Annotated in this window: 51 protein-coding genes and 1 tRNA gene (1 of these 52 cut by a window edge); 19 read left to right on the forward strand and 33 right to left on the reverse strand. The window is 72.4% G+C overall.

Annotated features, from left to right (window positions below; all coding sequences use genetic code 11):
* Positions 1-127, reverse strand: partial view of a 30S ribosomal protein S15 gene (gene rpsO / locus ACIPYW_RS00280; protein WP_058725132.1) — the beginning only. It extends 143 nt beyond the left edge of the window; 127 of the gene's 270 nt are visible here — the first part of the coding sequence; it begins with the start codon at positions 125-127; its stop codon lies off the left edge, out of view.
* Between the two features lie 119 nt (positions 128-246).
* Complete coding sequence (locus ACIPYW_RS00285) at positions 247-693, reverse strand: VanZ family protein (RefSeq protein WP_290132312.1); 447 nt, start codon at positions 691-693, stop codon at positions 247-249.
* Positions 694-796: 103 nt separating this feature from the next.
* Here ACIPYW_RS00285 and ACIPYW_RS00290 point away from each other — a divergent pair, with 103 nt between their 5' ends.
* From ACIPYW_RS00290 to ACIPYW_RS00300, 3 genes are read left to right on the forward strand one after another with little or no spacing between them, the layout of a single operon-like run.
* Positions 797-1849, forward strand: coding sequence for a glycoside hydrolase family 6 protein (locus tag ACIPYW_RS00290; protein WP_400409763.1), 1053 nt, complete (start codon positions 797-799; stop codon positions 1847-1849).
* A gap of 49 nt (positions 1850-1898) precedes the next feature.
* Positions 1899-2948: a M4 family metallopeptidase gene (locus tag ACIPYW_RS00295; protein WP_400409765.1), complete on the forward strand. Its 1050-nt coding sequence runs from the start codon at positions 1899-1901 to the stop codon at positions 2946-2948.
* 32 nt (positions 2949-2980) lie between these two features.
* Positions 2981-3250: a protealysin inhibitor emfourin gene (locus ACIPYW_RS00300; protein WP_400409767.1), complete on the forward strand. Its 270-nt coding sequence runs from the start codon at positions 2981-2983 to the stop codon at positions 3248-3250.
* Positions 3251-3823: 573 nt separating this feature from the next.
* Here ACIPYW_RS00300 and ACIPYW_RS00305 read toward each other — a convergent pair.
* The 3 genes from ACIPYW_RS00305 to ACIPYW_RS00315 form a co-directional block, all read right to left on the reverse strand.
* Entirely contained in the window at positions 3824-6067 is a 2244-nt protein-coding gene (locus ACIPYW_RS00305; protein WP_400409769.1) for a HelD family protein, read from the reverse strand.
* 134 nt (positions 6068-6201) lie between these two features.
* Entirely contained in the window at positions 6202-7038 is an 837-nt protein-coding gene (locus ACIPYW_RS00310; protein WP_400409771.1) for an aldo/keto reductase, read from the reverse strand.
* Positions 7038-7409 (reverse strand): FKBP-type peptidyl-prolyl cis-trans isomerase, encoded by a 372-nt coding sequence (locus tag ACIPYW_RS00315; protein ID WP_290132318.1) that lies wholly within the window; start codon positions 7407-7409, stop codon positions 7038-7040. The genes ACIPYW_RS00310 and ACIPYW_RS00315 overlap by 1 nt, the downstream gene beginning before the upstream one ends.
* Positions 7410-7478: 69 nt before the next feature.
* Between ACIPYW_RS00315 and ACIPYW_RS00320 the strand changes: the two genes are divergently transcribed.
* The gene (locus tag ACIPYW_RS00320) at positions 7479-8795 is read left to right on the forward strand and encodes an MFS transporter (protein WP_400409774.1); all 1317 of its coding nucleotides are present in this window, start codon (positions 7479-7481) and stop codon (positions 8793-8795) included.
* A gap of 171 nt (positions 8796-8966) precedes the next feature.
* Positions 8967-10046: a YihY/virulence factor BrkB family protein gene (locus ACIPYW_RS00325; RefSeq protein WP_290132320.1), complete on the forward strand. Its 1080-nt coding sequence runs from the start codon at positions 8967-8969 to the stop codon at positions 10044-10046.
* A gap of 36 nt (positions 10047-10082) precedes the next feature.
* Here ACIPYW_RS00325 and ACIPYW_RS00330 read toward each other — a convergent pair whose 3' ends face one another.
* The 3 genes from ACIPYW_RS00330 to ACIPYW_RS00340 all read right to left on the reverse strand — a co-directional run bounded on the left by ACIPYW_RS00330 (position 10083) and on the right by ACIPYW_RS00340 (position 13294).
* Positions 10083-11555 carry an aspartate ammonia-lyase gene (locus ACIPYW_RS00330; protein WP_400409778.1) on the reverse strand — a complete coding sequence of 491 codons (1473 nt, stop codon included), beginning with the start codon at positions 11553-11555 and terminating at the stop codon, positions 10083-10085.
* 186 nt (positions 11556-11741) lie between these two features.
* Entirely contained in the window at positions 11742-12038 is a 297-nt protein-coding gene (locus tag ACIPYW_RS00335; protein WP_400409780.1) for a hypothetical protein, read from the reverse strand.
* Positions 12038-13294, reverse strand: coding sequence for an anion permease (locus ACIPYW_RS00340; RefSeq protein WP_400409782.1), 1257 nt, complete (start codon positions 13292-13294; stop codon positions 12038-12040). The genes ACIPYW_RS00335 and ACIPYW_RS00340 overlap by 1 nt, the downstream gene beginning before the upstream one ends.
* A 116-nt stretch (positions 13295-13410) precedes the next feature.
* Between ACIPYW_RS00340 and ACIPYW_RS00345 the strand changes: the two genes are divergently transcribed.
* From ACIPYW_RS00345 to ACIPYW_RS00355, 3 genes are all read left to right on the forward strand, one after another.
* The gene (locus ACIPYW_RS00345) at positions 13411-15099 is read left to right on the forward strand and encodes a cation:proton antiporter (RefSeq protein ID WP_400409784.1); all 1689 of its coding nucleotides are present in this window, start codon (positions 13411-13413) and stop codon (positions 15097-15099) included.
* Between the two features lie 120 nt (positions 15100-15219).
* A complete protein-coding gene (locus tag ACIPYW_RS00350) occupies positions 15220-16758 on the forward strand; it encodes a hypothetical protein (protein WP_400409786.1) in 1539 nt (512 codons plus the stop codon).
* A 30-nt stretch (positions 16759-16788) separates the two neighbouring features.
* Complete coding sequence (locus tag ACIPYW_RS00355) at positions 16789-17076, forward strand: hypothetical protein (RefSeq protein ID WP_290132326.1); 288 nt, start codon at positions 16789-16791, stop codon at positions 17074-17076.
* Here ACIPYW_RS00355 and ACIPYW_RS00360 read toward each other — a convergent pair whose 3' ends face one another.
* Positions 17077-17577, reverse strand: a complete 501-nt coding sequence (locus tag ACIPYW_RS00360) for an 8-oxo-dGTP diphosphatase (protein WP_400409788.1) — start codon at positions 17575-17577, stop codon at positions 17077-17079.
* Between the two features lie 52 nt (positions 17578-17629).
* Between ACIPYW_RS00360 and ACIPYW_RS00365 the strand changes: the two genes are divergently transcribed.
* Both ACIPYW_RS00365 and ACIPYW_RS00370 read left to right on the forward strand, forming a co-directional pair.
* A complete protein-coding gene (locus ACIPYW_RS00365) occupies positions 17630-17980 on the forward strand; it encodes a tryptophan synthase subunit alpha (protein WP_290132328.1) in 351 nt (116 codons plus the stop codon).
* Positions 17981-18045: 65 nt separating this feature from the next.
* Positions 18046-18936, forward strand: coding sequence for an aminodeoxychorismate lyase (locus ACIPYW_RS00370; RefSeq protein ID WP_400409791.1), 891 nt, complete (start codon positions 18046-18048; stop codon positions 18934-18936).
* A 142-nt stretch (positions 18937-19078) separates the two neighbouring features.
* Here the strand turns inward: ACIPYW_RS00370 and ACIPYW_RS00375 are convergent, their stop codons facing one another.
* Positions 19079-20278, reverse strand: coding sequence for an amidohydrolase (locus tag ACIPYW_RS00375; protein WP_400409793.1), 1200 nt, complete (start codon positions 20276-20278; stop codon positions 19079-19081).
* A 151-nt stretch (positions 20279-20429) separates the two neighbouring features.
* On the opposite strand from ACIPYW_RS00375, the gene ACIPYW_RS00380 reads away from it, so the two are divergent.
* Both ACIPYW_RS00380 and ACIPYW_RS00385 read left to right on the forward strand, forming a co-directional pair.
* Positions 20430-21602 (forward strand): Fic family protein, encoded by a 1173-nt coding sequence (locus ACIPYW_RS00380; protein WP_400409794.1) that lies wholly within the window; start codon positions 20430-20432, stop codon positions 21600-21602.
* A 57-nt stretch (positions 21603-21659) separates the two neighbouring features.
* Positions 21660-23843 (forward strand): S9 family peptidase, encoded by a 2184-nt coding sequence (locus ACIPYW_RS00385; protein ID WP_400409796.1) that lies wholly within the window; start codon positions 21660-21662, stop codon positions 23841-23843.
* Positions 23844-23893: 50 nt separating this feature from the next.
* Here ACIPYW_RS00385 and ACIPYW_RS00390 read toward each other — a convergent pair whose 3' ends face one another.
* From ACIPYW_RS00390 to ACIPYW_RS00400, 3 genes are read right to left on the reverse strand one after another with little or no spacing between them, the layout of a single operon-like run.
* Entirely contained in the window at positions 23894-25435 is a 1542-nt protein-coding gene (locus tag ACIPYW_RS00390; RefSeq protein ID WP_400409798.1) for a CYTH domain-containing protein, read from the reverse strand.
* Positions 25432-26271, reverse strand: a complete 840-nt coding sequence (locus ACIPYW_RS00395) for a hypothetical protein (protein ID WP_400409800.1) — start codon at positions 26269-26271, stop codon at positions 25432-25434. Before ACIPYW_RS00395 ends, ACIPYW_RS00390 begins: the two co-directional genes overlap by 4 nt.
* A complete protein-coding gene (locus ACIPYW_RS00400; protein WP_400409802.1) occupies positions 26268-26606 on the reverse strand; it encodes a PadR family transcriptional regulator in 339 nt (112 codons plus the stop codon). Before ACIPYW_RS00400 ends, ACIPYW_RS00395 begins: the two co-directional genes overlap by 4 nt.
* A gap of 89 nt (positions 26607-26695) precedes the next feature.
* Here ACIPYW_RS00400 and ACIPYW_RS00405 point away from each other — a divergent pair, with 89 nt between their 5' ends.
* Entirely contained in the window at positions 26696-26968 is a 273-nt protein-coding gene (locus ACIPYW_RS00405; RefSeq protein WP_290132336.1) for a mycoredoxin, read from the forward strand.
* 119 nt (positions 26969-27087) lie between these two features.
* On the opposite strand, the gene ACIPYW_RS00410 is transcribed toward ACIPYW_RS00405, so the two are convergent.
* Complete coding sequence (locus ACIPYW_RS00410; RefSeq protein ID WP_400409805.1) at positions 27088-29223, reverse strand: DEAD/DEAH box helicase; 2136 nt, start codon at positions 29221-29223, stop codon at positions 27088-27090.
* 511 nt (positions 29224-29734) lie between these two features.
* Positions 29735-30979, reverse strand: a complete 1245-nt coding sequence (locus ACIPYW_RS00415) for an aminoglycoside phosphotransferase family protein (protein ID WP_400409808.1) — start codon at positions 30977-30979, stop codon at positions 29735-29737.
* Positions 30980-31059: 80 nt separating this feature from the next.
* Between ACIPYW_RS00415 and ACIPYW_RS00420 the strand changes: the two genes are divergently transcribed.
* Positions 31060-32091 (forward strand): aromatic acid exporter family protein, encoded by a 1032-nt coding sequence (locus ACIPYW_RS00420; protein WP_400409811.1) that lies wholly within the window; start codon positions 31060-31062, stop codon positions 32089-32091.
* A gap of 241 nt (positions 32092-32332) precedes the next feature.
* Here the strand turns inward: ACIPYW_RS00420 and ACIPYW_RS00425 are convergent, their stop codons facing one another.
* The gene (locus ACIPYW_RS00425) at positions 32333-32662 is read right to left on the reverse strand and encodes a hypothetical protein (RefSeq protein WP_400409813.1); all 330 of its coding nucleotides are present in this window, start codon (positions 32660-32662) and stop codon (positions 32333-32335) included.
* 203 nt (positions 32663-32865) lie between these two features.
* Between ACIPYW_RS00425 and ACIPYW_RS00430 the strand changes: the two genes are divergently transcribed.
* Positions 32866-33543, forward strand: a complete 678-nt coding sequence (locus ACIPYW_RS00430) for a response regulator transcription factor (RefSeq protein ID WP_058724844.1) — start codon at positions 32866-32868, stop codon at positions 33541-33543.
* Positions 33540-35057: a sensor histidine kinase gene (locus tag ACIPYW_RS00435; RefSeq protein ID WP_400409815.1), complete on the forward strand. Its 1518-nt coding sequence runs from the start codon at positions 33540-33542 to the stop codon at positions 35055-35057. Before ACIPYW_RS00430 ends, ACIPYW_RS00435 begins: the two co-directional genes overlap by 4 nt.
* A 16-nt stretch (positions 35058-35073) precedes the next feature.
* Here ACIPYW_RS00435 and ACIPYW_RS00440 read toward each other — a convergent pair whose 3' ends face one another.
* The 15 genes from ACIPYW_RS00440 to rplU form a co-directional block, all read right to left on the reverse strand.
* The gene (locus ACIPYW_RS00440; RefSeq protein WP_400409818.1) at positions 35074-38559 is read right to left on the reverse strand and encodes an error-prone DNA polymerase; all 3486 of its coding nucleotides are present in this window, start codon (positions 38557-38559) and stop codon (positions 35074-35076) included.
* Positions 38560-38569: 10 nt separating this feature from the next.
* Positions 38570-40165 carry a DNA polymerase Y family protein gene (locus ACIPYW_RS00445; protein ID WP_400409821.1) on the reverse strand — a complete coding sequence of 532 codons (1596 nt, stop codon included), beginning with the start codon at positions 40163-40165 and terminating at the stop codon, positions 38570-38572.
* Between the two features lie 107 nt (positions 40166-40272).
* Complete coding sequence (locus tag ACIPYW_RS00450; protein WP_400409822.1) at positions 40273-41082, reverse strand: hypothetical protein; 810 nt, start codon at positions 41080-41082, stop codon at positions 40273-40275.
* Positions 41083-41187: 105 nt separating this feature from the next.
* Positions 41188-42717 (reverse strand): anthranilate synthase component I family protein, encoded by a 1530-nt coding sequence (locus tag ACIPYW_RS00455; RefSeq protein ID WP_400409824.1) that lies wholly within the window; start codon positions 42715-42717, stop codon positions 41188-41190.
* Complete coding sequence (locus ACIPYW_RS00460; RefSeq protein ID WP_400409826.1) at positions 42696-43634, reverse strand: aldose 1-epimerase family protein; 939 nt, start codon at positions 43632-43634, stop codon at positions 42696-42698. Before ACIPYW_RS00460 ends, ACIPYW_RS00455 begins: the two co-directional genes overlap by 22 nt.
* 91 nt (positions 43635-43725) lie before the next feature.
* A tRNA-Ala gene (locus ACIPYW_RS00465) sits at positions 43726-43801 on the reverse strand.
* Between the two features lie 116 nt (positions 43802-43917).
* Entirely contained in the window at positions 43918-44289 is a 372-nt protein-coding gene (gene rsfS, locus ACIPYW_RS00470) for a ribosome silencing factor (protein WP_058724849.1), read from the reverse strand.
* A 129-nt stretch (positions 44290-44418) separates the two neighbouring features.
* The gene (locus ACIPYW_RS00475) at positions 44419-45807 is read right to left on the reverse strand and encodes a hypothetical protein (protein ID WP_400409829.1); all 1389 of its coding nucleotides are present in this window, start codon (positions 45805-45807) and stop codon (positions 44419-44421) included.
* Entirely contained in the window at positions 45804-46403 is a 600-nt protein-coding gene (nadD, locus tag ACIPYW_RS00480; RefSeq protein WP_290132347.1) for a nicotinate-nucleotide adenylyltransferase, read from the reverse strand. Before nadD ends, ACIPYW_RS00475 begins: the two co-directional genes overlap by 4 nt.
* An 11-nt stretch (positions 46404-46414) precedes the next feature.
* Complete coding sequence (locus ACIPYW_RS00485) at positions 46415-46621, reverse strand: hypothetical protein (RefSeq protein WP_058724852.1); 207 nt, start codon at positions 46619-46621, stop codon at positions 46415-46417.
* 36 nt (positions 46622-46657) lie between these two features.
* Complete coding sequence (locus ACIPYW_RS00490; RefSeq protein WP_400409831.1) at positions 46658-47923, reverse strand: glutamate-5-semialdehyde dehydrogenase; 1266 nt, start codon at positions 47921-47923, stop codon at positions 46658-46660.
* A 436-nt stretch (positions 47924-48359) separates the two neighbouring features.
* Entirely contained in the window at positions 48360-49175 is an 816-nt protein-coding gene (proB, locus tag ACIPYW_RS00495) for a glutamate 5-kinase (protein WP_400409833.1), read from the reverse strand.
* A gap of 7 nt (positions 49176-49182) precedes the next feature.
* A complete protein-coding gene (gene obgE, locus ACIPYW_RS00500; protein WP_400409835.1) occupies positions 49183-50742 on the reverse strand; it encodes a GTPase ObgE in 1560 nt (519 codons plus the stop codon).
* Between the two features lie 85 nt (positions 50743-50827).
* On the reverse strand, positions 50828-51082 hold the full coding sequence (gene rpmA, locus ACIPYW_RS00505; RefSeq protein ID WP_096898671.1) for a 50S ribosomal protein L27: 255 nt from the start codon (positions 51080-51082) through the stop codon (positions 50828-50830).
* A gap of 14 nt (positions 51083-51096) precedes the next feature.
* Positions 51097-51405 carry a 50S ribosomal protein L21 gene (gene rplU, locus ACIPYW_RS00510; RefSeq protein ID WP_058724856.1) on the reverse strand — a complete coding sequence of 103 codons (309 nt, stop codon included), beginning with the start codon at positions 51403-51405 and terminating at the stop codon, positions 51097-51099.
* Between the two features lie 179 nt (positions 51406-51584).
* On the opposite strand from rplU, the gene ACIPYW_RS00515 reads away from it, so the two are divergent.
* Positions 51585-51857, forward strand: coding sequence for a DUF4031 domain-containing protein (locus ACIPYW_RS00515; protein ID WP_290132351.1), 273 nt, complete (start codon positions 51585-51587; stop codon positions 51855-51857).
* 115 nt (positions 51858-51972) lie between these two features.
* On the opposite strand, the gene ACIPYW_RS00520 is transcribed toward ACIPYW_RS00515, so the two are convergent.
* Together ACIPYW_RS00520 and ACIPYW_RS00525 are read right to left on the reverse strand one after the other, a co-directional pair.
* Positions 51973-52875: a hypothetical protein gene (locus ACIPYW_RS00520; RefSeq protein WP_400409839.1), complete on the reverse strand. Its 903-nt coding sequence runs from the start codon at positions 52873-52875 to the stop codon at positions 51973-51975.
* A gap of 2 nt (positions 52876-52877) precedes the next feature.
* Positions 52878-55739 carry an Rne/Rng family ribonuclease gene (locus ACIPYW_RS00525; RefSeq protein WP_400409842.1) on the reverse strand — a complete coding sequence of 954 codons (2862 nt, stop codon included), beginning with the start codon at positions 55737-55739 and terminating at the stop codon, positions 52878-52880.
* Between the two features lie 337 nt (positions 55740-56076).
* Between ACIPYW_RS00525 and ACIPYW_RS00530 the strand changes: the two genes are divergently transcribed.
* Positions 56077-56679: a vitamin K epoxide reductase family protein gene (locus ACIPYW_RS00530; protein ID WP_400409844.1), complete on the forward strand. Its 603-nt coding sequence runs from the start codon at positions 56077-56079 to the stop codon at positions 56677-56679.
* Positions 56680-56778: 99 nt separating this feature from the next.
* Positions 56779-57630, forward strand: coding sequence for a thioredoxin domain-containing protein (locus ACIPYW_RS00535; protein WP_290132355.1), 852 nt, complete (start codon positions 56779-56781; stop codon positions 57628-57630).
* Positions 57631-57671 lie beyond the last annotated feature (41 nt).

Genomic DNA, 57671 nt, shown 5'->3' on the forward strand with positions numbered 1-57671 from the left:
GGTGCTCGTTCAGGTCGTTGATGCGACGCGTCAGAACGGCGACCTGGACCTCGGGGGATCCGGTGTCGCCCGGGTGGGTCGCGTACTCTTCGATGATCTCCTGCTTGACCTTCGCGTCAAGTGCCATGGATGATCCCCTTCCCTGTCCTCTGAACGAGAACTGTCGTTGCGCGGTGCCCGTGCCTTGTGCACGAGCGCTCTTTGTCCGCGGCCGTTCGACGGCAACCGGAGAAGCCTACCAGGTGTTCAGGCAGTGCGGGGACGCAGGCGACGACGCCGAGGAGCGGGCAGCAGGCTGCGGAACAGCCCGACGAGCGTCGCTCCGAGGAGCCCGCCGAGCCCGTTCGACAGGACGTCGCGGGGGTCGGACACGCGGTTCGGCAGGAACGCGCCCTGGTACTGCTCGATGCCGACGGAGAGCCCGACGGCGACGACCGCGCCGAGCAGCCACCAGCGGCGCGGCAGCCAGAGCGCGGCGAGCATGCCGACCGGGACGAACATCGCGATGTTGGCGAGGAACTCCGTCCGGTCGTACGTGAGCCAGCCGCTGCCGGTGATCCGCTGGGCCCACCGGATCGCGTGCTCCACGAGGGACCCCTGCGCCGCGGTGAAGACCTCCGGCGTCAGGGTCATCCGCCAGATCACCCAGGCGTACGCCGCGGTGACGGCGAGGAGGAGGAGTTTCCGGAGCATCCGCAGAGTCTGACGCACCGTGGTCGGGAAACCCCTGGCCCGCCGCTGGCAGAACGCCCGGAGCCGTTCCCCGCTGCGCCCGTTCTCCTGGGAGCATGGGTCCATGACGGACCAGGGGAACCGCCGGGGTGCGCCGCGTCGGTCGTCGGCGGGGCGCCAGTGGACGTGGATCGGTGTCACCGCGGCCGTGGTCGTGGCCGTCGTGGTCGCCGTCGTGGTGACGCTCCCCCGCGACGGGTACCCCGACGGGCGCCAGGTGGTCGAGCGACGCACCGCCGCACAGGCGTTCCCCGGAGGCCTCGCGGTCCAGCCGTCCGCCGAGAACCAACCCGGCCGACGCGAGGCAGCGGCGCGGGCGGCCGGTCAGGAGACCACCGCGCAGCGGATCGCGGTCATCGCCGACCAGCCGATCGCCACCTGGCTGACGGACGACTCGGTCGCCGACACGCGTGCCACGATCCGCGACGTCGTCCGGAGCGCGCGCCAGCAGGACCGCACCCCGGTGTTCGTCCTGTACGACGTCCCCGACCGCGACTGCGGCCACTACTCGAAGGGCGGCAGCACGGCGTCCGGGTACGTGCCTTGGGTCCGCGCAGCCGCACGGGCGATGGCGGGGTCGCACGCGGTCGTGCTCGTCGAGCCGGACTCGATCGCCCAGATCGCGGTGTGCAAGCGTCTCGAGGACTCCCGCCTGCCGCTGCTCCGGCAGGCCGTCGAGGCGCTGGGCGGGCACGGGCTCACCGTGTACCTCGACGGCGGCAACGAGCAGCGCGTCCCGGTCGCCCAGCAGGCGTCCTGGCTCCGGCAGGCCGGCGTCGACCGGACGCAGGGCTTCTTCACGAACGTCTCGAACTTCTACCGCGTCGACACCGAACGCGCCTACGCGGACGAACTCGCGGACCGCATCGGCGACGACCCGCACTTCGTCATCGACGTCTCCCGCAACGGGCAGGGCTGGCGCGGCACCTGGTGCAACCCCTCCGGGGCCGGTCTCGGACAGACACCGCACGTCACGCGGGGCAGCACCCGGCTCGACGCGCTGCTCTGGGTGAAGACACCGGGGCTCAGCGACGGGACGTGCAACGGCGGACCCGCGGCCGGGCAGTGGTGGGAGTCGTACGCGCTCGACCTCGTGGCGAACCGGAAGCGCGACTGAGCGAGGATCCTCACGGCGGGGTGTCGGTGCCCGGTGGTTCCATCGGGACATGACCCCGACCGCGCGCCTCCGCTCCGTCGTCCCGCCCTACCTGCTCCGGGCCGTCGCCGACGCACCGGACTTCCCACGAGCCTCCTCCGCCGCGCGGTCCGCACTGGCCTCGCTCGAGGTCGTGCAGCAGCCGAAGCACGAGCACCGCGACGCACCCCGGGGCGTGAGCGGCACGGTCGACCGGTCGCCGCAACGGACGATCTCGGACGCGGACGGCACGACGACCCTGCCCGGCACGATCGTGCGGAACGAGGGCGACCCTGACTCGGGAGACCCCGCCGTGGACGAGGCGTACACCGGCCTCGGCGACACGCACGCCTTCTGGCTCGACGTGTTCGACCGGGTCTCGATCGACGGCGCCGGGCTGCCGCTGGACGCCACGGTGCACTACGGGCAGGACTACGACAACGCCTACTGGGACGGCAGTCGCATGGTGTTCGGTGACGGGGACGGCGAGGTCTTCGAGCGCTTCACCATCGCCGTCGACGTGATCGGCCACGAGCTCGCGCACGGCGTCACGCAGTACACGGCCGACCTCACGTACGAAGGGCAGTCCGGTGCGCTGAACGAGTCGATCAGCGACGTGTTCGGCTCCCTCGTGCTGCAGTACTCCCGCGGTCAGACCGCGGAACAGGCCTCCTGGCTCATCGGCGAGGGTCTCTTCACCCCGCGCGTGCACGGCGTCGCACTCCGCTCGATGCGGGCGCCGGGCACGGCCTACGACGACCCGGTGCTCGGCAAGGACCCCCAACCGGCGACGATGGCGGACTATCTCGAGACGACCGACGACAACGGTGGCGTCCACACGAACTCCGGCATCCCGAACCACGCCTTCTACCTCGCGGCGACGGCCATCGGGGGCAACGCGTGGGAGGGCGCCGGGGCCGTCTGGTGGGACGCCCTCACGTCGGACGCCACGACGGAGTCGATCGACTTCGCGGGCTTCGCGGCGGTCACGGTCGACGCGGCGGCGGCCCGGTTCGGGTCGGGGTCGCGCGAGCACGGCGCCGTGCAGCAGGCGTGGCGCGACGTCGGCGTCCTGGGCTGACCGGTACCCCGTGCCCGGCGTACGGTCGGGGCATGCACATCGCCGTCCGCCGGACCGGGGGCTTCGCCGGCACCACCCGGGGCTGGCGTGTCGACACCGAGGCCTGCGACGACCCTGCGGCGTGGACGGACCTCGTCGGAACGCTCCCCCGCGAGGTGCCCGCCCCGGCTCCGGGCATCCGCGACGACTTCACGTGGACGATCACGATCGAGCAGCGCACCGTCACGATCCCGGGGAGCCGACTCGAGGAGCCGTGGGCGTCCCTCGTGGCACGCGTCCGCGACGAGGGCGACACCGCCTGACCGGCGCGCCGCGCGCACCAGCGCACAACCGAAGTCAACCCGAACCGCGCGCATCCACGGTGCGGAACGACTCTGGTTGTGCGGCGCGCGCACGGGTCGTGCTGCGCCGAACGGGAGGCACGGCACCAGCCCGCCACGCGCCTCCCGGGCCGCGCGCACCAGCGCACAACCGAAGCCAACCCGCACCGCGCGCAACCCCGGTGCGACACGACTCTGGTTGTGCGGCGCACATGCGCGCCGCGCGCGGGTCGTGCTGCGCCGAACGGGAGGCACGGCACCAGCCCGCCACGCGCCTCCCGCGCCGCGCGCACAACCGCACGACCGCACAACCGGAGTCAACCCGAACCGCGCACATCCACGGTGCGAAACGACTGTGGTTGTGCGGCGCACACGCGCGGCGCGCGCACGCGGGTCGTGCCGCGCGCCTCCCGGGCCGCGCGCACCAGCGCACAACCGAAGCCAACCCGCACCGCGCGCAACCCCGGTGCGGAACGACTCTGGTCGTGCGGCGCACACGCGCGCCGCGCGCGCACGCGGGCGGGCGCGGCACGCCCGACGCCCGCGCCCGGCCCGTCAGGCCACGTCGACGACCGTCAGACGCCGCGTCGGCCGCGTCATCGCGACGTACACCGCCGCCGCCGCCCGAGCCGCGTCCGCGCCGACGCGCTCCGGGTCGACGAGGAGCACCCCGTCGAACTCGAGGCCCTTCGCGTCCGCCCCGGTGAGCACCGTGACCGACCCCGGCCGCGGCGACCCGAGCGACCGGACGTCCGCCTCGGTCCGGGCGAGGCGGTGCCGCACGGCGTCGACGTCGGCCTCGGGCACGATCACGCCGATGGTCCCGCTGCCGATCGCCGCGCGCTCGACGTCCACCAGCGATGCGACCGTGTCGAGCACGTCGGCCCGCGGCACCGACACCCGCAGCACGGGGTCGCCGTCGCGCACGGCCTCGGTCCGGGTGACCACGAGCCCCACGGACGCCGCGTACTCCCCGGCTGCACGCACGATCGACCGTGGCGTGCGGTAGTTGACCGTGAGCTCCTCGACGCGGTGCTCGATCGGCACCTGCGGCGCCCGGCCACGGCGACGACGGGCGAGGGCGCCGACGACGTCGTCCCAGGTGCGAGCGGCTCCCGGTGAGGAGCCCTGCGCCATGTCCCCGACGATCGTGAAGGACCGCAGCGGGTTCCGGCGGGCGAGCATCCGCCACTGCATGGGCGAGAGCTCCTGCGCCTCGTCGACCACGATGTGCCCGTAGGTCCACTCGCGGTCCTCGGCGGCGCGCTCGGCGGTGGTGCGCGGGTCGCCGCCCTCGGCGAAGGACCCCGCGACCTGCTCCGCGGTGACGATGCCCTCGACGCCCATGTTCTCGATCGCCTGGCGCGCGTTCTCGATGTCGCGGTTGCGGCTGGCCTTCGCCGCACGCTTCGCCGCGCCCCCGGTGGGGTCGAACGGGCCGAGGAGTTCGGCTGCCTCGTCGAGCAGGGGGACGTCCTCGACCGTCATCGCCGAACCGCGCGGGCGGAGCAGCAGTGCCCGGCGTTCCGGGGTCCAGTTCGGGGTGAGGGACGCGAGCCAGTTCGGCCGCGCGTAGAGGTCCTCCACGAACTTCTCGGCAGGGAGCGGCAGCCAGGCGGTGTTGAGGAGGACCCGGGCGTCGTAGGAGGACCGGATGTCCTCGCGGAGGACCTTCTCGTCGGCCTCGTCCACCGTGGTGCCGCGCTCGCGGAGCTGGTCGGCGAGGAGTCGGGTCATCGCGTCGAGGGCGATCTTGTTGAACGTCACCCGGGCGACGTTGTGCGGCTTGCCGCGGTCCTGCGCGCGCTTCATGGCGTCGGCCACGAGCTGCGGCGGGACGACGAGCCGCTCGCCCTCGACGTCGAGGGTCACGGGCTCGGCCGGCACGACCTGCCGCGACCGGACGGCACGGCGGAGCAGGGACGCCATCTCCGCCGAGCCCTTCACGGCGGCGACGTCCCGGTGGTCGTGCGTGGAGGCGTGCACGCCCGGGTACAGCGACCCGAGCGACGCCATCACGACACCGGTCTCGCCGAGGGACGGCAGCACCTGCTCGATGTACGTCAGGAACGCGGATGACGGCCCGACCATCAGCACGCCCGACCCGCGGAGGCGCTCACGGTAGGAGTACAGCAGGTACGCGGCCCGGTGCAGCGCCACGGCGGTCTTGCCCGTGCCGGGGCCGCCCTGCACGATGAGCACGCCCTCGAGCGGGGACCGGATGATGCGGTCCTGCTCGGCCTGGATCGTGGCGACGATGTCCGTCATCCGTCCGGTGCGCTCGGCGGTCACGGCTGCGAGGAGCGCCCCCTCGCCCTGCAGGTGCGTGCGCTCGTCGTCGTAGAGGGAGGCGTCGAACACTTCGTCCTCGACCCCGACGACGGTCCGGCCGTCGAGCGTGAGGTGCCGGCGCGCCCGCATGCCCATCGGGTACGCGGCGGTCGCCTGGTAGAACGCGCTCGCACCGGGGACCCGCCAGTCGAGCAGGAGCGGGCGGTGGTCGTCGTCGCGGAGGCCGACCCGGCCGATGTACCGGAACGCGTCCTCGTCGCTGTCCGGCTCGGAGACCTCGAGCCGACCGAACACGAGGCGGTCGCCGACGCGTTCGAGCGTCGCGATGGTGTCCTCGTAGAGCCGGGCGTACGCGTCGCGCTCGCTGCGGCTCTGGTGGTTCCCGCCGACCGCCTGACGGCGGGTCTCGGCGAGACGCTGCTCGGCCTCGGCGGTCAGTTCGTCGAGGCGGGCGAACAGCCCGTCGACGTAGCCACGCTCGCGGTCGATCTCGGTCGGTTCGGACACACGCCACCCTTCGGGAAACAGGGGTGTCCAGTGTAGTCCCGCAGGACCGACACCGAGAACGGCGCGACCCCATGATGGACGGGAGGCGCGTGGCGGACCCGCCACGCGCCTCCCGTCTGTCAGACGCGCAGCGTCTACATCTCCTCGTGCGTGTCCGGGTCGCCGTCCCAGAGGCGCCCGCGCTCGAGCGCGGAGATCGCCTGCACCTCGTCGTCGGTCAGCTCGAAGCCGAAGACGTCGAGGTTCTCGCGCTGCCGCGAGGCGTCGCCCGACTTCGGCACCGGCACGGCCCCGAGCTGCACGTGCCAGCGCAGCACGACCTGCCCCGGCGTGACCCCGTGGGCCTCGGCCGCCGCGACGACCGGCTGCTCGCTCATGAGCTCGGACTGCTTCGCGAGGGGGCTCCAGCTCTCGGTCACGATGTCGAGCTCCTGGTGCACCTTCCGGAGCTCCGCCTGGGGGAAGTACGGGTGCAGCTCGACCTGGTTCACGGCCGGGGCGACCCCGGTGGCGTCCACGATGCGCTCGAGGTGCTCCGGCGTGAAGTTCGAGACACCGATCGAGCGGACCTTGCCGGCGTCACGGAGGTCCACGAAGGCCTTCCAGGTGTCGACGAACTTGTCGACGGACGGGTTCGGCCAGTGGATGAGGTACAGGTCCACGTGGTCGAGGCCGAGGTTCGCGAGGGACTCGTCGATCGACCGGTGGGCTTCGTCGTACCCGTGGTGGCGCCCCGGCAGCTTCGTGGTGACGACGAGGTCCTCACGGTCGACACCGGACTCGCGGACCGCACGGCCCACGGCGTCCTCGTTGCCGTAGTTCAGCGCGGTGTCGAGCAGCCGGTAGCCGCTCGCGATCGCCGCCTGCACCTGCGCGCTGCCCTCGTCGCCGTTCAGGCCGTAGGTGCCGAGGCCGAGCTCGGGGAACCGGTGGCCGTCGTTCAGCTCGATCGTCGGGGCGCCGACCTGCATCAGCGCACCCCGAGCAGGTCGATGACGAAGATGAGGGTCTTGCCGGAGAGGAAGTGTCCGCCGCCGGCCGGGCCGTAGGCGAGCTCCGGCGGGACCACGAGCTTGCGGCGGCCGCCGACCTTCATGCCGGGGATGCCCTCCTGCCAGCCGCGCACGAGCGCCGCGAGCGGGAAGTCGATCGGCTCGCCGCGGTTCCACGAGCTGTCGAACTCCTCGCCCGACTCGTACTCGACGCCGGCGTAGTGGACCTTGACGGTGGAGCCCGCGGTGGCCTCGTCGCCGGATCCCTCGACGATGTCGGTGACCACGAGCTCGGTGGGGGCGGGGCCCTCGGGGGCGTCGAACTCGGGCTTGCTGTTGAGGTCAGTCATGCCCGCCAGTCAACCAGAGAGCGCGGTCACGGCCCTGCAGCCCGACGGAGGCAGCAGAATGGTTCCACCGTGACACGATCCGACACCGCCCCGCGCCGCCGCCTGCTCGCCGACCTCACCCCGCTCCGCCGCTCCCCCGCGTTCGCCCGCCTGTGGGCCGGGACGGCGATCGCCGGCATCGGCACGCAGATGACGACCGTCGCGGTCGGCCTCGAGGTGTACGACATCACCCACTCGACGTTCGCCGTGGCACTCGTCGGCGTGATCGCCCTCGTCCCGATGATCGTCGCGGGGCTCTACGGCGGCATGCTCGCCGACGCGTTCGACCGGCGGCTCGTGGCCCTCGTGTCGGCGCTCGTCGCCTGGGCCGCTGTGGCCCTCATCGCCACCCACGCCTGGCTCGGCCTGCACAGCGTGGCGCTGCTCTACGTCCTCGCCACGGTGAACGCCGTCGCGGCGACGGTGAGCAACGCCTCGCGCTCCGCGATCGTGCCGCGGCTCGTCGGCACCGACCTCCTGCCCGCGGCGAGCGCCCTCGGCGGCATCGCGTCCGGGTTCCAGGTCACGGTGGGTCCGGCGATCGCGGGTGTCCTCATCGCCGGAGTCGGCTTCGCCCCGACGTACACGATCGACGTCGTCCTCTTCACGTTCGCGTTCCTCGGGGTGTTCACGCTGCCGAGGATGGCGGCCGAACACGACGCCCTCCGTCCCGGGCTGAGCTCGCTGATCGAGGGTGCGCGGTTCCTGAAGCGCTCCCGCAACATCACCATGACCTTCGTGCTCGACATCATCGCGATGACGTTCGGCCAGCCGCGGGTGCTCTTCCCCGCGATCGGGGCGCTCGTCATCGGCGGTGGGTCGATCACGGTCGGGACGCTCACCGCCGCGTACGCCATCGGAGCCCTGCTCTCGAGCGTGTTCTCGGGTCCGCTCGGTCATGTGCGGCGTCAGGGCGAGGCGGTCGGCTGGGCGATCACCGCGTACGGCGGGGCCATCGCCGCGTTCGGCGTCGTCGTCGCGGTGGCGCACCTGCTCGGCGGTCGCTCGGGCGATGCCTTCAGCGTCGGGATCCTGCCGGCCCTCGGACTCGCGGCGCTGTGCCTCGCGGCCGCCGGCGGCGCGGACAACGTCAGCTCGGTGTTCCGGAACACGATCCTGCAGGCGGCGTCGCCGGACGGGATGCGCGGGCGGCTGCAGGGCATCTTCATCGTGGTGGTCACGGGTGGCCCGCGGCTCGGCGACCTGTACGCCGGTCTCGTCGTCGCGGCGGGCATCGCGTACCCGCCGATCATCGGTGGCGTGGTGATCATCGGCCTCGTCGCGCTGCTGCTCCGGTTCGTCCCGTCGTTCCGTCGGTACGACGCGCTGCACCCCCACGCGAACTAGCGGGCCACGAGACTCGCGCTGAGCGACACTCCTCGCGGCCGAGCGCGCGAGCAACGTCGCTCACGCCGAGTCTCGGCTGCGGCGGGCCCCCAGGGCGACCACACACCGGCCGGGAGGCCCGTGGCGGGCCCGCACCGCGCCTCCCGTCCGGATCCAGGTAGTTTCGTACGCATGCCGGACCGTGATGCGCGCGCCATCCAGCGGACCGGGGTCCGCGCCGTCGTCCGGCGCACCTACCACTCGGTCATCCGGCACCGCGTCGTCGACGCGGCGGCGTCGCTGACGTTCTTCGCGACCCTCACGGTGTTCCCGACCGCACTCGCGGTCGTGTCGGCGCTCGCGATCGTCGACCGGTCGGGAGACGGCCTCGCGGACATCGTCCAGATCCTCGGGTTCATCGTGCGCCCGGAGACCGCGCAGCACCTCGAGGAGCCGCTCCGGCAGCTGCTCTCGCTCGACAACCCGTGGCTCGGGTTCGCGACCGGCGTGGTCCTGACGCTGTGGTCGCTGTCCGGGTACGCGACCGCGTTCGGCCGCGCGATGAACACCGCCTACGAGGTCGAGGAGGGCCGCCGGATCTGGAAGTTCCGCAGCATGATGCTCCTCGTCACCCTGCTCGTCATGGTCGGCGGCGCGATCGCGATCCTCATCCTGCTCGGTACCCCGACGATCGCCGCGGCCATCGTCGACCAGATGGGCTGGCCGGTCTGGGTGGACGACCTGTGGAACGTGGCGAAGTGGCCCGTGCTCGCCGCGGTCCTCGTCGTCATGGTCGCGGTGCTCTACTACGCGACGCCGAACGTCCGGACGCCGCAGCTCCGGTGGGTGTCGGCCGGTGCCGCCTTCGCGATCGTGACCTGGGCGATCGCGACGTTCGGGTTCGCGGTCTACGTCGAGACGATCGGTGCCGGCAACCGCGCGTACGGCTGGCTCGGCGGCGCGATCCTGCTGCTCGTGTACCTGTACATCTCGAACTTCGTGCTCGTCGTCGGCGGTGAGCTCGACTCCGAGGTCATCCGGATGCGCCAGCTGTTCGCCGGCATCGAGGCCGACGAGTCGATCCGGCTCCCCCTGCGCGACGTCACGCGGAACTTCACGCTGGCCCGGTGGCGGGACGCCGACATCGCGACCGCACACCACGTCCGGGTCGAGGCGGCGAAGCTCCCCCGCGACGACGAGGACGCCGCGCAGGCCGAACACCTCCGCGACCTCGCCGGCAAGGTGCAGGTGAGCGAACCCCCGATGCCGTAGCGGCACAGGGGTTCGGCGTCAGCGCTCCGCGGCGCGTCAGCGCTCCCGCGCGGCCTGGTCCAGCATCTCCTCGGTGACCACCGGGATCGCCCCCGTCGCCAGCTCGATCCCCGACAGGCGCGCGGGCGACAGGACCCGCTGCACCTGGTCCTCCTCCATGAGACCGGCAGCGGTGACGAGCGTCGCGATCGGCGTCGAGGTGGTCAGTGCCGTGTGCGCGATCGACGCCGCGGCCGCGTACCCGATGTACGGCGTCAGGGCGGTCACGACGCCGACGTTCGTGTCCACCTGCGCCGCGAGCTTCGCCTCGTTCGCCTCGATGCCCGTGACGCAGTGCACGCGGAGGGTCTCGCAGCCGTTCGCCATCCACTGCAGCGACTGCATGATCGAGTGCGCGATGATCGGCTCGAACGCGTTGAGCTGCAGCTGTCCTCCCTCGGCCGCCATCGTCACGGTGGTGTCCGCCCCGACGACGGCGAACGCGATCTGGTTCACGACCTCGGGGATCACCGGGTTGACCTTGCCGGGCATGATCGACGACCCCGCCTGGCGTGCCGGCAGCGTGATCTCGCCCAGGCCGGCCTGCGGCCCCGACGCGAGGAGTCGGAGGTCGTTGCAGATCTTCGAGAGCTTCGCGGCGCTGCGCTTGACTGTGCCGGAGAGCGTCATGAACGCCCCGGCGTCGCTCGTGGCCTCGATGAGGTCCGGCGCGGTCACGACGTCGAGGCCGGTCGCGATCTGCAACTGCCGCCGGACCTCGTCGCGGTACAGCGGATCGGCGGTGATGCCCGTGCCGATCGCCGTCGCGCCGAGGTTCGTCTCCGCCAGCAACGGCATGACCTTCGACAGCAGGAGCACGTCCTCCTGGATGGTGTGCGAGAACCCGGTGAACTCCTGTCCGAGCGTCATCGGCACGGCGTCCTGGAGCTGCGTCCGTCCGATCTTCAGGACGTCCGCGAAGGCCCGCCCCCGCTCGGCGAAGGCGTCGGACAGTGCCTCGAGCTGCGAGTTGAGCCGCCGCACGCCGAGGATCATCGCCAGCTTGATGCTCGTCGGGTACGTGTCGTTCGTCGACTGGCTGCGGTTCACGTGGTCGATCGGGTGCAGGTGGGCGTAGTCGCCCTTCTCCCGCCCGAGCAGTTCGAGTGCCCGGTTCGCGAGCACCTCGTTCGTGTTCATGTTCGTCGACGTGCCGGCGCCGCCCTGGACGATGTCGACCACGAACTGGTCGCGGAGCCGTCCGTCGCGGACCTCCTGCGCGGCCGCGTCGATGGCGTCGGCGCGCTCGCCGTCGAGCACCCCGATCGCCTTGTTCGCGCGGGCCGCTGCCTGCTTGACGGTCGCGAGGGCCTCGATGAGGTCCGGGTACACCGCGATCGGGACGGAGGTGATCGGGAAGTTCTCGAGCGCCCGGAGGGTGTTGATCCCCCAGTAGGCGTCAGCCGGGACCTCTCGGCTGCCCAGGGAGTCGGACTCGGTGCGGGTGGGTCGTGGTGCGTCGTTGCTCACCCGGCCCAGGCTAGTCCGAACCGTCCGGCCGGTCCTGGTGCCGAGGCGGGCGCGTGTCGGCTCGCGCCCGACGCGACCGGAAGACGGGCCGGGGGGGGGGGGGGGGGGGGCGGCCCCCCCCCCCCCCCCCCGCCCGTCCGCTCGTCGCGTCAGCGACCCGCGACGCGTCGCATCCCGCGGTGCGCGTCAGTGGAACTGCGGGACGATGAGGTAGATGCCGTAGAGCACGGCGGCGGCGCTCACCGCGAAGCAGGCGATCGCGAGCGAGCGGTACAGCCGCACCCCCGGCGGGGTCTGCCCGGGGATCGGGAACCCGGCCGTGGCCGGCCCGACGGTGCCGTCGTCCTTCACCGTGTACTTGCCGGCGCGGCTGTCCGCGGCGCTCCAGAAGCGGAGGCCGATCGAGTACACCGTCACGACGAAGCACGCGCCGACGACCGAGGCGATCGCGACCGTCAGGAAGGCGAACCAGTCGATGCCCATCAGCGACGTCCCCCCTTGCGCGCGGCCATGCGGCGCAGCGTGCGCTCGCGGCTCAGCTCGGCACGACGGGCCGAGACGACCTCGGCGCGCTTCTTGCGCTGCATGTCGCGACGCTCCTTGCGGGTGAGGACCGCGTTCGCAGCCACGTCGACCTCGATCGCGGCGGCCTGGTCGTGCGGCTTGCGGAGCGACCAGAGGTACAGGCCGAGGATCACAGCGGCTCCGACCACGGCGTCGATCACGAGTCCGAGCACACCGATGCGGGCGATGCCGGACGCGACCGCACCGACCGCAGCCGCGGCGGGCAGGGTGATGAACCAGGCGATGACGATCTTGCCCGCGGTCGACCACTGGATCTTCGACCCACGTCGGCCGAGGCCTGCGCCGATGATCGAGCCGGACGACACCTGCGTGGTGGACAGCGCGAACCCGAGGTGGCTCGACGCGAGGATCGTGGCGGCGGTCGAGGCCTCGGCGGCGAAGCCCTGCGTCGCACGGATCTCGGTGATGCCGGACCCGAGCGTGCGGATGATGCGCCAGCCGCCGGTGTACGTGCCGAGGGCGATCGCGAGGGCACACGCCACGACGACCCAGAACTGCACGCCCTGGTTCGCCGACTGCGCACCGGACGCGATGAGCGTGAGCGTGATGACGCCCATGGTCTTCTGCGCGTCGTTCGTTCCGTGCGCGAGCGACACCATCGAGCTCGTGAAGACCTGCCCGATGCGGAAGCCGCCGCGCTCGTTCGGGAAGACCGGGCGACGGGTGATCCGGTACGCGATGCGCGTCGAGAGGAACGACACGAGCGCCGCGATCACGGGCGACAGGAACGCCGGGATGATCACGACGGTCAGCAGCGCGGCGTAGTTCACGGAGCCGAAGCCGGCGCCGACGATCGCGGCACCGATGAGCCCGCCGAACAGCGCGTGCGACGACGAGGACGGCAGCCCGCGCAGCCAGGTGATCATGTTCCACACGACAGCGCCGATGAGCCCCGCGAAGATCATCTCGGGCGTGATCGCCACACCGCCGGGTCCCTCGTTGATGAGCCCGTGCGAGATCGAGGTCGCCACCGCGGTGCTGAGGAACGCACCGACGAGGTTGAGCACCGCTGCGACGGTGACCGCGACCTTGGGCTTCATGGCGCCGGTCGCGATCGGGGTCGCCATCGCGTTGGCGGTGTCGTGAAAACCGTTTGTGAAGTCGAAGAAGAGGGCCAACGCGATGACCAGGACGACTATGAGTGTGATGTCCACCGCGGAAAAGTGTCCCAGGCGACCGGCCCGAGCACAAACCCTGCCGTTCACCCCGTGTCCACTCGACCTGTCGAACCGTTCAGGAACGGAACCATTCCGATGACAGAATGTTCCTCATGGACCCCGTCGAGCTGCTCATCCTGCTGATCGGATCGCTGGCGGTGACGGGGTTCGCGCGGGCGAAGGGCCTCCCCGCACCGCTGCTCGTCACCGCCGTCGCGCTCGCCGCGTCGTTCATCCCGGGGCTCCCGCACATCGAGATCGACAGCGAGGTCATCCTCACCGTCGTCCTGCCCCCGCTGCTATACTCCGCCGCGCTCGACGTGTCGTGGCAGAGCTTCCAGACGTCGATCAAGCAGATCCGTCGCCTCGGGATCTTCCTCGTGATCGTCACGGCGCTGGTCGTCGGCGTCGTCGCGTACTTCCTCATCCCGGACATGACGCTGCCGGCGGCGATCCTGCTCGGCGCGATCGTCGCCCCGCCGGACGCGGTGTCGGCGGCCGCGATCGGCCGGAAGCTCGGGCTCCCCCGTCGGGTCATGACGGTGCTGTCCGGCGAGAGCCTCATCAACGACGCCGCCTCGCTGACCCTGGTCCGGGTCTTCACGCTCATCATCGCGGGGACGTCCCTCACGATCTGGCAGGACCTCGGCATCTTCGGCCTCGCGATCGGCGTCGGCCTCGTCGTCGGCGGTGTGCTCGGAGTCCTGGTGCACTGGATCCGGATGCGGATCAACGACCCGGTGGTCGAGACGATCATGAGCATCCTCCTCCCCTTCGTCGCGTACATCGGCGCCGAGCACCTCTCCGGGTCCGGCGTCATCGCGGTCGTGACCGCCGGCCTCTACATCGGCTACAACTCGCCGAAGGAGGGTTACGCGACCAGACTCCAGGAGCGCCCCCTCTGGACGAGCATCGACGTCATCCTCGAGGGCTTCGTCTTCGCGCTCATCGGCCTGCAGCTCAACGACGTCGTCCAGAAGCTGATCGAGAGCGAGCGGAGCCTCGGGGAGACGCTGACCGCCGCGGTCGTGGTGCTGCTCGTGGTGATCCTGGTGCGACCGCTGTTCGTCTTCGAGTCCTACGTACGGAACCGCATCAACGGACGGTGGCTCCGGCCCCTGCGCGTGAAGCTCTCCCGCGGGCACCCGTCGCTCCGGTGGATGCGCGGGACCGCTGAGCCGAAGCTCAACTGGCGCGAGCTCACGGTCATCTCGTGGACGGGCATGCGCGGCGTGGTCACGCTCGCCGCCGCGGTCTCGGTCGTCGCGAGCCCGACGGAGATCCCGGCGCAGGACACCATCTTCGTGATCGCGTTCATCGTGACGGTCGGCACCCTCCTGCTGCAGGGCCTGACGCTGCCGTTCGTCATCCGGGCGCTCAAGGTGCAGGACCCGGAGGAGGGCATCCAGGACGTCCGCAGCGAGATGCGGCTCAACGAGCGGACCACGCGCGCCGCGATCGACCTCATCGAGCAGCGGCGACCGGAGTGGGGCGAGCGCTTCGGGGTCGAGGCCACCGACGTGTTCGTCGCGCGGCTGAAGGCCCGGCTCGAACGTGCCGCCGAGACCTTCCGGCAGGACGCCGTGGAGGAGGAGACCGAGGACCAGCAGCTGCCCTCCCGACTCCGGGGGTCGCAGATGCAGGACATCCGCCGCGACCTGCTCGACCGGCGCCGGGAGATCGTGCTCGAGGAGCGCGAGAAGGGCAACCTCGACGAGGAGGTCATGCGCCGCGTGCTCGTGACGCTCGACGCCGAAGAACTCGCGATGGACTCGGCCCAGGCGTCCCGCAGCCGGAGCTGACCGCGCCGCGCGACCGTGCACGCCGCGCGGTCGCGCGACCGCGCGCACCGCGCGCCGGTCGCTGTCGGACGTCGCGGCGTATCCTGGCGCTCCGGATCGAGAACAGGAGCACGTGGCCGAGTGAGCACCCCGCGGAACGACCTCCCACCGAAGCGGACCACCCGCCCGTCGACCCGAGGCACGCGTCCCCGGCGGGGGTCGTCCGTCGCAGGTCACCGTCGCGTCCGTCAGGCCCCGGTCCCGGAGCCCCAGCGGATCAGCGCCTACCGCCGCTGGTACGGCACGCTGCACCCCTCGCTCCAGCTCATCGGCCTGCAGCTCTGGATGCCGCTCTTCTTCATCGTCGGCTTCTGCCTCTGCTACGTGTTCGCGTTCCACGCCCCGCACCCGCACGACGTGCCCGTCGCCCTCGTCGGCAGCGACCCGACGCTCGTCGCCGCGGTGGGCAAGGCGCTGCCGGGTGAGTACGTCTTCCACGTCTACGACTCCCTCGCCGCCGCGAAGCGGGACGTCCTCGCCGGCAGCATGGCGGTGGCGTACGACCCGTCGGCGAACGAGTTCTTCAAGGCGAGCGCACACCAGTTCCAGGTCGCCTCACTCGTGCCCGCCACGCTGTCCGCGGTGATCGAGGCCGGCGGCGCCGCGGCCCCGGAGATCACCGAGCTCGCCCCGCTCCCCGCGTACGACGAGTACGGCACGGTGTCGATGTACGTGATGCTCGCGTGGTGCATCGGCGGCTACATGGTGGCGATGTTCATCGGGATCATGGGCGGCCCGCTCCGGCACCGCACGCGCATGGCCGTGATCGTCGTCGGCGGTCTCGTCATCTCGCTCATCACGAACACCCTCGCGGGCCCCGTCGTCGGCGCCATCCACGGCCACTTCGTCCCACTCGTCCTCATCGCGTGGGGCTGGATCGTGGCGATCGGCCTCGCGGTCAACGGCCTGAGCTACTTCGCCGGTCGGTTCATCGCCGCACCGGCCATGATCTGCTTCGTCTTCCTCTCGATGCCGTCATCGGGCGGCGCCTACCCGAAGTGGTTCATGCCGGAGCCGTTCGCGTGGCTCAACAACGTCGTCGTCGGTTCGAGCATGGTCGACATGATCAAGCACCAGATCTACGGCGTCGGCCCCGGTCTGACGCGGGGGCTCATCACCATGGCGTGCTACGCCGGGGCGGGCTTGGTGCTGATGTACTTCGGCAAGATGTGGTGGGAGCACCGACGCATCCGCGCGATCGTCACCGGCCGGACGACGATGTTCCAGGACGCCCAGACCGCGAACCGTGAGTTCCTCGGCAAGCAGCGCGACCACGAGCTGGAGCGACACGGGCTCACCTCGACGGAGACCGGCACGCTCAGCGTGCTGCGCGACGACGAGTGGGAGGACGAACGAGCCGGCGGCGACGTCTTCATGGGCGGTCGCGACGGCCTCGAGACCGAGAGCACGCCGACCGGTCGCGTCCCGGTGGTGCGCTCGGGCGAGCGCCCCGCTCCTGCGGGAAGGCCGGGAGGCCCGACCAGCGGTCCGCGCACGCGTCCCGTCCCACGGGCGGACGGCTCCAGGGCACCGGCCCGCTCCGACGTGCCGGCTCGCTCGTCCGCGCGGAGCGGCGGCGGGTCCGACGACCGTCCCCACGGCCGGCACGCGGAGCACTGAGGCGCGCACTGCCGGGCGTATCCTGGGCGCATGAACCCGCGCATCGCCTGGCACCGCGTCCTCGTCACCGTCGTCGTCGTGTTCCTCGCCCTCGCGGTCGTGTTCTACGCGCTGAGCGTGTTCCTGGCCCCCGCCGACGGCCGGAACACCGCCGGGCTGTTCGTCGGGTGGGCGATGTTCGCGATGATCGGCGCGATCGGGTTCGGCATCGTGGACTTCTTCGTGCGCCCACTGGGTGGCCGAAGCGGCGACGCCGACGTCATGGCCGCCGCGGAAGAGGCCCGCACGGGCAGCACCCGCACACAGCAGGTCCGCTGATCACGCGCCGGTGAACCCGGCCACGGTCGCGTTGTCCTCCGCGAACGTGAAGCGTGCCCGGACCCGGCCGCCCGCGAGCACCCCGGGCAGCCAGTACTGCGCGTCGTCCCACATCGCCCCGTAGGGAACGGCGTCGACCGGGATCCACCGGGGCTCGAGCTCGTCGCTGCCCGTCGGGTCCCCCTGCCAGCGGCGGCAGACGAACACGTCCGAGACCTGGGACCAGGACGGCCGGAACGGGAACCGGTAGTCCAACGTGCCCCGTGCCTCCAGGTCGTCGGGGTCGAGCCGCAGGCCGACCTCCTCGGCCACCTCGCGGACGGCCGTGTCGACCGCCGCCTCGCCAGGCTCCCGCTTCCCGCCGGGGCCGACCAGGCGACCGGTGCCGAGTCCGCGCCGCTTCTCGCCGAGGAGCACCTCGGGACCGTCGGCGCCGTCGCGGAGCAGGTACACGACGACCACGGCCGGGTGCTGGATCGTGCGGTCGGCGCGTTCGGTCACGCCCCCAGTGTGGCGTACGCTCGTTGCATGGCAGGCGTGCTGCGGGGGCATCATGGCTGAGTCACGCAGGTCGGGGCGCAGCCTCGAAGTGTTGCGTGCCGAGGCCGCCGAGGAGATCTCGATGCTCGTCGAGCACCGGAGCCGTCAGGGCGAGGACCCGTGGGACTTCATGCCGACGCTGCCGACCGTCGACGAGCAGGTCGTGCTCATCCTCCGCGCAGACTCCCTCGAGCTCGACGCCGCGATCGGCAAGCGGAGCGCGCAGTGGTCGATGCACCCGGCGTCCGGGCAGGGCACCGCCATGGGCGAGGAGTACCACCGCCTGCGCCGCATCGCCCTGCAGCACCCGGAGCTGACCGAGGCGGTCTGGAAGCTCATGGGGGCGCTCCCCGACGCGAGCTGACCGGCGCTCGTGGCGCCGGGCGCGGCCCGGTGCGGGGGCCAGGCGCGCTGCGGTTGGATGGGGACATGACCGAAACCGTCCTCGCGATCCTCAACCAGCCCTCCCGCGACGCCGCGCCGCACGACCCGGACGCCGACACGTTCTGGTTCGCCGCCCCGCTCGAGGAGCACGTGCAGGTGCAGGACCTCGGGATCATCCGCGGCGACGGCGTGTTCGAGACCATCACCGTGGTGGACGGCCGGCCGCAGGCGCTCGAACCGCACCTGGCGCGCTTCGAACGCTCCGCCCGCATGCTCGACCTGCCCGTCCCGGACGCCGACGCCTGGCGCCGCACGATCGAGGCCGTGTGCGCCGAGCTCGACCCCGTCCGCGAGGGCTTCGTGAAGACCGTGCTCACCCGGGGCGTCGAGGGGTCCGGCCGGCCGACCGGCTGGGCGTACGCGGCGCCGTCGGGTGACCAGACGCCGGCCCGCACCGAGGGCATCTCGGTCGTGACGCTCGACCGCGGCTACCGGCACGACGTCGAGCGCACGTCGCCGTGGCTCCTGCAGGGCGCGAAGACGCTGTCCTACGCGGTGAACATGGCGGCCCTGCGCGAGGCCGACCGCCGTGGGGCCGACGACGCGCTGTTCGTGTCGACGGACGGCTACGTGCTCGAGGGCACCCGGGCGAACCTGATCCTGTCCGTCGGCGGTCGGCTCGTGACGCCCCGCACCGACATCGGCATCCTCGCCGGGACCACACAGGCCGACGTGTTCCGGTTCGCCGAGGACGCCGGCATCGACACCGCCTACGAGCTCGTGACGCTCGCCGACCTCGAGTCCGCCGACGCCCTCTGGCTCGTGTCGAGCGTCCGGCAGGCGGCGCCGATCCGGTCGGTGAACGGGGTCACGCGGACGATGGACCTGCCGCTCACCGAGCGCATCAACGAGTTCCTGCTGTCGCGCGAGGCCTGAGCGCGCGGGTCGCGCAACCCGACCCGACATCGGACGGGAGGCACGTGGCGGCGCCGCCACGTCCTCCCTCGCAGGCTCGGTCGGCGCGCCCGGCGCATCGCTCCGCGAGGCCGCTGAGCGGGCGCGCCCGACCGTCACCTGGTCACCAGCGCTCGCTGGTGACGCCCTGCCCGTCGGCCCACGCGAACACCTGCGCGCCTTCGATCCAGACGCGCGTCGCGCGGCTGGTCGCGGCGAGCGGGTCGCCGTCCCAGAGGACGAGGTCGGCGTCGTGGCCGACCTCGAGCCGGCCCACGCGGTCGCCGAAGCCGAGGATGTCGGCCGGGTTCACCGTGAGTGCCTCGAGCGCGGTCTGCCAGGGCAGGCCCTCCTTCACGGCGGCCGTGGCCTGGTCGACGAGCATGTTGATCGGCACGACCGGTGCGTCCGTCGTGATGGCGACCCGGACACCGGCGGCGGCGACCGTGGCGAGGTTCGGGATGCCGCGGTCGCGGAGCTCGACCTTCGACCGGCTCGTGAAGAGCGGTCCGTAGATGACCGGGATGCCCTTGTCGGCGAGGACGTCGGCGATCTTGTGCGCCTCGGTGCCGTGGTTCACGACGAGGCGGTAGCCGAACTCCTCGGCGAGGCGGATCGCGGTCGCGATGTCGTCGTGGCGGTGGGTGTGCTGGTCCCAGGCGAGCTCGCCGTCGAGCACGCGGACGAGCGTCTCCTTCGTGAGGTCGCGGGCGAACGGGTCGCCCTTCGCCTCGGCGGCGTCACGGGCTGCGCGGTAGTTCTGGGCCTCGACGAAGGCGTCACGGATGACCTTCGCGACGCCGAGGCGCGTGGACGGGGTCTGGCCCTTCCCGCCGTAGACGCGCTTCGGGTTCTCGCCGAGGGCGCTCTTCACGCTCACCGCGTCGGAGATGAGCTGCTCGTCGATCGTCCGGCCGCCCCAGGTCTTGATCGCGACGGTCTGCCCGCCGATCGGGTTGCCGGAGCCGGGCTTGACGACGATGCTCGTGACGCCGCCGGCGAGGGCGTCTCGGAAGCCCTCGTCCTGGATGTCCACGGCGTCGATCGCGCGGACACCGGCCATGTTCGGGCCGGTCATCTCGTTCGTGTCGTTGCCGGCCTCGCCGTTGGCCTCCTCGTGGATGCCGACGTGCCCGTGGGCCTCGACGAAGCCGGGGACGAGCCACGCACCGGCGGCGTCGACCACGGGCATGCCGCCCGGCGGGGAGACGTCGGGACCGATCGCCGTGATCTTCCCGTCCTCGACGACGACCGCCCCGCCGTCGAACTGCGGGGAGCTGACGGGGACGACGTGGGCACCGGTGATGGCGAAGGAGTTGGTCATGCGTGCCACGCTAGCGACGCCCCGTGCATGCGACATCCGGATTCCTGGCGGTCGGCTGGCACGCCGTCGTAGCGTGCGGCCCGTGCCCCATCCGCTGTCCCTCTCCCCCCGGTCGAGATCGTCCGCGCCCTCGCGGCCGGAGTCCGCACCCGTGCAGCGGTGGCCCGCGCACGCGCAGGTCGTCGTGCCGTGGCGGAGCCGTGCCCGCGGGCCGAGGGCCGACCGGGTGCTGCGCGAGGTCGAGGCCTCCGTGCCGCCGCGGATCGCCGCGGCAGAGTGGTCACCCGACGCCGGCACCGAACAGCTGCTCGCGCACGCAGCACACGCGCTGCGGACCCTCGACGCCGAGCACGGGCACGTCCTGTCCGGGCTGTCGTCGATCATGGTCCGGACGGAAGCCGTGGCCTCGTCGCGGATCGAGCACGAGCACGCGACCCTCGACGACCTGGCGCGCGCCTCCGTCGGCGGACGGGCGAACCCGAGCGCGACGACCGTGGCACGAGCCGGCGCGGCACTGGAGCGCCTCGCGGCGAGCGCTGCGGGCGGTGCGGTCACCGAAGCGGCACTCCTCGCCGCCCACCGGGCGCTCATGGCCGACGACCCGGTGGACGCCCGGTACGCCGGGCAGTACCGCGACGTCCAGAACTGGATCGGCGGCGGATCGACGCCTCGACTGGCGACGTACGTCCCACCGCCCGCCGCCGAGGTCCCGGAGCTGATGCACGACCTGCTGGCCTTCGTGCACCGTGACGACCTCCACCCGATCGCGCAGGCCGCCCTCGCCCACGCCCAGTTCGAGTCGATCCACCCGTTCACCGACGGCAACGGTCGGATCGGACGTGCACTCGTCGCAGCGGTCCTCCGCCGACGGGGCCTGGGCGTTCGGGTGACGGCTCCGGTCGCCGTGGTGCTCGCGGCCGAGCGTGCGCGGTACTTCGGCCGGCTCGCCGCGTACCGGGACGGCGACGTGGACGACCTCGTCCGCGACCTCGCGATCGCGATCGGCACCGTCTGCGACGAGGCGACGCTCTCGGCGTTGGTGCTCCGGGAGCACCGGGCGTGGCTCGACACCCTCGGGCTGCCCCCCGCGCTGGTCGGCGTGCTCGCGCGCGAGTCCTCCGTGACGGAGGACACGCTCGACGGACTGCTCGACGACCGGGTGGACGCGGTGGTCCGGCGCCTGTGCGGTGCCGGCGTGCTCCGGTCCCTGACCGAACGGCGCCGGCGGCGGGTGTGGCGGGTCGAGGGTGTCGCGGCCGAGTTCGAGGCCTTCACCGCGCGGGTCACCGACGCAGTGGTCGCACGGGCGGGCCGGGTTGCGTGACGGTGCCGGCGCGGCCGGGCCGGGCTGCGTGACGGCGCCTGCGCATAGGGTGGAGCGGTGAGCAGCGAGCACGAACAGGCCACCCCGCCCACCGCCGCGAAGCGCCCGGTCACCCGGACGCACCACGGCTTCGACTTCGTCGACGACTACGAGTGGCTGCGTGACAAGGAGTCCCCCGACACGCTCGCGTACCTCGAGGCCGAGAACACGTACACCGACGCGGCGACGGCGCACCTCGCACCACTGCGCGACCGCATCTTCGGCGAGGTCAAGGCCCGCGTGCAGGAGACCGACCTCTCCGTCCCAGTGCGGATGGGCGGCTGGTGGTACTTCACCCGCACGGCCGAGGGATCGCAGTACGGCGTGCAGTGCCGAGCGCCGATCGCCGGTCCGGACGACTGGACGCCGCCGTCGATCGAGACCCCTGCCGACGTCGGTCCCGGCACGCTGCCGGGCGAGGAGGTCGTGCTCGACGGCAACGTCCTCGCCGAGGGCCACGACTTCTTCTCGCTCGGCTCCTACGACATCTCCGACGACGGCACCCGGCTGCTGTACGGCGTCGACGTCGCCGGTGACGAGCGCTACACGCTGCACGTGCGCGACCTGACGACGGGCGAGGACCTCGGCGACGAGATCCCGAACACCGGTGCCGGTGCCACGTTCGACCCCTCCGGCCGGTTCGTCTTCTACCCGACGGTCGACGACTCCTGGCGTCCGGACCGCATCTGGCGGCACAGCGTCGGCGCACCCGCCGCCGAGGACGTCGTCGTGTTCGAGGAGTCCGACGACCGGTACTGGGTCGGTGTCGGCGTCACCCGGTCGTCGCAGTACATCGTCATCGAGCTCGGGTCGAAGATCACCTCCGAGGCGCTCGTCCTCGACGCGGCGGACCCGACCGGCGAGTTCCAGGTCGTCTGGCCGCGGCGCGAGGGCGTCGAGTACGAGATCGAGCACGCCATCGTCGGCGGCAGCGACCGGTTCCTCGTGCTGCACAACGACGGCGCCGAGAACTTCGAGCTGGTCGACGTCCCCGCCGACGACCCGACCTCCGAACAGGACCGCCGCGTCGTCGTCGCCCACCACCCGGAGCGCCGGATCGAGTCGGTCGACGCCTTCGCCGGGCACCTCGCGCTCGAGTACCGGTCCGAGGCGCTCCCCCGCGTCGCGATCATCCCGATCGAGGACGACGGCTACGGCGACGCGCACGAGGTCCCCTTCGACGAGGCCCTGTTCTCCGCCGGACTCGGCGGCAACCCCGAGTGGGAGCAGCCCACGCTCCGGGTCGGCTTCACCTCCTTCGTGACCCCGTCCGAGGTGAGCGACCTGGACCTCGCGACCGGCGAGGTCACCGTCCTCAAGCGCCAGCCGGTGCTCGGCGGGTACGACCCGGCGGACTACGCGCAGGAGCGTGACTGGGCCACCGCGGCGGACGGCACCCGTGTGCCGATCTCGCTCGTGTGGCGCCGGGATGCTGTCGACGCCGGACAGCCCGCGCCGCTGCACCTCTACGGCTACGGGTCGTACGAGCACTCCATCGACCCGGGCTTCAGCGTCATGCGACTGAGCATGCTCGACCGCGGCGTCGTGTTCGCGGTGGCGCACGTCCGGGGTGGCGGCGAGATGGGTCGGCACTGGTACGAGGACGGCAAGACCCTCACGAAGAAGAACACCTTCACCGACTTCGTCTCGGTCGCGTCGCACCTGATCGACAGCGGGCGGACCACCGCTGACCGTCTCGTCGCCGAGGGCGGCAGCGCCGGCGGGCTCCTCATGGGCGCCGTCGCGAATCTCGCACCCGAGCGGTTCGCCGGCATCCTCGCGGCCGTCCCGTTCGTCGACGCGCTGACGAGCATCCTCGACCCGGACCTGCCGCTCACGGTGATCGAGTGGGACGAGTGGGGCGACCCGCTGCACGACCCCGAGGTGTACCGGTACATGAGCGAGTACTCGCCGTACGAGAACGTCCGCGACGACGTGCAGTACCCGAAGATCCTCGCGGTGACGTCGATCAACGACACGCGGGTGCTCTACGTCGAGCCCGCGAAGTGGACGGCACGGCTGCGTGAGGTCGGCGCGCCGGTGCTGCTGAAGACCGAGATGGCTGCGGGGCACGGCGGTGTGAGCGGCCGGTACGCGTCGTGGAAGGAGCGGGCGTTCGAGCTCGCGTGGCTGCTCGACACGCTCGGGCTGGCCGAGGTCTCGCCGGCCGCGGCGGACGCGGACCCCATCGCCGCCGGCTGAGCGCGCGGCGCCGGCGCCCCAACCGCGCGTCTGGGGCGCCGGCGCGGCACTCACACGCGGTTGAGCGTGTGCACCGCCTCGTCGTAGGACTGCTCGGCGAGCCGCACGCGGTCCCCCGCGAGGACGCCGTACCCGAACGTCCCCTCGCCACCACGCTCAGCGATCCCCGAGTTCACCCGCAGCTGCTCGAGCGCCTGCAGGGAACGGACCCGCTCGGTGAGGACCTCGGCCGCGTTGCCGATGCGCTTCCACAGCGCGTGCGGGAACGCGTCGTCGCCGAGGACGTCCATCGCCATCCGAGCGCGGAGTGTCGCCGTCCACGCGAGTTCGGTCGCGGCGAGGGCAGCGGCCTCGCGCTCGACCACGGCGACCTCGGCGTCCTCGTCTGCGACGGCGTCACGCACGAGGTCCCGCACGCGGGGCTTCTCGATCGCGGAGACGTCCTGTGCGACGTGCTTCGGGGACCGCAGGGCCCAGGCGGTCGGTTCGGGCCGCTCCACGGCGTCGTCGAGCGCGTCGAGCAGCTCGAGGAACGGCTCGGTGTGCAGGAACGACACGACGTCGCGGATCGCGTGCGCGCGCCGTTCGCGGGTGGCGGCGAGGATCCGCTCGCGGGTCATCGCGTCGACGAGGGCGTCCTGCGCCGGGGTGGATGCTCGGGGCAGCCGCTCGACGAGGTACTCGGCGAGCGCGGCTCGGGCGGTCACGACGGCCAGGCCGTCCGCCGCCTCGGCAGCGCGGTCGAACTCCTCGGTCGGCGCGAACGCCGGTCGGTACGAGCCGAGGACGGCGGCGATCCCGAGCGCGGTGGCGGCGGTCTCGCGGAGGTCCACGGTCGGCGCGGTCGACTGGTCGCGCAGGTCGGCCTGCTGCTCGAGCAGCGATGCGCGCAGCTTCCGGAGACGCTTCGTGAGCGCGCGGGCGGCGGTGCCCTTCTCGGGCTTGTCGCCGGTCTGCAGGCGCGGTGCCGGTGCGCCGGCCAGCCCACGTGCCAGCTTGGACGAGACGGCGGCAGGGCCGGCCCCCACGGCCGCGAAGCGTCCGTCGAGGGCGGCGAAGAGCTCGTGCGCGATCTGCTCGTCGACGCCGCCGACGGTCTCGACCTCGACCTCGCGCCAGGTGCGCGGCGTCTCGGGGGCGTCGTCGTCGAGGCGCTGGGCACGGACGGTGTCGTCGGCGAGCTCCGCGAGCTGGTCGCCGTCCTCGTCGAGGAGCCGTGTCACGGTCCGGGTGGTGGTGATCCGGACGACCGGACGCAGGCCACGACCCCGGCGCTCGGTGAAGAGTGCGGCGAGGACCTCGTCCGGAACGGTGTCGGCGTCGTCGGTGAGCGGGAAGTGCTGCTCGTGCCGGACGGTGTCCGAGGCCGCGCGCTTGATGTGCCAGCCGGCGTCGACACCACCGGTCCGGCGCCGGACGGTCACCCGTGCGGCCACGAGGTCGTACCGCTCGGTGTCCCAGTAGGTGGCGTCGAGCTCGAACGGCTCCTGCCGCTCGGACTGCAGGATGCCCCCGACGCCGATCAGGTCGGGCAGGTCGCCGCCCTCGGGCAGGTCGTAGGTGCGCTCGATCTCGAGGTGCGTGTCACTCACGCGCTCTTGTCTACCAGGGCTCGCTCGGGTGCCACGAACCGGGTCGACGAGTCCGTCGACATCCGCCCGGCGACGATCGCCGCGAGCAGCGCGACCAGGAAGGGGACGATCGCGACCGCCGACGCGATCGCCGCCTTGATCGAGTACGCGAGCTGCGTTCCGTAGACGCTGTTCGACAGGGGGAACACGAGGATCGCCGCCACCACGGGCAAGAGCAGGAGCGACCAGGTCCAGCCCGGTCGACGGAGCACGACGAGCGAGGCCGCGAGCCAGCCCGCGGCGACGATGCCGAGCGAGAGCGCAGCGTGGACGGGCGGGTTGACGATCCCGGTCGCCAGGGCGAACCAGAGCACGCCGACGAGCAGCGCGACGATCCCGCCGAGCACGCGCCGACGCAACCGCACGCCGGTGACCAGCAGCAGGCTCGCGCACACGGAGATCCCCGGCACCACGGTGAGCACGGCGGCATCGAAGACGTACACCGGCATGGCCGCCGCGAAGCCGTTGTACCGCTGCAGGAGACCGAGCAGCGCACTGCCGGCGAAGTAGGACAGGACCCCGAGCGCCAGGAGCACCGGGATCGTCGGGATCGAGTGCGGCGTACGGCGAACGGAGCCGGGTACTGCGGTCATGGTGGTCCCCCAGGTGGTGCGACGGTCGGCGCGGCGGTGGAACACCGCCGTGGTGAAGGCACCGAACGCGAGCGCGGTCGGCGAGAGGTCGAGTTCGGCGGCGCCCTGCACGTCGGCGGACCACTGCTCTCGGCGGGTGTCCCGGTGTGCGGCCGGCGTCATCGCGACGGCGGCGGCGATGAGCGCGCGGTCGAGCGCGCTCACGATGCCACCGGCCGGTTGGTCGGACGGGCGGCACCCGTGGGGCGTGCGGCGGCACGGGCGGCGTCGGCACGGGCGTCGACGAGCTCGCGCGCTGCGACCGCTCCGTCCCCGGTGAACTCGTAGAGCCGTCGGCGTGGTCCGGACCGTTCGGCGTCGTCGTCCCAGCTCGAGCGGATCCACCCGAGTTGTTCGAGTCGCTCGAGGATCGGGTACACGGTCCCCGCCTGCCGACCGGTCGCCTTGATGACGAGCAGCCCCCAGGTCGGCCCGTCCGCGGCGAGCAGCGCGTCGAGGACGTCGAGCGTGGGGGCGGTCACGCGCTTGATCGGTTCCATGTGACGAACCTACCTATGTAGAACAAGCACGTCAAGCTATGTAGGACAAGCGGCACTCCGCGCCCAGACAGCCGGGTTACCCTGAGCGCATGAGCGAGACGATCACCCGTGACCAGTTCGTGCCCGATGCCGGCGGCGTCACGATGTTCACGACGAGCTGGTGCGGCTACTGCGCCCGGCTGAAGAACCAGATGACGAAGGCGGGCGTGCCCTTCCGCGAGGTCGACATCGAGCAGACCCCGGGCACCGCTGAGCTCGTCGCCGAGGTGAACGGCGGCAACCAGACCGTGCCGACGCTCGTGTTCCCGGACGGCAGCACCGCGACGAACCCCTCCCTCGCCGAGGTCCAGTCGCGCGTCTGACGCGGAAGCGTCGCCCGCAGCGGCCCACGCACGACCAAAGCCCGCCGGAACCACGCGGACCCGGGGTTCCGGCGGGCTTTCGTCGTGCGGACGCGAACGGCACCGGGCCGCGCCGAGCGCTACCGCGCCCCGCGCTCCAGGGCCTCGGTGAGCAGCGCCGCCATCGCGTCGAGCTGGATGTCGCCCGAGTCGACGATCTCCTCGTCGGAGCCGTCGAGCGCCCGTGCGGCCAGCGACGCCTTCGAGTCGATGAGATCCGCGATCTTCGTGTCGATCGTCTGTGCGGCGATGATCCGCCACGCGGTGACGGGCTCCTCCTGCCCGATGCGGTGCACGCGGTCGATCGCCTGCGTCTGCTCGGCGCTCGTCCACGACAGCTCCGCCAGCACCACGTTGGACGCGACCTGCAGGTTCAGGCCGACACCCGCCGCGGTGAGCGAGCACACGATGACGGCCACGTCGGGGTCGTTCACGAACGAGTCGATCTCGGCGGTCCGCTGCGTCGGGGTCTGGTCGCCGCGGATCGTGGCGGTGCGCAGACCGCGGCGGGCGAAGACCTCCTCCGCCTGGTCCATGACGTCGAGGTGCTTCGCGAAGAACACGACCTTGCCGACGTTCGACGCGAGCTGCGCGGCGTAGTCGGCTGCGAGCTGTGCCTTGGCACGACCGATCCGCCGCACCATCGAGAACACGTTCTCGCCGGTCGACGAGGCGTCCTGGTCCTCGAGCTCCCACCGCGCGACCTGGCGGACGAGCTTGTGGTCGATGCCGACGACCGGGTCCTGCCCGGTGCGGGCATCGAGTGCCTGGTGGTAGCGGCGGACGAGCTTCGCGGTGAGCTCGCGTTCGGCGTCGCGGATCGAACGGCCTTCGTCGCCGTCGAGCTCCACCGGGATGTCGGCGATGCGACGGGCGGGGATGTCCGCGGCGACGTCGACCTTGCGACGCCGGACGATGCCGAGGTCGATGACGGCCTTCCGAGCCTCGGTGAAGAAGCCCTGGTCGGCCGGCGTGAGACCGATCTCCTCGAGCTCGTTCATGAGCTTCGCGCGCGGCTTCTTGTCGTCGATCCAGCCGAGGAACTCCCAGATGGTTCGGAAGTCCTCGACGGAGTTGATGAGCGGGGTACCGGTCAGTGCCATGAGCAGCGGCGCGGCCACCCGGGAGCGGATCTTCTCGGCGAGCTGCAGCACGAACCGGGACCGCTGCGAGTCCTTGTTCTTGATGAAGTGCGCCTCGTCGACGACCATGCCCTTGAACCCGAAGGACCCGAGCCAGCCGACGTGCCGGTCGAGGATCTCGTAGTTCACGATGACGATGTCGGCGAACCCGTCGAGGTCGTCGCCGTCTCCGTGGATGACGGTCGCGGTCCGGTTCGGGACCCACCGCGCGGCCTCACGTGCCCAGTTCGTCTTGACGACGTTCGGGACGACCACGAGCAGCGGGAACGCGTTCGCGGCCTCGGCGGCGAGGAGCGACTGCGCGGTCTTGCCGAGGCCCGGCTCGTCGGCGAGCAGGAACGTGCGGTGACCGTGCGACGCGGCGGCGACGAGCTCGGCCTGGTGCTTCATGAGCGTCGTGCCGGACTTCGAGTGCAGCGTCGTGGGCTCGGGCAGCGGCATCGACGCCGTTCCCCCGCCCGCGCCGTACTCGAACGACTTGAAGAGCGGGCCGAAGAGCTCCCAGTTCGCCAGGCGACGCGGGTGCGCGACGGGCTGGTCCGCGAGGGCGAAGTCGGGCGCGAGGAACGGGTTCGCGAGCTGCCGCTGCACGACGGCCTGCGGCACGACCGAGCGCACCGGGGTCTCGACGGTGGGCGACGGCTCCGCGGCGATGACGAGGTCCTCGGGCTGGAGTTCCATCCCGCCGGCGATCATCATGTCGCGCTTGACGGTGCGGGTGGCCTCGCTGACGGAGGCCTCCTCCGTCAGGAGCTGGATGACGCTCGTGTCACGGGCAGCGGTCTTCGCGAGGATCGTCGCGACGCCGTCGAGCCGCTTGAGCTGCTCGGCGCGCTGCGCGTCGGTGAGCTCCGTGTCCGCCTTGACCCGTGCGCGTTCCTCGCGCATGAGCAGGGCGACCGCCTGGAACTTCGAACGGTTCGACGCCTTGAGCGGCCCGCGCTGGGCTGCTGCCTCGACCTCGCGCACGGCGCGGGCGAGGACGGGGATGACGCCGTCGTTGTCGAGCGGCCTGGTGCGGCGCGACGCGGTCCGCGTCCCGCCGGCAGCACGCCGGGTGCCTGATCGAGCCAACGCTCCTCCTGTTCCGCCCGTTCGTCACGGGCGAGCCGCCGATCGGCGGAAGTCTCCGTCCGGGGCCAGCTGGTCCCGGCGCATCGCGGGCCACCGTGGCCCGTCGTCCGCCGGTCCCCCGCCGCCACGCTTCCGGAGCGTCCGCGGTCGGTTCCACGCGGGTGTCTGCGGTCACCCACCGGGCGACCGCGTGACGGCCCGCGCCGGGATCCGGCGCCGTCACACGCACGTGACGCCCCCTCGGGGCGGCCACGGATCCGGCACCCGCGTCCGCCAAGCGGCAGACCGGTCCTGTCTGGATGCGACGGGACGCGCGGGCACGCGGTGCGTGCGCGTTCAGTTTACTCCCCGACCACCGACGGAGGCGACTCGACGCTGCCCGCGCGCGTCGCGCCACCAGGCCGGTACGTCCGGACCCGACCGGGAGGCACGGTGCAGGACCACCGGAGCGGCGTCGGGAACGCGGTGCGGAGCCGACCGGGAGGCGCGGTGCGAGACCGGTGGGCCGGCGTCAGACCCGTGGTGCGGAGCGCGGTCGGACGACGCCGTCGGACGGGGCGACGGGGGTCGCCTCGGCGAGCGCGGCGCGTGTCGCCGCGAGCAGCTGCTCCGCCGTGGCGATCCCGGTGGCAGAGCCGGTCGTCGCCTGACCGCCCGCGTGAGCGAGCAGCTGCGCGCCGATCGCGGGGCCGATGCGGTCCGCCTCGGCGGGGTAGCGGGTGACCCAGTCGCGGGCGATCGCGTCCGCGAGCCGTTCGGCCGCCGCGCCCCGGTCGGCGTCACCGCGGGAGCGGTGCCAGAGCCCGGTCACCACGAGGTGTGCGACCACGGCGCCCACGTCGCGGACCGGGTAGCCCCAGCCCGCGGTGTCGATGTCAAGGAGGCCGGAGATGCGCCAGGGCTCGTCCTCGTCGACGAAGACCTGCTCGAGGTGGAGGTCGCCGTGCACGACCTGCTTCGTCCCGCTCGTCCAGCCGATCGAGCGTCGACCGATCGCGTCGTACAGGCGGTCGATCTCCTCGGCGTCCTGCGGCAGCGCGGCGACCAGCGTGCGGCGGTGCCAGTCCGCGTGGTCCATGGCGTCCGCGCGGGCCTGCTGGGTCATCGGGACCGTGGCGATCCGACCGGAGAGCGCAGCGAGCGACGCGACGAACCGCGGGTCGTCGGCGATGTCGAGGATGCGACTGCCCGCCGGCACCCCGCGGATGCGTTCGAGCACGAGCAGGCCGTCGCCGCGGCTCGACAGCACGCGTGGCACCGGGAGCCCGGCCTGGACGAACTGCTCGTGCGACCGGACGATCGGCGCGACGCGGTGCGGGCGCACGACCTTGAGGAAGACCGTGCCCTCGGGAGCGTCGACGCGGACCACGGCACGCTTGCCGGGTCGGTACGCCGCGACCGTCAGCGTCGGGTCGGTGACCGGCATGCCGAGCGTGGTGAGGAGCTCGGCGACGGCGTCGCGGTAGGTCACCTGCGGCAGCACGGGCAGACCGGGGTCGTTCGGGTACGCCCACACCGAGACCGGCTCCCCAGTGGCGGGGTCCGTGACGATCGCGCTGTTCTGGTCGTGCGTGCCACCGGTGTCGACGTACGTCAGGACCGTCGCGCGCTGTCCGCCGCGGTCGACCGTGTCGACCTCGTAGCCGTAGAGGTAGCCGTTGCCCGAGGGCTCGACCGAGTGGGCGCGCGCGGCCACGACGGAGGTCCCGGAGCCGGCGAAGGCCTGCGGGATGACGCGTTCGTGGTTGGGCCACACGGGATCAGTCAACCGTGTCGCCGCGGTTTCGTCGCGTTCGTGCACGGCCCGTCGTGCGGCTCGTGGCTAGCGTGGTCGTCGTGAACCCGGTCGCGAGGCTCCGCAGCTCCAGCCGCACCCCCTTCCTGCAGGTCGTCAAGACCGCGGTCGCGGTGGTCGCCGCAGTGCTCCTCTGCCGACTGCTCATCCAGGGGCCGTTCCCGACCTTCGCCGCCATCGCCGCCCTGCTCGTCGTGCAGCCGAGCATCAACCAGTCCTTCGTGAAGGGGCTCGAGCGGAGCGCCGGCGTCGTGCTCGGGGTCGTCCTCGCGACGGGTGTCCACCAGCTGCTCGGGGACAGCGTCTGGGTGGTGCTGCTCGTCGTCGTGCTCGCGATCCTCATCGCCTGGGCGCTGCGCCTGACCCCGACGTCCGCGACCCAGGTCGGCATCAGCGGCATGCTCGTGCTCACCGCGGGTGTCGTCACGCCGAACTACTCCGCCGACCGCATCCTCGAGACCGTCGTCGGCGCGGTGGTCGCCCTCGTGGTGAACGCCGCGCTCGTGCCGCCGGTGCTGCTCGAGCCCGCCCACCTCGCCGTCGCCCGACTCGCCCGCGACACGGCGGCGGCGTTCGAGCGGATCGCCGTCGGACTGACCGAGGGGTGGGACCACGAGCGGTGGCACGACGCGCTGCTGCAGGCCCGCGCGCTGCGGTCCCAGCACCTCCGTGCCGAGGCGTCGATCGGGGCCGCGCGCGAGTCGCTCACGATGAACCCACGACGGAGTCGGCACCGGGACGTCCTCGACCGGGACGCCGCGGTCGCGGAGCACCTCCGGGTGCTCGTCACCCGGGTCACCGGCATGACGCGGGCGATCCGGGACAACACCGGACCGGACCTCGTCGCCGACCCGGTCGTGGGGCGCATCGCCACCGAGGTCGCGCGGATCGGGACGGACGTCCGGGCGCTCAGCCAGCGGGTCGAGGCGTCCGAGCTGCCCGTCGTGGAGGAGCCGGCGTTGACGGCGCCGCTCGAGGTCCTCCGGCCGAACTCGCAGCACTGGATCCTCATCGGGGCGTTGCTCGAGGACATCCGGCGCGTGCGCGAGGAGCTCCTCGGCGAGGACGACTGACGCGCGGCGCGGCGCGGCGCGTGCGGCGGCGCGCGCGCAGCTTCGCGGGGCGCGCGGCGGCGCGTGCGCCGCTTGGCGGGGCCGAGTCTCGCGTGCGGCGACGGTTCTCGCGGTCCGGGCCGCGAGGAGTGTCGCGCAGCGCGAGTCTCGCGGCACCGGGCACCGGGAGCGGGCGCCGAGAGCCGCGCGCCAGGCACCGGGAGCGGGCACCGGGAGCGGGCACCGGGCACCGGACACCGGGTCAGCGTCGGGCGACGGCGGCCTCGGCGGCGGTGTGCACGATGTCGTCCCAGAGGACGCTCGACGGTACGACGGCACCCGCGTCGAACACGTCGACCCGGACGACCTCTGCCTCCGCGAAGCGGCTGATCTCCGCGACCGCCGCGTCCGTCCCGGCCTCGAGCGCCGCGCGGCTGGCGACGTCGGGCACGGCCGTCCGGAGTTCCGCGACGACCCTCCCCCGGCGGTCGTCCGCGAGGCCCTCGAGCGCGCAGACGCTCTTCCACGCTGCGTCGAGTTCGATCCGGAGCCGGATGATCGCCGGGTGGTCCGGCGTCTCGGTCATGGTCATGGTGGTGCCCCCGTGCGGACCCAGCGTCGGGCGCGCTCGGTCCGATCGCAGCCTAGCAATGAAGAGAGCAGTCCTCATGTCCCTCGAACGCGGGACAGAACGTTCTACTGCCGGACCGTTCTGTGACGAGATTCAGCCGGATCGGCCCCGGGATCTCCCGCGCGTACAGGTTCGATGCCACCATGGGGTCGAGGAGGTCCACTATGCGGTTGTTGGTGGTCGAGGACGACGACGAGATGCGCGCCCTCATGGAACGCGGACTCGCTGCCGAGGGGTACCGCGTCGTCGCGGTCGAGAACGGTGTCGAGGCGCTCATCGCACTCGGGGAGCAGTCGTTCGACCTGGCGGTCGTCGACGTCATGATGCCGGGCATGTCCGGCTTCGAGCTCGCCCGACGGATCCGCGAGCGGGAGGACCCCGTGCGCATCCTGCTGGTCACCGCGCGTGACGCCGTCGACGACCGCGTGTTCGGTCTCGACGCCGGCGCGGACGACTACCTCACGAAGCCCTTCGCCTTCGCCGAGCTCACCGCCCGGCTCCGCGCACTCGGCCGCCGCGAGACCGCCGGCGCGCCCCGCACGATCGAGGTCGGTGACGTGGCGATCGACTCCGAGGCGCGTCGCGTCGCGATCAAGGGCCAGCGCGTGGCGATGAGCCCGACCGAGTTCGCGCTCCTGCGCCTGCTCGCGCGGTCGGTGGGCAGCGTCGTCGACCGTCCGAAGATCCTCGAGGAGGTCTGGGACGGCTCGCAGCACGTCGACCCCAACGTCGTGGAGCAGTACATCTCGTACCTCCGCAAGAAGTTGACCGCGCACGAGGCCACCGTGGCGATCTCGACGGTCCGCGGACGCGGCTACCGTCTCGACCTCGTCGGAGCGTGAGCACCACGACCCCGGACGGACGGTCGGACGCGCCGACCGGACGCCGGGGCTTCGTGCGCCCGCTCCGGCTGCTCTCGCTGCGGGCCCGGATCACGATCGGGTCGACGGCGATCGCGGCGGTGGTGATCGTCCTGCTCGTGCTCGTCATGCGCTTCCAGGTCGTCAGTGTGGTGGCGAGCGCCACCCGGACGCTGCTCGACGCCGATGCCGACCCGTACGTCGCAACGCTCGAGGTCGACAGCGACCCGGACCTCTCGCAGCCCGGGAACGCCCAACTCGTCGCGGTGGTCTCCCCCTCGGGCGACATCGTGCTCTCGACCATGCCGGGCCGTCTGGAGCGAGCACTCGGCAGCCTCGCCGAGGAACGGGCCGGCACCCGCGTGATCGACGTCGCGAGCTCGCAGTACCGGGTGGTCGTCGAACACCCCGTCAACCGCGCCGGCCGCTGGACCGTCGTCGCCGCACGCAACTCGCAGGCCGAGGCCCTCGTCGTCGACGACCTCACCACCACCCTCTCCCTCACCGGCCTGGCGATCCTCATCGCGTTCGGCGTCGCGTCGTGGGTGCTCGCGACGACCGCGCTCCGTCCGGTGAACCGGATGCGGCGCGAGGCCGAGCGGCTATCGGTCGCCCCGGAGCGCGCCGAACTGCCGGTCGGCCCGGCGCAGGACGAACTCGCGTCGCTCGCCACCACCCTCAACGCCTTCCTCGCCCGCACCCGGCAGGCCACGGAGCGCGAACGCCAGATGGTCAGTGACGCGAGCCACGAGCTCCGCACGCCGCTCGCGATCCTGACGACCCAACTCGACCTGGCATCGCTGGACGGCGACGACGCGACCGCCCTGGCGGCCCACATCGAGCGCGCCAAGCACAGCGTCGCCCGCCTGTCGCGACTCGCGAACGACCTGCTCGCGCTCTCCCGCATCGAGGAGTCGGAGCGGCGCGAGCAGGACGGCGCCGAGCAGCCCACGACGGGCTGGTCGGACCTCGGCGACGAGGTGATGGCCGCCGTCGACCGCGTGCGCCTCATCGCCTCGGCGAAGGACATCACGGTCGACTTCGACCTCGAGCCCCCCGTCGCCGTGGGTGGCTCCGGCCCGGGCATCGGTGGCGGCACGGTGGAGCCGCGGTACCGGCTCGACACCGGCGGGATGGCGCAGCTCGTGACGAACGTCGCGGGCAACGCGGTCGCGGCGCTCCCCCGTGGCGGCGGGATCTTCGTCTCCTGGCGGAGCGCCGACGGCCAGGGCGTCCTGCAGATCACGGACGACGGCCCCGGCGTCCCGGAGTCGTTCATCCCGGTGGCCTTCGACCGGTTCACGCGACCGGACGAAGCCCGCAAGTCACGGCCGAACCCGGACCCCGCCACGGGCGCGATCACCATGCCCGGCGGCTCCGGACTCGGGCTCGCGATCGTCCGGGCGATCGCGGAACGCGCGGGAGGCACGGCATCCCTCCGCAACGTCCGGTCCGGTGGCCTCGAGGTCACCATCCAGATCCCCGAGGCCCGGTAGCGACCCGGCACACCGGTCACTGGAAGTCCCGCGACCGGGTGCGCACCGCCAACGGCAGGTGCTCCATCCGGTCCGCCACCACGTTCACCACGCCTTCGTCCGACCGTTCGAGGATCCCTCGCACGATCACCGCGGGCGACTCGCGAGCGGTGCGGCGGTAGCGCCCCCACACCCCGACGCTGCAGATCACGTTCACGAGCCCGGTCTCGTCCTCGACGTTCATGAACGTGATGCCCGATGCCGTCGCCGGACGCTGCCGATGGGTCACGATCCCACCGACCTCGATCCGCCGGCCGTTCTCCGCCGTCATGGTGTCCGCGACGCTCAGCACGCCCCGGCGCTCGAGCACCGGTCGGACGTGCCGGACGGGGTGGTCGTCGGTCGTCATCCCCGTCGACCACATGTCCGCGATGAGGACGTCCCCGCTCGTCATCTGCCCGAACAGCGGTGGCTGCACGACCACCTGGGTGCCGGGCAGCTGGTCGGGGCGCTCGCCGGCCGCCTGTCCGGCTGACCAGATCCCGCTGCGGCGGTCCTCGCCGAGGGAGGCGAACGCGTCCGCCGCTGCGAGCGCCTCGAGCTGCGCCGTCGTCAGTCCGACCCGGCGGGCGAGGTCGGACATGTCGGTGAAGGGGCCGTTCGCCCGACGCTCGGCGACGATCCGCTCCGCGCTGCGGCGGCCGAGGGAGGTCACCTCGGCGAGCCCGAGCCGGACGGCGAACGCACCGTCGCGGCGGTGTCGGGCGGTGTCGTCCGGCACCGAGCGGTCGAACGGCGGCACTTCGGGCTGCTCCTCGACCAGGCACCCGTCGTCGCCGGTCGTCACCGGCCCGTCGGGACCGGCACCGACACCCGGACCGGCACCGACACCCGGACCGGCACCGACACCCGGACCGGCACCGGCATCGTCGAGCGGCTCCATCGTGGCGTCGACCTCCGACCGCAGGATGTCCGGCCGGAGCACCCGCACGCCGTGTCGTCGGGCGTCCGCCACGAGGGTCTGCGGGGAGTAGAACCCCATCGGCTGCGCCCGGAGCAGCGCCGCGAGGAACACCCCGGGGTAGTGCAACCGCATCCAGGCACTGGCGTAGACGATGAGCGCGAAGCTGATCGAGTGGCTCTCGGCGAAGCCGAAGTTCGCGAACGCCTGGATCTTGGCGTAGATCGCGTCGGCGTCGGCACCGTGGATGTCGTTGCGCGCCATGCCCTCGTAGAGCTTCTCGCGCAGCCGTTCGATCTTCTCGTGTCCGCGCTTCGACCCCATCGCCCGCCGGAGCAGGTCGGCGTCGTCGCCCGTGCACCCGCCGACGACCACCGCCATCTGCATGAGCTGCTCCTGGAACAGCGGCACGCCCTTGGTCCGGGCGAGCACGGGTTCGAGCAGCGGGTGCGGGTAGGTGATCTCCTCGGCACCGGTCCGGCGGCGGATGTACGGGTGCACGGCGCCGCCCTGGATCGGCCCGGGACGCACGAGCGCGACCGCGATGACGAGGTCGTAGAACTCGCGGGGCAGCAGCCGCGGCAGCGACCCCATCTGCGCGCGGGACTCGACCTGGAACACCCCGATGGTGTCGGCGCGGCAGAGCTGGTCGTAGACGCCCGGTTCCTCCTTCGGGATGGTGTGCATGTCCCACCGCTCCCCGCAGTGCTCCGCGGCGAGGTCGAACGCGTACTGGAGTGCGGCGAGCATCCCCAGCCCGAGCATGTCGAACTTCACGAGCCCCATGTAGGCGCAGTCGTCCTTGTCCCACTGCAGCACGGTCCGGCCGTCCATCCGGGCGTGCTCGATCGGGACGACCTCGCCCACCGGTCGGTCGGTGAGCACCATGCCGCCCGAGTGGATGCCGAGGTGCCGTGGGAACCCGAGCACCTGCTGCGCCATGTCCACGACGGGCGCGGGGATGTCGTGGTCCTGGCTCTCGGTCACGGACCCCCACCGTTCGACCTGCTTCGACCAGGCGTCCTGTTGCCCGGGGCTGTGCCCGAACGCCTTCGCCATGTCGCGCACGGCTCCCTTCGGCCGGTAGGTGATGACGTTCGCGACCTGTGCCGCGTTGAACCGGCCGTACTTCTCGTAGACGTACTGGATGACCTCTTCACGACGGTCGGAGTCGAAGTCGACGTCGATGTCGGGCTCTTCGTCGCGCAGGGCCGACAGGAACCGCTCGAACGGCAACCCGTACCGGATCGAGTCGACGGCGGTGATCTCGAGCAGGTAGCAGACGGCGGAGTTGGCGGCGGAGCCCCGGCCCTGGCAGAGGATCCCCCGCTGCCGGGCGAACTGCACCATGTCGCGGACGATGAGGAAGTACCCCGGGAAGTCCTTGTCCTCGATGACGGCGAGCTCGCGTTCGATGCGGGTCCGCTTCGCCGGGTCGACCCCGTCGTCGCTGCCCGGGTAGAACCGCCGGGCGCCTTCCCACGTGAGCTCGCGGAGCCAGGACATGGTGGTGTGCCCCTCCGGGACGTCGAGCTTCGGCAGACCGGGCCGCGCGGTCTTCAGCGTGAACCCGAGCTCGTCGGCGAGGGTCACGCTGTACTCGACGGCACCCGGCCACCGGGCGAAGCGTCGGGCCATCTCTGCACCCGAACGCAGGTACGCCGTGTCGGCCGCCGGCAGCCAGCCGTCGATCTCGTCGAGGCTCCGTCGTGCCCGTACCGCCGCGAGTGCCGAGGCCACGGGGAACCGGGCCGGGGTCGCGTAGTGGACGTTGCCCGTCGCCACGACGGGCAGGGCGTGCCGTGCGGCGAGCGCGGCGAGGACGTCGTTCCGGGCGGAGTCCACCGGGTCGCCCTGGTCGGTGAGCTCCACCACGACGTGGTCGGTCCCGAACCGGTCGAGCAGGAGGCGCAGGGCGGCCTCGGCCTCGGACTCGCCACCGCGCTCGAGCGCCTGCCGCACGGCACCCTTGCGGCAGCCGGTGAGCACCCGCCAGTGGCCGCCGGCCCGCTCCGCGAGGTCGTCGAGGTCGTACTGCGGCCGACCCTTTTCGGCACCGGCGGCCAGGTGGGCGTTCGTCACCGCCCCGGCCATCCGGTGGTAACCGTCCTGCCCGTCGGCGAGGAGCAGCAGGTGCGTTCCCTCGGGGTCGGGGACGCCGTTCTGCGGCTCGGTGAGCCCGAGCGACAGCTCGGTGCCGTAGACGGTCGCGAGCCCCGGGTAGGACTCGGCGGCCTCGGCCATCCGGGCGACGCCGTAGAAGCCGTCGTGGTCGGTCAGTGCGAGGCCGTGCAGGCGCAGTCGTGCGGCCTCCTCGAAGAGCTCCTCGGGCGAGCTCGCGCCGTCGAGGAAGCTGAACGTCGAGTGCGCGTGCAGCTCGGCGTAGGGCACGACGGGGCCGGAGTCGTCGCGTCGGAGCGACGGCGGCACGTACTTCTCGCGTTTCCGCGACCAGGCGGGACTGTCACCGCCGTCGCCGGCGTGCGTGCTGCCCGGACTGCGACGGTCGGACAGGGCACGCTCGAACTGCGACCACGGGATCGGGGGGTTGCTGTAGCCCATCAGGTGCTCCTCACGTCGCCACGGCCTCGGCCCACCACCGGTGGTCGGCCAGCACGAGGTACCAGGCCCGTCCCCCGTCGTCGACGAGCTGGAGCCGGTGCAGGCGTCGGCCGCCGGACTCCCACCAGCGCACGACGAGCGGCCACGGGCCCGCCCACGCGGTCACCGGACCGAACCGGCCGCCCCGCTCGCCCTCAGCACGGAAGCGCTCGGGTTCGCCGGTGAGCACGCCGCGGTCGTCGACGTCGACGGTGACGCCGGACGCGGTCTCGACGTCGACCGGGCGTGGACGGTCGAGCACCGTCGCCGGTGGTGGCCCCGGCAGCTTGCCGGGCCACGGACGATCACGGATGGTCGCCAGTGCGCGCTCCCCACCGACGGGGGCGTCTCCCCACGGCACGAGCACCACCCGTTCGGCGAGCGTGCGCCCGCCACCGATCCGCGGGGTCACGACGCCGTCGTGCCCGACGAGTCCCTGGACCCGCGCGAGCCCGTGGTGCACCCGTTCGTCGGGCCCGGAGCCCCAGAGCCCGCGCTCGTGGTTCGCCGTGTCGTCGACCGCGACGGGTTCGAGCACGACCTGCACGACGGGGGCCTCGAGCCCGGTGGGGTCGACCCCGCCCGCGAGCTGCCACCGGACCCGGTCGACGACGTCGGCCGCGTCGAACCAGCGCGGGTGCACCCACACCCGTTCGAGCAGGATGTCGCGTTCGTCGACGATCCCCACCCGGATGCTCGTCGCGACGAGTCCGGCGACGCGGAGGCGCTCGGCGAAGTCGTCCGCCGAGCGCCGGAACGCGAAGGCGACCTGGTCGGCGCGGTCGAGCGGCGGCTCGAACGACGCCTCGACCCGGAGCTCCGGCGGGACCTCGCGCGCGGCGATCTCGCGCGGGTCGCGTCCACCCGCGAGCCGGTGCAGGAAGGCGCCGGCCTGCCCGAAGCGGTCGCGCACCTGCTCATCACCGAGGGCGGCGAACCCGCCGAGGGTCGTGATGCCGAGCCGACCGAGGAGCATCGCGAGGTCGGTGTCCCCGAGCACCCCGAGCGGGAGGTCGGCGAGGAACGGCGCAGACCCGCCGACCGGGACGATCCGGGTCCGCTCCCCCGGTCGCACCGGACGGGCTCGGGCGGCCTGCTCGGCGGCGAACGGGGTGTCCGCGACGCCCACCCGCACCCCGGGGGCACCGTGGTCGGCCGCGATGCCCGCGAGCGTGGCGGCCGCGGCCCGCTCACCGCCGTAGTACCGAGCCGGACCGCGTGACCGGAGCGCGAGGGTCCCCGGGCGGAGGACCTCGACGCCGGGGACCGCCGCCTCGACCGCACGGATGACGGGCTCGAAGGCGCGGTGGTCGAGGGCGTCGTCGTAGGGCTGCACGACGAGCCCCGGGCAGCGCGCCTGGGCCTCGCGCACCCGGAGTCCGCGTGCCACCCCGTGCTGCCGGGCGCTCGCGGAGCAGGCGAACACCTGTCCGCCGGCCACGACGGCGAACGGCTGCTCCGGTGGCTCGCCGGCCGCACGGGCAGCGGCGACCACCGGCCAGTCCGGGCACCAGAGGACGATCGTGCGCGTCGGCGGGGCCTCGGGGACCGCCCCGCTGCGCAGCACCGGGGCACTCCCCCCGTGCAGCGCCGCCCCCGCGCCGGACACCCCGGTGCGGGGCAGCCCGACACGAGGCGCAGCACCACGCGACGAGCCGGCCCGACCCCGCGGGCTCACGACGCCACCGCCACCGGGCGCAACACCGGACGCGACGCCGCTGCCGGTTCCACGGGACGGACCGCGCCGTCGGCCGCCGGCAGCAGCAGTTCGGCGCTGACCGGACGCACCGCACCGGCGCGGCCGGTGGCCGTCACCGTGGCCCGACGCTCGGACAGGTAGCCGTGCCCGTGCCCGATGCCGCTCCAGTCGGAGGCAGTGACCTGCAGCGAGACGTCGGCCCCCGGCCACGACCCGAGCGCGACGAGCGCACCACCGCGCTGCCGGAGCCGGGCAGCGAGCCGGGAGACGTCCCCGGGCACCACGCGACCGAGGGGCCGGGTGAGCACGATCTGCGCGACGTCGACGAGGGCAGCTGTGACCGTCAACCACTGGTCGCCCGGGTCCGGCACGAGCACCAGCCGTTCGAGGTCGATCCCTGCCGCGGCTGCCGCTTCGACCCCGAAGGACGGCACCCCGACGACCGCGCACCAGGCCCCCTCGGCCGAGGCCGCCTGCAGCATCGTCATCGCCAGCAGCACCGAGTCCTGCACGGCGTACGTGCCCCCGACCCGGATCGCTCCGCCGGGCAGCAGCGGCGCGATCGCCGGTGCCGTCGGCAGCCCGACGACGGTGTCGACCCGCATCGCCTCCATCTCGGCGACCCGGGACCGCAGGCTCGTGATCCGCTCGAGCGCCGCACGGGCGTCCCCGAGGTGGTCGACCCGCCGGACGGGCCGGGCAGCCCGGTCCGTCCGAGGAGACCCGCCTGGGTCCCCCGGCGACGCGAGTGCCGCTGCCGACTGCATGCCCTCATATTCGAACATGTGTTCGATGATGTCAATCGGGTCTGACATCCTGTGGACAGTCCGCTCGAACGGACGTTCGACACGCCGGGTTCGTCCAGGAACGTCAGCCGGAGCGCGCACCGCTCACCAGCGCGCGACCGCCCCCACCCCGCCGAGCACCGACCGGGTCTTCGTCTCGACCTCGTCCGCTTCGTCCGCCGGGTCGGACGACCAGGTCACCGCACCGCCGGCCCCGAGGGTCCGTGCGAGCACACGGCCGTCGTCGTCGACCACCGTGACCAGTGTGCGGATGACCACCGACAGGTCCACCGCGCCGCTCGCCGAGAAGTACCCGACCGCACCCGAGTACACCCCGCGCGGCGCACCCTCGAGACGGTCCGCGATCGCCGTGGCGCTGCTCTTCGGCGCGCCCGCCATCGACCCCGGCGGGAACGCCGCTCGCACCGTCGCGGCCCGCGACGCCCCCGCCGGCAGCACCGCGGACACCGTCGACACGAGCTGGTGCACGCTCGTGTACGTCTCGACCGCACACAGCCGGTCGACGTGCACCGATCCGGGCACCGCCGTCCGGAGCAGGTCGTTGCGGAGCAGGTCGACGATCATCACGTTCTCCGCGCGGTCCTTCGCGCTCGCCGCGAGGTCCGCCCGCACCGCCGCGTCGGCCACGGGGTCGGCGACACGACGCCGGGTTCCCTTGATCGGCTCCGCGGTGACCACGCCGTCCGCCGTGATCCGCAGGAACCGCTCCGGCGACCGGCTGGCGACGCGGAGCGTCCCGAGGCGCAGGTACGCCCCGAACGGCACGGGGTCCGCAGCCCGCAGCCGCAGGTACTCGACGAGGTGGGGATCCGTGCCGGGGGCGACCCGTGCCTCCAGGCCGGGCACCGCGAACGCGGTGGTGAGGCAGACCTGGAACGCGTTGCCCTCGCGGATCTCGCGGCGGCACGTCTCGACGGCCGCCTCGTAGGCGGCGCGGGTGACGCGTCCCTGCGCGGGGACGGCCGGGAGGCCCGGGGGCACGTCGACGACGTCGGGGCGCGTGGGCAGGGCGGTCGCCTCCTCGAGCCAGACCCGGTTCGCCGCGCTGGCGTCCGGTTCCGTGTCGGCGACGAGGGCGAGCGCCCACGACGTGCCGTCCGGACCGGTGACCACCGCTCGGTCGACGAACCGGAGGTCCGCGTCGGGGTGGTCGGCGGCGGTCCGGTCGGGCCCGCCGGACTCACGGCCGAGCTCGTAGCCGAGGAACCCGACCCAGCCGAGTGCGAAGCCGCACCCTGCGACCGGCTCGGGCAGCCGCGGCGTCCGCGCCAGCAGGACGTCCAGCACGGCGAACGCGGGCTCGTCCGAGGTCCGGGACGGCCCGAACCACGCCAGGGCGGCCGGGGCGACGTCGAGGACCGCCTGCCGCTGCTCGTGCCGGAACCACGTGGCGAACGGTCCGTCGGTCACCGCGAGCACGGACCAGGCCGCCCGCTCCGCCGCCACCACGGGTGCACCGTCGGGCAGGCCGGAATCGAGCCACACGACGTCGGCGGCGCCGTCGGCGAGCAGTTCGAGGTCCGGCGAGCCCGCGAGGTGTCGGACCTCGATCCGCACCCCGGGGTCGTGGGTCGGATCACGGCGGTCGTGGGTCAGATCGCGGCGATCGTCCATGCTGCGGTGTGCGCGGCGCCCGGTTCGAGGACGAGGAGCCCGCGGTCGGCACCGGTGTTGAAGGCGTCCGGGGCGCAGGTCATCGGCTCGACCGCGAGGCCTGACCGGTGGTACCCGGGGACGACGTGGTCGGCGGTGTGCACCTGCACCCAGCCGCACTCCGCTCCGAAGGAGGCACGGACGCCGTGCCCGTCCGCGGCCACGACGTCGATGACGGCCGCGCCCTCGGTGTCGCGGACGAAGCCGGTGAAGGCGTGGTCGATGAACCGCGGGCCGATCAGGGTGGGCTCCCGCAGGTCGAACTCGTCGTGCACCGGCACCAGGGCGGTGGGGACGAGCCGGTCGGGCGTGACCTCGAGCACCTCGGCGGCGGGCAGCGTGAGCGTCCAGTCGTCGACCGACCCGGCACCCGCGACGAGGTACGGGTGCGGTCCGGTCCCCCACGGCGCCCGGGAAGGTCCGGTGTTCCGACCGGTGACCGCGGTGTGCAGTCCCTCGGCGTCGATGCGGTACTCGACCGTCACGACGACGCGGTGCGGGTACCCCTGCTGGGCGGGGACCGTGGTGGTGAGCACCGCGCGGTCGGGCTCGTGGGCCTCGACGGCGAAGTCGGTCCAGCCGACCAGGCCGTGCAGGGCGTGCTGGCGGGTCGGTTCGGTGAGGGCGAGCTCCTGCTCCGCACCGTCGAACGTGTAGCGACCGTCGACGACGCGGTTCGGCCACGGCGCGAGGACGGCTCCGCGGAACACCGGACGGACCTCGTCGGCGTCGAAGGGCACCACGAGGTCGCGTCCCTCGTGCCGGAGGGTGCGGAGCGATGCGCCGACCGTGGCGATGTCGGCGGTGTACCCGTCGGCGGTGATCGTCAGCTGCGATCCGGACAGCGGGGCACCCTCGCCCACGTGCTCAGCACTCATGGGGCCAGCGTATCGGGCCGGCCGGACTCGCTCGTACCGGGCGCAGCAACGGCGAAAGCCCCGCGGTTCCGGAGAACCGCGGGGCTTTCGATGGTGGATCTGAGGGGACTCGAACCCCTGACCCCCTGCATGCCATGCAGGTGCGCTACCAGCTGCGCCACAGACCCGTTGGGTGTTGCTTCGTGCTCCCGGTTCCCCGGAGGCACCATAGAAGCGTACACCATGCGAACGCCCGGGAACGAAATCGTCACCACCACCCGGGCGCGTCGTGCCTCGGTACGGGTCAGCCCTGTTCGACGGGCAGTTCGAGCGGGATCGTCGGGCAGTCCGCCCAGAGGCGCTCGAGGGAGTAGTACTGACGGTCTTCCTCGTGGAAGACGTGCACGACGATGTCCCCGAAGTCGATGAGCACCCAGCGTCCCTCGGAGCGGCCCTCACGACGCAGCGGCTTCGCGCCGGCCTCGATGAGACGCTCCTCGACCTCGTCGGCGATCGACAGGACGTTGCGCTCGTTCCGGCCGGTCGCCAGGAGGAACACGTCCGTCAGCTGGAGCGGCCCGGTCACGTCGAGTGCGACGAGGTCCTCGGCCTGCTTGGCGTCGGCCGCGGTCGCGGCGATCTGCACGAGTTCGAGTGCGCGTGAGGAGGCGGGCACGCAGGTCCTTCCGGTCGTCGCCCGACGTCGTGCCGGGCTGGGGTGCCGAGGGGATCGGCCCCGTCATCATAGGTCAGACGTCGGACACCGGCCAGCCGGCCCCGACGCGTTCGGCATCGCCCGGACGGCTCAGCCGAAGGGGTGGGTCGTGAGGAGCGCGACGATGATCACCGCGGCCGCCGCGACACCGACGGCGCCGACCGAGATCGCGAGGACCATCGGGGTCTTCGACTCCTTCGGCTTCGCCGCCGCGAGGACGACCTGCCGCGTGGAGGTGTGGCTCGACACCGCGCGGCTCGCACGGATCGGGCTGGCGTCGGTCTCGGGCTGCTCGTCGTGCTGCTCGAGCAAACGGTCGACCTCCGCGCCGTCGATCGGCCGGTGCGACCCGGTCGAGGAGAGCGACGCCGGCAGGTCGATCGAGCCGGTGAGGATGACCTCGCCGGTGGCGTTCAGCGCACCGGTCGGGTCCGCGAGCGCCGAGTTCGGCAGCACGATCGCGTTGGGGTTCGAGGTGGCGACACGGCGGGTGCCGGTCTCCTCGTCGTGGACCTCGGCGTCGTTCGAGTCGTGCGCGAGCGCCGACCAGTGCCCGGCCGCCGGCTGGAACGCGGTCGTGACGGGCTTGGGTTCGACGGGACGCTGGAACGCCGGAGGCACGCTGGAGGACGTCGCGGGATCGGCGGCGGGCCGCTGCACGGGCGTCTCGTTCGTGTCGTCGTCGAGGGACAGCGGGAAGACCCCGGGCGTCGCGGCGTCCACGGGCGGCAGCTTCGGTGCGATCGGCGCTGCCGGGGACGCTGCCGCGGCGGCGGTCGGCTCGTCCGCCGCCGTCGGTGCGGTGTCGTCGGTCGCTGCGGTGTCGTCCGTCGGTGCAGTGCCCTCGGGGGCAGCGGCGTCGGTGTCCGCATCGTGCGGCGCCCAGGTCGAGCGGTGGCGACGGGGCTCCTCGGCGTGCGCGGCGGCTTCCTCGAGGGGCTCGACCGCGTCCGGCGAACCGTCCGCTTCCGTCGCCTGCTGCACGGCGGCCTCGTCCAGCTCGACCGGCGACGCCGCAGCCTCGGCCGGAGCAGCCGTCGGCGCGGACGCGACCGGACCGGGGGTGGACCCGGCGGGCGCGTCGTGCTCGTCCTCGAGGGTGGACACCGAGCCGATGACGTCCTGGACCGTCCGGTCCGACGACTGCGGCGTCGGCGCCTGCAGCGGCACGGGCAGGACGGCCTGGACCTCGGCCTCGCGCATGAGACGCAGCTGACGGCGGGTCAGACCACCCGTACCGGGGACGATCTCGGTCGCGGACGCCGGGGGCACGTCGGGAACGCCGGCCTGTGCGGCGCCGGACGGTGCCGGCGCGACGTGCGAACCAGGCCGACGGCGGGCCTGCTCCGAACGGTCGGTGGACGCGGGTGCGGCGACGGTGGGCGGCGGTGTCGCGGGCTGGCCACCGGCGGCGGCAGCGCGCTCCCGCTCGCGCGCCTGGCGCCGCGACAGTGGCGGCTGCGCGTCGGACGAACTCATGCAACGCTCCGATACAGATGGTGCTTGGAGATGTACTGGACGACCCCGTCGGGCACCAGGTACCAGACGGGGAACCCGCGCCTGACCCGATCGCGGCAGTCGGTCGACGAGATCGCCAGCGCGGGCACCTCGAGCAGACTGACGTCCCGCTCCGGCAGGCCGGTGATGCTCAGGGCGTGGCCTGGGCGCGTCACGGCGACGAAGTGCGCGAGGTCCCAGAGGCCATCATGGTCTTTCCAGTCGAGGATCTGCTGAACGGCGTCCGCGCCCGAGATGAAGACCAGCTGCGCGTCCGGCCGCTGCTCGTGGAGGTCGCGCAGGGTGTCCACCGTGTAGGTCGGACCCGGCCGGTCGATGTCGACCCGACTGACCGTGAACATCGGGTTCGACGCGGTCGCCACCACCGTCATGAGGTACCGGTGCTCGGCGTCCGTGACGTCGGACTTCATGTACGGCTGACCGGTGGGGACGAACACCACCTCGTCGAGGTCGAACGCGCGCGCGACCTCGGACGCTGCCACGAGGTGGCCGTGGTGGATGGGGTCGAACGTGCCACCCATCACACCGATGCGCGGCCGCCCCGAGCTCTCGAGCATGGGGTGACGGATCAGAGCTTCGTGTGGCCGAACTCGTCGACGCCGGTCTCGTGGTGGCGAGTGGCCTCGAACTTGTGCGAGTGGCGGTAGGCGACGTCACGGAAGCTCCACGTCACGAACCCGAGGAACGCGAAGAAGAGGGCACCGACGAGCGGGAAGACGTACGCGGGGACCCCGGAGGCGTTCTCTGCGGCTTCGGCGAGGAGGGTCATCGTCATGTGCTCCGTTCGGTCGGTGGAAAGACGCCGTTCAGTCTAGCCGCGGATCTGGCCCTGACCGCGCACGATCCACTTGGTGCTCGTGAGTTCGGGCAGGCCCATCGGCCCGCGGGCGTGCAGCTTCTGCGTGGAGATGCCCACCTCGGCCCCGAAGCCGAACTCGCCACCGTCCGTGAACCGGGTGGAGGCGTTCACCATCACGACCGCCGAGTCGACGCCGGCGAGGAACCGCTCCGCCGTGTCGACGTCGTTCGTCACGATCGACTCGGTGTGGTGCGTCGACCAGGTCGCGATGTGCGCCATCGCCGCGGCGACGTCCGGGACGACGCGGATCGAGAGGTCGAGGTCCATCGACTCCGTCGCCCAGTCGGCGTCGGTCGCTCGGAGCACGCCCGGCACGATCGTCCGGGTGGCGTCGTCACCGCGGAGGGTCACCCCGGCAGCGCGGAGCCGGTCGGCCAGCACCGGCAGCAGCCGTTCGGCGGCCCGTTCGTGCACGAGGAGGGTCTCGAGGGCGTTGCACACGCTCGGCCGCTGCACCTTGCTGTTGAGCACGATGTCGACGGCGCGGTCCACCGGAGCGGACTCGTCGAGGAAGACGTGCACGACGCCGGCACCGGTCTCGATGACGGGCACCTGCGACTCCGTGACCACCGTCTGGATGAGCGAAGCGCTCCCCCGCGGGATCAGCACGTCGACGAGCCCTCGGGCCCGCATGAGCTCCGTCGCGCCCGTGCGACCGAACTCGTCGATCGTCTGGACCAGCTCGCGCGGCAGCCCGACCGAGGCCACCGCGTCCTGGATGCGCGCGACGAGCACGGCGTTCGTGCGCTGCGCCGCCGACCCACCCCGGAGCACGACGGCGTTGCCGCTCTTCAGCGCCAGGCTCGCGATGTCGACGGTGACGTTCGGCCGCGCCTCGTAGATGGCGCCGACGACGCCGAACGGCACCCGCACCTGGGTCAGCTGCAGGCCGTTCGGCAGCACCGAGCCGCGGACGTTCTGCCCGACCGGGTCCGTCAGACCGACGACGTGCTCGACGGCGACGGCGAGGGCGTCGATCCGTGCCGCGTCCAACCGGAGGCGGTCGAGCAGGCCCGACGACAGCCCGCCGTCCTCCCCCGCGACGAGGTCCTCGTGGTTGGCCCGGACGATCTCGTCCGTCGCGGCGCGCACCGCCGCGGCGATCGCGCCGAGCGCCGCGTCCTTGACGGCCGTGGTCGCGGTCGCGAGCACCGACGCCGCGTCGCGTGCGGCGACGAGCTTGTCGGTCAGGGTCGGAGCGGGTGCGGTCAGCGACATGGCTCGATCATAGGTCCGCCTCCCCCGCGATGACGTGGTGGGTCGTACGCCTGTGGATCCGGCCTGGAGGCGCGCGGCCGGTGCAGGGATCGCCGCACTCCGGTCGCGTCCCGACTCGCACGCCCGGCCTCTCGCGACCGGCGTGGTCGGTCGGTCACGACACGCCGCGCGCGTGGCGCGGGGCGGGCGGGAACGGTCGCTCTCCGGCCGCGGGACCGACGCATGGTGCCCATCCGCCGGACGTACCCGGGCGTGCCGGGGCCGCGCCGCGCCTCCAGGCCGCACCCCGCCGCACCCGGCTGCGCCCGGCCACGGCAGGCCACGGCAGGCCACACCCGGGCGCGCCGTACCTCCCAGCCGTGCCGTAGCCGGGCGCGCCGGGGCCGAGCCGTGCCTCCAGGCCGCACCGGGTCGCGCCCGGGCGCCAGCCGCGCACCTACGCCCGCGGCGCCGCCTCGAACCAGGTGCCGACGTCCTCGCCCGCCAGTGCCGACGCCACCAACGACGTCGCCGTCACGAGCACCGACGTCCCGGCGTCCGCTGCGAGCCGAGCCGCCGCGACCTTCGTGCCGGCACCACCGGTCCCGACGCCCGCGGCACCGATCGACCCGAACGTCACCCCTGCGAGTTCGTCGCCGTACGGCACGTGCTCGATCGGCTCCGCGCCGGGCTGCTGCGGCGGCTTGGTGTAGAGCGACTCGACGTCGGAGAGCAGCACGAGCGCGTCGGCCCCGAGCAGCCGGGCGACGAGCGCCGCGAGCCGGTCGTTGTCGCCGAAGCGGATCTCGTGCGTCGCGACGGTGTCGTTCTCGTTCACGATCGGCAGCACCCGCAGCGCGAGCAGCCGGTCGATCGCCCGCTGCGCGTTCACCCGGTGCGTGGGGTTCTGGAGGTCGCCGGCCGTCAGGAGGATCTGCGCCGCGACGACCCCGTGCCGGTCGAGCTCCTTCTGGTACCGGAACATCAGCACGTTCTGCCCCGTCGCCGCCGCCGCCTGCTGCGTCGCGAGGTCGTCGGGGCGTCCCTCGAGCCCGAGGAACGGGAACCCGGTCGCGATGGCGCCCGAGGAGACCAGCACCACCTCGGTGCCGCGCGCGTGGGCGGCACCGAGCGCATCGACGAGGGCGCCGATCTGCCCGACGTTCTCGCCGCTGACGGAGGACGACCCGACCTTCACGACGAGTCGTCGCGCCCGCGGGATGTCCGCGCGCGAGCGCACCCGGCCCAGGTCGGTGTCGGTCGCCTCGGTCATGCCCGGGTCAGTCCTTGCCCTCGTGGTGGCGCTCGACCTCACCGGAGAACGGGTCGGCGTCGTCCGCGTCGTCGTCCGCCCACAGGCCGGAGATGCGCTCCTGCTCGAGTTCGGCACGCGCGGCGGCCTTGGCGTCCATGCGCTCGAAGTACTCCTCGCGACGCTCGTTGCGGGTCGGTCGCGAGGTCGCGCCGATCCGGGAGTCCGTGCCGCGTGCACTCGTGATGAGCTCGGCGGTCGAGGTCAGCGTCGGCTCCCAGTCGAAGACCGTGCCGCCGTCGCCGCCGATGACCACCGTGGAGCCCGCGACCGCCCCGGCCTTGAACAGGCCGTCCTCGACCCCGAGCTTGGCGAGGCGGTCGGCGAGGTAGCCGATGGCCTCCTCGTTGGTGAAGTCCGTCTGCTGCACCCAACGCTCGGGCTTGGCACCCCGGACACGGTAGAAGCGGTGCTCCTCGCCGCCCTCGGCCCGGACGGTGAAGGGGACCTCGTCGACGGCCTTCGGGCGGAGGACGATGCGCTCCGGCTGCGGCTCGACAGCGCGCTCGGCACGGGCGCGCTCGACGATGTCGGCGAGGGCGAAGGTCAGTTCGCGGAGGCCCTTGTGCGAGGCCGTGGAGATCGGGAAGACGCGGTAGCCGCGGCCTTCGAGCTCGGCGCGCACGAAGTCGGCGAGCTCCGCGGCGTCCGGCACGTCGATCTTGTTCAGCGCGACGAGCTGCGGACGCTCGAGCAGCGGCACCTGGCCCTCCGGGACCGGGTAGCGCTCGAGCTCGCCGAGGATGACGTCGAGGTCGCTGATCGGATCACGGCCCGGGTCCATGGTGGCGCAGTCGATGACGTGGAGCAGGGCCTCGCAGCGCTCGACGTGGCGGAGGAACTCGAGCCCGAGGCCCTTGCCCTCCGACGCACCCTCGATGAGGCCGGGGACGTCGGCGACGGTGAAGCGGGTGGAACCGGATTCGACGACGCCGAGGTTCGGCGTCAGGGTCGTGAACGGGTAGTCGGCGATCTTCGGCTTCGCGGCGGACACCGCGGCGATCAGCGAGGACTTGCCGGCGCTCGGGAACCCGACGAGGGCGACGTCGGCGATCGTCTTCAGCTCGAGGCTGACGTCGCCGGACTCCCCCGGGGTGCCGAGGAGCGCGAACCCGGGCGCCTTGCGCTTCGTCGTCGCGAGCGCCGCGTTGCCGAGACCGCCTTGACCGCCGGCGGCCACGACGACGCGCATGCCGGGCTCGGTCATGTCGGCGACGACCTCGCCGCGCTCGTCGTGCACGACGGTGCCGATCGGGACGGGGAGCTCGAGCGTCTCGCCGCTGATCCCGCTCCGCATGTCACCCATGCCCGGCTGGCCGTTCTTCGACGAACGGTGCGGGGACCGGTGGTAGCCGAGCAGCGTCGTCACCTGGGGGTCGGCGACGAGCACGATGTCGCCACCGTCACCGCCGTTGCCGCCGTCCGGGCCGGCGAGGGGCTTGAACTTCTCACGGCGGACCGACACGCAGCCGTTGCCGCCGTCCCCCGCGCTGAGGTGCAGGGTCACGCGGTCGACGAAGGTCGCCATGGGTCCACTCCTTGGTGTTGCAAACAGAGAACGGGAGGGGCGGGCACGTGGCCCGCCCCTCCCGCAGAGTCAGATCGTGGGTCGCTTACGCAGCGCCGACGATGTTGACGACCTTGCGGCCGCCCTTGGTGCCGAACTCGACCGAACCGGCCGAGAGGGCGAACAGCGTGTCGTCGCCACCGCGGCCGACGTTGGCGCCGGGGTGGAAGTGCGTGCCGCGCTGGCGGACGATGATCTCGCCGGCGTTCACGACCTCGCCACCGAACCGCTTCACGCCGAGGCGCTGTGCGTTCGAGTCACGACCGTTGCGAGTGGAGCTCGCACCCTTCTTGTGTGCCATCTTCTACTCCCGCCTTACGCGATCTCGGTGATCTTGACGCGGGTGAGCTCAGCGCGGAAGCCCTGGCGCTTCTTGTACCCGGTCTTGTTCTTGAACTTCTGGATGACGACCTTCGGGCCGCGGAGGTCCTCGAGCACCTCGGCGGTGACGGTCACGTTCGCGAGCTCGGTCGCGGCCGACGTGATGGTGTCACCGTCCACGAGGAGCACCGGAGCGAGCTTGATCTTGCCCTTGTCGTCGGCCTTGGCACGGTCGATCGTGAGGATCGTGCCGACCTCGACCTTCTCCTGACGGCCGCCGGCGCGCACTACTGCGTAAACCACGTGGAATTCCTTACGTACTCTGCTTGAGGGAAGTCTCGGGTGCCCACTGCTGCACGAGCGGCTCCCGGGGAGGCCGGGCCCGATCGGCGACGCAGGCAGAACGGCCCGCTGACACCAGGGATCGAGAATACTCGATCCGACCGGGTCCGGTCAAACGGCGACACACGTACCATTGGCGGGTGACCGTCCTGATCGACCCGCCGACGTGGCCTGCGCACGACACACTGTGGTCGCACCTCGTCAGTGACGAATCGTACGACGAACTGCACGCCTTCGCGAGTGCCGCCGGTCTCCCCCGTCGCGGGTTCGACCACGACCACTACGACGTGCCGATGGCCCGCTACGACGAGCTCGTGGCCGCCGGTGCGACGCCGGTGACCGGTCGGGAGCTCGTGCTCCGGCTCATCCGCAGCGGCCTCCGGGTGGCGCAGCGGGACAAGCGCCCGTCCTGAGGGGCGGTCGCCCGTCCTGCGGGACGGCGCCGGGACACGCACGGCTCGACTCCGGCACCGGCCTGGAGGCACGGGTCGGTCCCGCCACGCCCGCCGGGACGCCTGCGTGGTCGCGTCAGCGCTGCGGCGGCACCCAGGGGTTCGCGGGCTGCTGCTGCTGCCCGACGGGCGGCTGTTGCGTGATCGGCGGCTGCTGCTGCCCGGCGGGCGGCGCGTACGGGTTCGGCTGCTGCTGCCCGACGGGCGGCGCGTACGGGTTCGGCTGCTGCTGGGAGCCTCCCGCGCCCTGGACGGTGGCCGCGGGCACGGCATCGGGCTGCCGGAGCGTCCCAGGGGCACCCAGCGGCCGGCGCGTACCGCCTCGCGGGCGTCCGAGCCACAGCCACGCGGCCGTCGTCGTGGCCACGAGCATGAGCGTCAGCGGGAGGCCGCTCTGCAGCGGCACCGTCACGATGCTCGTCACGAGTCGAGCTGCCCCGAACCCGCGGACCGCGCCGAACGCACCGGTGAACACCCCGACGAGCGCGAGCGCGATCGTCCCCGCCGCCCCGGCGAGCACGGCACGCAGGAGGATCACGGGCAGCGGACTCCGCCGTGCGACCGGCACCAGGAACGCGAGCGCGAGGAACGCGCCGACGTGGAACGGCAGGGGTGCGAGGAAGACCCCGTGCACGAACCCCGCGACGATGCTGTCCCCCGCGCCGTAGCGCGCGAACGGGCTCACCACGAGGGAGGTGCCGAGGAGCCCGACGAGTCCGGACACGAACTCGACCACGATCACCGAGACGACCGCGATGAGCGCACCCGTCGTGTTCGTCACGGACGCGCCCGGGGCGAACGCGCGCCGGGGGTCGCCGGTCGGACGGCGACGCTGCGCGGGTGCCGGCGGCGCGTACGGCACACCGGTCGCCGACCCGGGCCCGGGCATCGGCCCGGGCCCGGGCACCGGCGCGGGCTGCTGCCAGCCCGCGCCGTAGTACCCGCGGTCGTGCTGCCCCTGGTCCCCCGCGTTCGTCACGCTCAGTTCCCCACGATCACGGCGCCGTCCTCGGGCGCGTCGCCCTCGGTGGACGCCGGTGCGCTGATGCTCGGCGACGACACCCGTCGGGAGCGCGAGCGGCCCTGACCGGGCTGCTTCGGCTCCGGGAGCGCGTTGAGGACCGAGTCGAGCAGCGACTCCGCGTCCGCCGCGGGCACGGCACGGGGCTCGCGCTTCGTGACGGCGACGGGGATGTCGAGGATCGCGACGGTGTTCTCGGTCGGGGTCACCGGGGCGCTCGAGCTGACCCGACGACGGACCGGGGTGGTCGAAGCCGGGGCAGCATCGGCGGTCGGCGCCGCCTCGACGGGGGCGTCCGCGACCGGAGCGGCATCGGCCGACACGTCCGCGTCCGCAGTCGACGACGTCGACCCGCCGGCGGCCACGGCCCCGGACTCGTCGACGGACGTCGAGGCACCGGTGGCCTGCGGCTCGCCGCCGCTGCGGCTGCCACGGCGACGACGACGCTTCGGAGCACCCGAGGACTCGGCGGGAGCCTCGGACGACGACGACGACGAGGACGTCGACGAGGCGGGTGCCTCCGGAGCGGACTCCGGCGTGGCCGGGTCCGCGACACCGGTGACTGCCACGCCGGTCACAGCGGCGGCCTCGGCGGCGGCGCGCTCCTCGTGCGGCAGGGTCGACGCCGCGATGCGGGACAGCGCGTTCTTCACGTCGTCGGTGATCTGGTGGGTCTGCGAGCCGTGGCCGTTCGACGAGGTACCGCCGTTGCCGTTCGAGCCACCGTTGCCGGTGCCGTTGCCACCGTTGCCGTTCGACCCGCCGCCGTTGCCGCCGCGGCTCTTCCGACGACCCTTCGAGGGGCCGGGGTCGGCGTTGTTGTCGTTGACCTTCGCGTTGACCTCCTCGAGCGACTCGCGGAGCCCGACGCCGATCTTCTTGCGGGTCATCTGCACGAGGCCGAGCGAGGTGACCTCGGCGACCTGGTGCTTCGTGCGGTCGCGGCTCAGGCACTCGACGAGTCGACGCAGCACGAGGTCGCGGTTCGACTCGAGCACCATGTCGATGAAGTCGACGACGATGATGCCGCCGATGTCCCGCAGACGGAGCTGACGGACGATCTCCTCGGCGGCCTCGAGGTTGTTCTTCGTGACGGTCTCCTCGAGGTTGCCGCCGGACCCGACGAACTTCCCCGTGTTGACGTCGACGACCGTCATGGCCTCGGTGCGGTCGATGACGAGCGAACCACCGGAGGGCAGCCAGACCTTGCGGTCGAGGGCCTTCTCGATCTGCTCGTTGAGGCGGTACTCCTCGAAGGAGTCCGGGCCGTCGTAGATCTCGACGCGGTCCTTGAGGTCCGGCGCGACGGCGTCGAGGTAGTCCTCGATGGTCCCGCGTGCGGCGTCGCCGTCGATGATGAGCTTGGTGAAGTCCTCGTTGAAGACGTCCCGCACGATCTTGACGAGCAGGTCGGGCTCGGAGTGCAGCATGACCGGGGCGTGCCCGTTCGCGACCTTCTTCTGGATCGCCTCCCACTGGCTCGTGAGACGCTGCACGTCGCGGGTGAGCTGCTCCTCGGTCGCGCCCTCGGCAGCCGTGCGGACGATGACGCCGGCGTGCTCGGGCAGGACCTCCTTGAGGATCTTCTTCAGGCGCGCACGCTCGGTGTCGGGCAGCTTGCGGGAGATGCCGTTCATCGAGCCGTTCGGCACGTAGACGAGGTAGCGGCCGGGCAGCGAGACCTGCGAGGTGAGGCGCGCGCCCTTGTGGCCGACCGGGTCCTTCGTGACCTGCACGAGCACCTTGTCGCCGGGCTTGAGCGCCGACTCGATGCGCCGACCGTGGCTGGTGTCCACGGAGTTCCAGTCGACCTCGCCCGCGTAGAGCACGGCGTTGCGACCGCGGCCGATGTCGACGAACGCCGCCTCCATCGAGGGCAGCACGTTCTGCACCTTGCCGAGGTAGACGTTGCCGATCAGCGACACGTTGTGCGACTTCGTCACGTAGTGCTCGGCGAGCACGCCGTCCTCGAGGACGCCGATCTCGATCTTCTGCGAGCTGGAGCGCACGATCATCTGGCGGTCGACGCTCTCGCGGCGGGCGAGGAACTCGTCCTCGGTGATCACCTGACGGCGACGGCCGGCATCACGGCCGTCGCGCCGGCGCTGCTTCTTGGCCTCGAGTCGCGTCGAGCCCTTGATGCGCTGCGGTTCGGTGATGAGCTCCGGCTCGCGGTCGCGCTCGCGCTCACGACGGCGCGGCTCGGCCGGCTCGGCGGCGCCACCGAACGAGCTGCCTCCGCGACGGCGGGAACGGCGACGGCCGCCGCCCTGCTCGTCCTCGTCGTCCTCGGGAGCCGAGCGGGGCGCACGCGGCGGCAGGTCCGGGAGGACCGGCGCGTGGAAGATCAGGCTCGTCGTGCTGGTCGCGCGGGGGACGAACGGCTCGTCGACGGGCTCCGCCGGACTGGAGGCACTACTCGCGTCCGCCGCGGCGGTCACGCCCGTCTCCGGTGCGGCGGCGATCTCCGTGGCGGCGTCGTCCGTGGCGACCACCGGCAGGTCGCCGGTGAGGGTGCTCACGTCGTGCGGCTCGTCACCGCCCGCCGTCGCCTCGACCGCGACCGACACCGCGGGTGCCGCGTCGTCGGTCAGCGCGACGGTCTCGGTGCCGACCTCCGCCGGGGCGTCGGCGACGGGAGCCTCCGCGGCCGACGCGGCGACGTCCCGCGAGCCGGCCGTCTGCTCGACGGGAGCCGACTGCTCGACGTCCCCCCGGGCCTCCAGGTCGGCCGAGCGGGCTCGGCGACCGCCGAACAGGCGGCTCCGGCGCTTCGGCGTCTCGTCGTTCTTCGTGTTGTCGTTGTTGTTCTGCTCCACCATGGAACTGGTGCACTCCTCGGCCCCGCTCGAGCCCTGTCGGGCGGCGGGAATTCTCGTGTGTCGGGTGGCGTCCACGCCCCCGTGCTCGTTGTCGTTCGCGACCGGTCCGCGGCAACTTGTGGTGCGTCCGCGCCCGTTCGTCCCCGGGCACCCGGCCCGGGCTTCGCGGAGCGTCGGAGTGACGCGTGTTCCGGTCGCGGCACGCTCTCACCGTGCCTGTTCGGTCCGGGACCAGCCCGGAAAGCTCACGCCGCGTGACCGTGTCCGGTCGTGCGACCTCACCATCATCGCATGCCCCTCACGGAAACGACCGGATCGCGCGTGCGATGATGACCGCGTGAGCACGCCGCGTACCCTCCACCGCCGTCCGATCGCGATGGGGGTGTTCCTGCTCGTGACCGGCGTCGTCGGGCTGTACGCGTCCTTCCGACTCGTGCTCGACGAGTTCGCGAAGTACGAGAACCCGAAGACCGCTCTGTCGTGCGACGTCAACGTGTTCGTGAACTGCTCCGACGTGATGACGAGCGCGCAGGGGCACCTGCTCGGCTTCCCGAACCCGCTCCTCGGTGTGATGGGGTTCGTCGCACCGATCGCCGTGGCCGTCATGCTGCTCGCCGGCTTCCGGAACGGATCCCGGTGGTTCTGGGTCGTGTTCAACGCGGGGGTGTTCCTCGCCTGGGTCTTCGTGACGTGGCTGTTCACACAGACCGTGTGGTTCATCGGGGCCCTCTGCCCGTGGTGCATGCTCGTGTGGTCGATGACCATCCCGATGTTCTGGGTGTTCACGATCTGGAACGCCGCACAGGGCCGTTTCGGCGCCGGGGTCCAGCGCGTCGGCAAGACCCTGCTGCCGTTCTGCTGGGCGTTCCCGCTCGCGAACTACCTCGTCATCGCGGTCTCGATCATCATCGTCTTCCCGCGCTTCTTCCAGAGCTTCTAGGCGGGGCCGACGCCTCTCGGTGACACGTCACCGGATTCGTGGGGCCTTCCCAGCCAGGACGGCCGATCCACGCCGCCGGGGCACCTACGCTCGGAAACGATGAGTGACGACCAGGGCAAGAAGGCGCGGCGGGCCGAGGCACGGGAGCGTGCCCGGATCGCTCGCGAGAAGCAGCAGGCGCGCCGGCGCCGCAACCGCACGCTGACGATCAGCGGCATCATCGTGGGTGGCCTCGCGGTCGTCAGCGCGATCGTGCTGGTCATCGCGAACTCGGTGCAACCGGCGGGCCCGGGTCCCGCGAACATGGCGAGCGACGGCATCGTGCTGCACGGCGTCGACGGGAAGATCGAGCCGGTCACGACGAAGGCGATCCCCGAGGGCGGGAAGCCGACACCGACGAAGCAGGACGACTCGGTGGCGAACATCACCGTGTACTCGGACTACATGTGCCCCTACTGCAACCAGTTCGAGACCGCCCAGATGTCCCAGATCCAGCAGTGGGTGAAGGACGGTTCGGCGACACTCGAGCTGCACCCCTTCAACCTGCTCGACCGGGTGTCACAGGGTTCGAAGTACTCCACGCGTTCCGCCGCCGCGGCCGCCTGCGTGGCGAACGACGACCCGGACGACTTCCTCGCGTACAACACCGCGCTGTACGCGAACCAGCCGTCGGAGAACACCCGCGGCCTGACGAACGACGAGCTCGCGTCCCTGGCGGCGAAGGCCGGTGCGACGAGCAAGGACGTCGCGACGTGCATCACCGACCAGAGGTTCGCCGGGTGGGTCGCGGACGCCACCGACCGGGTGCTCAACGAGAAGCTCCCGAACTCGTCGCTCGACAAGCTGACCGGGACGCCGACCGTCATCGTCAACGGGAAGCAGTACAGCGGCTCGCTCACCGACACCGACGCGTTCTCGGCGTTCGTGCTGCAGAACGGCGGCAAGGCGTAGGGCCAGCACCCCGCACTTCCACGAGCAGCCCCTGTGCCGTC

Source organism: Curtobacterium sp. NPDC089689, assembly GCF_044749145.1.
GTDB lineage: Bacteria > Actinomycetota > Actinomycetes > Actinomycetales > Microbacteriaceae > Curtobacterium.

Bases quoted from the DNA above. Each gene is read 5' to 3' on its own strand.
- ACIPYW_RS00285 (WP_290132312.1), bottom strand. From the start codon at position 693: ATGCTCCGGAAACTCCTCCTCCTCGCCGTCACCGCGGCGTACGCCTGG.
- ACIPYW_RS00290 (WP_400409763.1), top strand. From the start codon at position 797: ATGACGGACCAGGGGAACCGCCGGGGTGCGCCGCGTCGGTCGTCGGCG.
- ACIPYW_RS00295 (WP_400409765.1), top strand. From the start codon at position 1,899: ATGACCCCGACCGCGCGCCTCCGCTCCGTCGTCCCGCCCTACCTGCTC.
- ACIPYW_RS00300 (WP_400409767.1), top strand. From the start codon at position 2,981: ATGCACATCGCCGTCCGCCGGACCGGGGGCTTCGCCGGCACCACCCGG.
- ACIPYW_RS00310 (WP_400409771.1), bottom strand. From the start codon at position 7,038: ATGCAGGTCGGCGCCCCGACGATCGAGCTGAACGACGGCCACCGGTTC.
- ACIPYW_RS00315 (WP_290132318.1), bottom strand. From the start codon at position 7,409: ATGACTGACCTCAACAGCAAGCCCGAGTTCGACGCCCCCGAGGGCCCC.
- ACIPYW_RS00325 (WP_290132320.1), top strand. From the start codon at position 8,967: ATGCCGGACCGTGATGCGCGCGCCATCCAGCGGACCGGGGTCCGCGCC.
- ACIPYW_RS00335 (WP_400409780.1), bottom strand. From the start codon at position 12,038: ATGGGCATCGACTGGTTCGCCTTCCTGACGGTCGCGATCGCCTCGGTC.
- ACIPYW_RS00345 (WP_400409784.1), top strand. From the start codon at position 13,411: ATGGACCCCGTCGAGCTGCTCATCCTGCTGATCGGATCGCTGGCGGTG.
- ACIPYW_RS00355 (WP_290132326.1), top strand. From the start codon at position 16,789: ATGAACCCGCGCATCGCCTGGCACCGCGTCCTCGTCACCGTCGTCGTC.
- ACIPYW_RS00365 (WP_290132328.1), top strand. From the start codon at position 17,630: ATGGCTGAGTCACGCAGGTCGGGGCGCAGCCTCGAAGTGTTGCGTGCC.
- ACIPYW_RS00370 (WP_400409791.1), top strand. From the start codon at position 18,046: ATGACCGAAACCGTCCTCGCGATCCTCAACCAGCCCTCCCGCGACGCC.
- ACIPYW_RS00375 (WP_400409793.1), bottom strand. From the start codon at position 20,278: ATGACCAACTCCTTCGCCATCACCGGTGCCCACGTCGTCCCCGTCAGC.
- ACIPYW_RS00400 (WP_400409802.1), bottom strand. From the start codon at position 26,606: ATGGAACCGATCAAGCGCGTGACCGCCCCCACGCTCGACGTCCTCGAC.
- ACIPYW_RS00405 (WP_290132336.1), top strand. From the start codon at position 26,696: ATGAGCGAGACGATCACCCGTGACCAGTTCGTGCCCGATGCCGGCGGC.
- ACIPYW_RS00425 (WP_400409813.1), bottom strand. From the start codon at position 32,662: ATGACCATGACCGAGACGCCGGACCACCCGGCGATCATCCGGCTCCGG.
- ACIPYW_RS00430 (WP_058724844.1), top strand. From the start codon at position 32,866: ATGCGGTTGTTGGTGGTCGAGGACGACGACGAGATGCGCGCCCTCATG.
- ACIPYW_RS00440 (WP_400409818.1), bottom strand. From the start codon at position 38,559: ATGGGCTACAGCAACCCCCCGATCCCGTGGTCGCAGTTCGAGCGTGCC.
- ACIPYW_RS00450 (WP_400409822.1), bottom strand. From the start codon at position 41,082: ATGTTCGAATATGAGGGCATGCAGTCGGCAGCGGCACTCGCGTCGCCG.
- ACIPYW_RS00455 (WP_400409824.1), bottom strand. From the start codon at position 42,717: ATGGACGATCGCCGCGATCTGACCCACGACCGCCGTGATCCGACCCAC.
- ACIPYW_RS00460 (WP_400409826.1), bottom strand. From the start codon at position 43,634: ATGAGTGCTGAGCACGTGGGCGAGGGTGCCCCGCTGTCCGGATCGCAG.
- ACIPYW_RS00475 (WP_400409829.1), bottom strand. From the start codon at position 45,807: ATGAGTTCGTCCGACGCGCAGCCGCCACTGTCGCGGCGCCAGGCGCGC.
- nadD (WP_290132347.1), bottom strand. From the start codon at position 46,403: ATGCTCGAGAGCTCGGGGCGGCCGCGCATCGGTGTGATGGGTGGCACG.
- ACIPYW_RS00485 (WP_058724852.1), bottom strand. From the start codon at position 46,621: ATGACGATGACCCTCCTCGCCGAAGCCGCAGAGAACGCCTCCGGGGTC.
- ACIPYW_RS00490 (WP_400409831.1), bottom strand. From the start codon at position 47,923: ATGTCGCTGACCGCACCCGCTCCGACCCTGACCGACAAGCTCGTCGCC.
- proB (WP_400409833.1), bottom strand. From the start codon at position 49,175: ATGACCGAGGCGACCGACACCGACCTGGGCCGGGTGCGCTCGCGCGCG.
- obgE (WP_400409835.1), bottom strand. From the start codon at position 50,742: ATGGCGACCTTCGTCGACCGCGTGACCCTGCACCTCAGCGCGGGGGAC.
- rpmA (WP_096898671.1), bottom strand. From the start codon at position 51,082: ATGGCACACAAGAAGGGTGCGAGCTCCACTCGCAACGGTCGTGACTCG.
- ACIPYW_RS00525 (WP_400409842.1), bottom strand. From the start codon at position 55,739: ATGGTGGAGCAGAACAACAACGACAACACGAAGAACGACGAGACGCCG.
- ACIPYW_RS00535 (WP_290132355.1), top strand. From the start codon at position 56,779: ATGAGTGACGACCAGGGCAAGAAGGCGCGGCGGGCCGAGGCACGGGAG.